51 protein-coding genes, 2 tRNA genes and 1 pseudogene (1 of these 54 only partly in view) are annotated in these 55,356 nt (G+C 73.3%); 22 read left to right on the plus strand and 32 right to left on the minus strand.

Annotated elements, in window-relative coordinates; all coding sequences use genetic code 11:
- Positions 1-1,130, minus strand: a 1,130-nt coding sequence (locus tag AC2TEW_RS32995; RefSeq protein WP_484626958.1) for an acyl-CoA dehydrogenase family protein, incomplete at its 3' end; no start/stop codon positions are given.
- A 123-nt stretch (positions 1,131-1,253) separates the two neighbouring features.
- The gene (locus AC2TEW_RS33000; protein WP_484626959.1) at positions 1,254-2,402 is read right to left on the minus strand and encodes an LCP family protein; all 1,149 of its coding nucleotides are present in this window, start codon (positions 2,400-2,402) and stop codon (positions 1,254-1,256) included.
- A gap of 214 nt (positions 2,403-2,616) precedes the next feature.
- On the opposite strand from AC2TEW_RS33000, the gene AC2TEW_RS33005 reads away from it, so the two are divergent.
- Positions 2,617-3,960, plus strand: coding sequence for a UDP-glucose dehydrogenase family protein (locus AC2TEW_RS33005; protein WP_484626960.1), 1,344 nt, complete (start codon positions 2,617-2,619; stop codon positions 3,958-3,960).
- A 62-nt stretch (positions 3,961-4,022) separates the two neighbouring features.
- Positions 4,023-4,433: a CoA-binding protein gene (locus AC2TEW_RS33010; RefSeq protein ID WP_484626961.1), complete on the plus strand. Its 411-nt coding sequence runs from the start codon at positions 4,023-4,025 to the stop codon at positions 4,431-4,433.
- On the opposite strand, the gene AC2TEW_RS33015 is transcribed toward AC2TEW_RS33010, so the two are convergent.
- The 4 genes from AC2TEW_RS33015 to AC2TEW_RS33030 are packed head-to-tail and all read right to left on the minus strand — an operon-like array spanning position 4,430 to position 8,172.
- The gene (locus AC2TEW_RS33015) at positions 4,430-5,254 is read right to left on the minus strand and encodes a MerR family transcriptional regulator (RefSeq protein WP_484627004.1); all 825 of its coding nucleotides are present in this window, start codon (positions 5,252-5,254) and stop codon (positions 4,430-4,432) included. The two genes, AC2TEW_RS33010 and AC2TEW_RS33015, sit on opposite strands and share 4 nt — an antisense overlap.
- A gap of 34 nt (positions 5,255-5,288) precedes the next feature.
- Positions 5,289-6,488 carry a dipeptidase gene (locus tag AC2TEW_RS33020; RefSeq protein ID WP_484626962.1) on the minus strand — a complete coding sequence of 400 codons (1,200 nt, stop codon included), beginning with the start codon at positions 6,486-6,488 and terminating at the stop codon, positions 5,289-5,291.
- A gap of 44 nt (positions 6,489-6,532) precedes the next feature.
- A complete protein-coding gene (gene purE, locus AC2TEW_RS33025) occupies positions 6,533-7,057 on the minus strand; it encodes a 5-(carboxyamino)imidazole ribonucleotide mutase (RefSeq protein ID WP_033818470.1) in 525 nt (174 codons plus the stop codon).
- Positions 7,054-8,172, minus strand: coding sequence for a 5-(carboxyamino)imidazole ribonucleotide synthase (locus AC2TEW_RS33030; protein WP_484627005.1), 1,119 nt, complete (start codon positions 8,170-8,172; stop codon positions 7,054-7,056). The genes purE and AC2TEW_RS33030 overlap by 4 nt, the downstream gene beginning before the upstream one ends.
- Before the next feature lie 260 nt (positions 8,173-8,432).
- Here AC2TEW_RS33030 and AC2TEW_RS33035 point away from each other — a divergent pair, with 260 nt between their 5' ends.
- Complete coding sequence (locus tag AC2TEW_RS33035; protein ID WP_033818469.1) at positions 8,433-8,975, plus strand: GtrA family protein; 543 nt, start codon at positions 8,433-8,435, stop codon at positions 8,973-8,975.
- Positions 8,976-9,198: 223 nt separating this feature from the next.
- Here the strand turns inward: AC2TEW_RS33035 and AC2TEW_RS33040 are convergent, their stop codons facing one another.
- A complete protein-coding gene (locus tag AC2TEW_RS33040) occupies positions 9,199-10,443 on the minus strand; it encodes a sensor histidine kinase (RefSeq protein WP_484626963.1) in 1,245 nt (414 codons plus the stop codon).
- A 57-nt stretch (positions 10,444-10,500) separates the two neighbouring features.
- Positions 10,501-11,175, minus strand: coding sequence for a response regulator transcription factor (locus tag AC2TEW_RS33045; RefSeq protein ID WP_033818466.1), 675 nt, complete (start codon positions 11,173-11,175; stop codon positions 10,501-10,503).
- Positions 11,176-11,570: 395 nt separating this feature from the next.
- Here AC2TEW_RS33045 and AC2TEW_RS33050 point away from each other — a divergent pair, with 395 nt between their 5' ends.
- The gene (locus AC2TEW_RS33050; protein WP_484626964.1) at positions 11,571-13,076 is read left to right on the plus strand and encodes a peptide MFS transporter; all 1,506 of its coding nucleotides are present in this window, start codon (positions 11,571-11,573) and stop codon (positions 13,074-13,076) included.
- 106 nt (positions 13,077-13,182) lie between these two features.
- Here AC2TEW_RS33050 and hutI read toward each other — a convergent pair whose 3' ends face one another.
- The 4 genes from hutI to hutU all read right to left on the minus strand — a co-directional run bounded on the left by hutI (position 13,183) and on the right by hutU (position 18,729).
- Positions 13,183-14,349 (minus strand): imidazolonepropionase, encoded by a 1,167-nt coding sequence (gene hutI / locus AC2TEW_RS33055; protein ID WP_484626965.1) that lies wholly within the window; start codon positions 14,347-14,349, stop codon positions 13,183-13,185.
- A 125-nt stretch (positions 14,350-14,474) separates the two neighbouring features.
- Complete coding sequence (locus tag AC2TEW_RS33060) at positions 14,475-15,830, minus strand: formimidoylglutamate deiminase (RefSeq protein WP_484626966.1); 1,356 nt, start codon at positions 15,828-15,830, stop codon at positions 14,475-14,477.
- Entirely contained in the window at positions 15,815-17,005 is a 1,191-nt protein-coding gene (locus AC2TEW_RS33065; RefSeq protein WP_484627006.1) for an allantoate amidohydrolase, read from the minus strand. The genes AC2TEW_RS33060 and AC2TEW_RS33065 overlap by 16 nt, the downstream gene beginning before the upstream one ends.
- A gap of 17 nt (positions 17,006-17,022) precedes the next feature.
- Positions 17,023-18,729, minus strand: a complete 1,707-nt coding sequence (hutU, locus tag AC2TEW_RS33070; RefSeq protein ID WP_484626967.1) for a urocanate hydratase — start codon at positions 18,727-18,729, stop codon at positions 17,023-17,025.
- A gap of 319 nt (positions 18,730-19,048) precedes the next feature.
- Between hutU and AC2TEW_RS33075 the strand changes: the two genes are divergently transcribed.
- Complete coding sequence (locus AC2TEW_RS33075; protein ID WP_484626968.1) at positions 19,049-19,225, plus strand: hypothetical protein; 177 nt, start codon at positions 19,049-19,051, stop codon at positions 19,223-19,225.
- 15 nt (positions 19,226-19,240) lie between these two features.
- Here the strand turns inward: AC2TEW_RS33075 and AC2TEW_RS33080 are convergent, their stop codons facing one another.
- A complete protein-coding gene (locus AC2TEW_RS33080; RefSeq protein ID WP_484626969.1) occupies positions 19,241-19,588 on the minus strand; it encodes a hypothetical protein in 348 nt (115 codons plus the stop codon).
- A 156-nt stretch (positions 19,589-19,744) separates the two neighbouring features.
- Entirely contained in the window at positions 19,745-20,614 is an 870-nt protein-coding gene (locus AC2TEW_RS33085; RefSeq protein ID WP_484626970.1) for a MurR/RpiR family transcriptional regulator, read from the minus strand.
- A gap of 207 nt (positions 20,615-20,821) precedes the next feature.
- Between AC2TEW_RS33085 and AC2TEW_RS33090 the strand changes: the two genes are divergently transcribed.
- The gene (locus tag AC2TEW_RS33090; protein ID WP_484626971.1) at positions 20,822-21,217 is read left to right on the plus strand and encodes a hypothetical protein; all 396 of its coding nucleotides are present in this window, start codon (positions 20,822-20,824) and stop codon (positions 21,215-21,217) included.
- Between the two features lie 30 nt (positions 21,218-21,247).
- Here the strand turns inward: AC2TEW_RS33090 and hutH are convergent, their stop codons facing one another.
- Positions 21,248-22,822, minus strand: a complete 1,575-nt coding sequence (gene hutH, locus AC2TEW_RS33095; protein ID WP_484626972.1) for a histidine ammonia-lyase — start codon at positions 22,820-22,822, stop codon at positions 21,248-21,250.
- 254 nt (positions 22,823-23,076) lie between these two features.
- Between hutH and fdhD the strand changes: the two genes are divergently transcribed.
- Entirely contained in the window at positions 23,077-23,895 is an 819-nt protein-coding gene (fdhD, locus tag AC2TEW_RS33100) for a formate dehydrogenase accessory sulfurtransferase FdhD (RefSeq protein WP_484626973.1), read from the plus strand.
- 37 nt (positions 23,896-23,932) lie between these two features.
- Here the strand turns inward: fdhD and AC2TEW_RS33105 are convergent, their stop codons facing one another.
- The 6 genes and pseudogenes from AC2TEW_RS33105 to AC2TEW_RS33130 form a co-directional block, all read right to left on the minus strand.
- On the minus strand, positions 23,933-24,286 hold the full coding sequence (locus tag AC2TEW_RS33105; RefSeq protein WP_484626974.1) for a hypothetical protein: 354 nt from the start codon (positions 24,284-24,286) through the stop codon (positions 23,933-23,935).
- 127 nt (positions 24,287-24,413) lie between these two features.
- A complete protein-coding gene (locus AC2TEW_RS33110) occupies positions 24,414-24,851 on the minus strand; it encodes a winged helix DNA-binding protein (RefSeq protein WP_484626975.1) in 438 nt (145 codons plus the stop codon).
- 2 nt (positions 24,852-24,853) lie between these two features.
- A complete protein-coding gene (locus AC2TEW_RS33115; protein ID WP_484626976.1) occupies positions 24,854-25,345 on the minus strand; it encodes a MarR family winged helix-turn-helix transcriptional regulator in 492 nt (163 codons plus the stop codon).
- Between the two features lie 751 nt (positions 25,346-26,096).
- A pseudogene (locus AC2TEW_RS33120) lies at positions 26,097-27,284 on the minus strand (GGDEF domain-containing protein); the annotation flags it as partial.
- Between the two features lie 201 nt (positions 27,285-27,485).
- Positions 27,486-28,592, minus strand: a complete 1,107-nt coding sequence (locus tag AC2TEW_RS33125) for an adenylate/guanylate cyclase domain-containing protein (protein ID WP_484626977.1) — start codon at positions 28,590-28,592, stop codon at positions 27,486-27,488.
- A gap of 166 nt (positions 28,593-28,758) precedes the next feature.
- The gene (locus AC2TEW_RS33130) at positions 28,759-29,619 is read right to left on the minus strand and encodes a biotin--[acetyl-CoA-carboxylase] ligase (RefSeq protein WP_484627007.1); all 861 of its coding nucleotides are present in this window, start codon (positions 29,617-29,619) and stop codon (positions 28,759-28,761) included.
- Between the two features lie 299 nt (positions 29,620-29,918).
- Here AC2TEW_RS33130 and AC2TEW_RS33135 point away from each other — a divergent pair, with 299 nt between their 5' ends.
- Positions 29,919-31,499 carry an acyl-CoA carboxylase subunit beta gene (locus tag AC2TEW_RS33135; RefSeq protein WP_484626978.1) on the plus strand — a complete coding sequence of 527 codons (1,581 nt, stop codon included), beginning with the start codon at positions 29,919-29,921 and terminating at the stop codon, positions 31,497-31,499.
- A gap of 24 nt (positions 31,500-31,523) precedes the next feature.
- Positions 31,524-31,742, plus strand: a complete 219-nt coding sequence (locus AC2TEW_RS33140; protein WP_359886155.1) for an acyl-CoA carboxylase subunit epsilon — start codon at positions 31,524-31,526, stop codon at positions 31,740-31,742.
- Between the two features lie 78 nt (positions 31,743-31,820).
- Here the strand turns inward: AC2TEW_RS33140 and AC2TEW_RS33145 are convergent, their stop codons facing one another.
- Entirely contained in the window at positions 31,821-32,276 is a 456-nt protein-coding gene (locus AC2TEW_RS33145; protein WP_484626979.1) for a DoxX family protein, read from the minus strand.
- Positions 32,277-32,498: 222 nt separating this feature from the next.
- Here AC2TEW_RS33145 and mmpB point away from each other — a divergent pair, with 222 nt between their 5' ends.
- Both mmpB and AC2TEW_RS33155 read left to right on the plus strand, forming a co-directional pair.
- A complete protein-coding gene (gene mmpB / locus AC2TEW_RS33150) occupies positions 32,499-32,636 on the plus strand; it encodes a morphogenic membrane protein MmpB (RefSeq protein ID WP_199520343.1) in 138 nt (45 codons plus the stop codon).
- A 40-nt stretch (positions 32,637-32,676) separates the two neighbouring features.
- Complete coding sequence (locus tag AC2TEW_RS33155) at positions 32,677-33,276, plus strand: nucleoside triphosphate pyrophosphatase (RefSeq protein ID WP_484626980.1); 600 nt, start codon at positions 32,677-32,679, stop codon at positions 33,274-33,276.
- A gap of 70 nt (positions 33,277-33,346) precedes the next feature.
- Here AC2TEW_RS33155 and AC2TEW_RS33160 read toward each other — a convergent pair whose 3' ends face one another.
- Positions 33,347-34,102 carry an alpha/beta hydrolase family protein gene (locus AC2TEW_RS33160; protein ID WP_484626981.1) on the minus strand — a complete coding sequence of 252 codons (756 nt, stop codon included), beginning with the start codon at positions 34,100-34,102 and terminating at the stop codon, positions 33,347-33,349.
- Between the two features lie 249 nt (positions 34,103-34,351).
- Here AC2TEW_RS33160 and AC2TEW_RS33165 point away from each other — a divergent pair, with 249 nt between their 5' ends.
- The 3 genes from AC2TEW_RS33165 to AC2TEW_RS33175 all read left to right on the plus strand — a co-directional run bounded on the left by AC2TEW_RS33165 (position 34,352) and on the right by AC2TEW_RS33175 (position 38,825).
- Entirely contained in the window at positions 34,352-35,104 is a 753-nt protein-coding gene (locus tag AC2TEW_RS33165; RefSeq protein ID WP_484626982.1) for a hypothetical protein, read from the plus strand.
- A gap of 228 nt (positions 35,105-35,332) precedes the next feature.
- Entirely contained in the window at positions 35,333-37,105 is a 1,773-nt protein-coding gene (locus AC2TEW_RS33170) for an acetyl/propionyl/methylcrotonyl-CoA carboxylase subunit alpha (RefSeq protein WP_484626983.1), read from the plus strand.
- A 280-nt stretch (positions 37,106-37,385) separates the two neighbouring features.
- Positions 37,386-38,825, plus strand: a complete 1,440-nt coding sequence (locus AC2TEW_RS33175) for an amino acid permease (RefSeq protein ID WP_484626984.1) — start codon at positions 37,386-37,388, stop codon at positions 38,823-38,825.
- Positions 38,826-39,070: 245 nt separating this feature from the next.
- On the opposite strand, the gene AC2TEW_RS33180 is transcribed toward AC2TEW_RS33175, so the two are convergent.
- Positions 39,071-40,015 (minus strand): DeoR/GlpR family DNA-binding transcription regulator, encoded by a 945-nt coding sequence (locus tag AC2TEW_RS33180; RefSeq protein WP_484627008.1) that lies wholly within the window; start codon positions 40,013-40,015, stop codon positions 39,071-39,073.
- Positions 40,016-40,248: 233 nt separating this feature from the next.
- The gene (locus AC2TEW_RS33185) at positions 40,249-41,703 is read right to left on the minus strand and encodes an NAD(P)H-quinone dehydrogenase (RefSeq protein ID WP_484626985.1); all 1,455 of its coding nucleotides are present in this window, start codon (positions 41,701-41,703) and stop codon (positions 40,249-40,251) included.
- A gap of 121 nt (positions 41,704-41,824) precedes the next feature.
- Between AC2TEW_RS33185 and AC2TEW_RS33190 the strand changes: the two genes are divergently transcribed.
- The 3 genes from AC2TEW_RS33190 (at position 41,825) to AC2TEW_RS33200 (ending at position 45,134) form a co-directional block, all read left to right on the plus strand.
- Positions 41,825-42,262: a gamma-glutamylcyclotransferase family protein gene (locus AC2TEW_RS33190; RefSeq protein ID WP_033822358.1), complete on the plus strand. Its 438-nt coding sequence runs from the start codon at positions 41,825-41,827 to the stop codon at positions 42,260-42,262.
- Positions 42,263-42,468: 206 nt separating this feature from the next.
- The gene (locus AC2TEW_RS33195) at positions 42,469-43,308 is read left to right on the plus strand and encodes a purine-nucleoside phosphorylase (RefSeq protein WP_359886161.1); all 840 of its coding nucleotides are present in this window, start codon (positions 42,469-42,471) and stop codon (positions 43,306-43,308) included.
- 131 nt (positions 43,309-43,439) lie between these two features.
- Positions 43,440-45,134, plus strand: a complete 1,695-nt coding sequence (locus AC2TEW_RS33200; protein WP_484626986.1) for a phospho-sugar mutase — start codon at positions 43,440-43,442, stop codon at positions 45,132-45,134.
- A 415-nt stretch (positions 45,135-45,549) separates the two neighbouring features.
- Here AC2TEW_RS33200 and AC2TEW_RS33205 read toward each other — a convergent pair whose 3' ends face one another.
- The 6 genes from AC2TEW_RS33205 to AC2TEW_RS33230 form a co-directional block, all read right to left on the minus strand.
- Positions 45,550-46,251 (minus strand): PH domain-containing protein, encoded by a 702-nt coding sequence (locus AC2TEW_RS33205; protein WP_484626987.1) that lies wholly within the window; start codon positions 46,249-46,251, stop codon positions 45,550-45,552.
- A gap of 240 nt (positions 46,252-46,491) precedes the next feature.
- A complete protein-coding gene (locus AC2TEW_RS33210; protein WP_484626988.1) occupies positions 46,492-47,229 on the minus strand; it encodes an ABC transporter permease in 738 nt (245 codons plus the stop codon).
- Positions 47,226-47,972 (minus strand): ABC transporter ATP-binding protein, encoded by a 747-nt coding sequence (locus AC2TEW_RS33215; protein ID WP_484626989.1) that lies wholly within the window; start codon positions 47,970-47,972, stop codon positions 47,226-47,228. Before AC2TEW_RS33215 ends, AC2TEW_RS33210 begins: the two co-directional genes overlap by 4 nt.
- 51 nt (positions 47,973-48,023) lie before the next feature.
- Positions 48,024-48,641, minus strand: a complete 618-nt coding sequence (locus AC2TEW_RS33220) for a TetR/AcrR family transcriptional regulator (RefSeq protein ID WP_484626990.1) — start codon at positions 48,639-48,641, stop codon at positions 48,024-48,026.
- A 96-nt stretch (positions 48,642-48,737) separates the two neighbouring features.
- A tRNA-OTHER gene (locus AC2TEW_RS33225) sits at positions 48,738-48,832 on the minus strand.
- A gap of 16 nt (positions 48,833-48,848) precedes the next feature.
- A tRNA-OTHER gene (locus AC2TEW_RS33230) sits at positions 48,849-48,943 on the minus strand.
- Between the two features lie 372 nt (positions 48,944-49,315).
- On the opposite strand from AC2TEW_RS33230, the gene deoC reads away from it, so the two are divergent.
- From deoC to AC2TEW_RS33250, 4 genes are all read left to right on the plus strand, one after another.
- On the plus strand, positions 49,316-50,302 hold the full coding sequence (deoC, locus tag AC2TEW_RS33235) for a deoxyribose-phosphate aldolase (RefSeq protein ID WP_484626991.1): 987 nt from the start codon (positions 49,316-49,318) through the stop codon (positions 50,300-50,302).
- Between the two features lie 5 nt (positions 50,303-50,307).
- Positions 50,308-51,801: an aldehyde dehydrogenase family protein gene (locus AC2TEW_RS33240; protein ID WP_484626992.1), complete on the plus strand. Its 1,494-nt coding sequence runs from the start codon at positions 50,308-50,310 to the stop codon at positions 51,799-51,801.
- On the plus strand, positions 51,794-52,696 hold the full coding sequence (locus AC2TEW_RS33245) for an aldehyde dehydrogenase family protein (protein ID WP_484626993.1): 903 nt from the start codon (positions 51,794-51,796) through the stop codon (positions 52,694-52,696). The genes AC2TEW_RS33240 and AC2TEW_RS33245 overlap by 8 nt, the downstream gene beginning before the upstream one ends.
- A 233-nt stretch (positions 52,697-52,929) precedes the next feature.
- The gene (locus AC2TEW_RS33250) at positions 52,930-53,568 is read left to right on the plus strand and encodes an ATP-binding protein (protein WP_484626994.1); all 639 of its coding nucleotides are present in this window, start codon (positions 52,930-52,932) and stop codon (positions 53,566-53,568) included.
- A 185-nt stretch (positions 53,569-53,753) separates the two neighbouring features.
- On the opposite strand, the gene AC2TEW_RS33255 is transcribed toward AC2TEW_RS33250, so the two are convergent.
- Positions 53,754-54,668 carry a SigE family RNA polymerase sigma factor gene (locus tag AC2TEW_RS33255; protein WP_484626995.1) on the minus strand — a complete coding sequence of 305 codons (915 nt, stop codon included), beginning with the start codon at positions 54,666-54,668 and terminating at the stop codon, positions 53,754-53,756.
- 273 nt (positions 54,669-54,941) lie between these two features.
- On the opposite strand from AC2TEW_RS33255, the gene afsQ1 reads away from it, so the two are divergent.
- On the plus strand, positions 54,942-55,356 hold the 5' portion of the coding sequence (gene afsQ1 / locus AC2TEW_RS33260; RefSeq protein WP_033817957.1) for a two-component system response regulator AfsQ1. Its footprint extends 263 nt past the window's final position; the window shows 415 of its 678 coding nt (coding positions 1-415); its start codon is at positions 54,942-54,944; the stop codon falls past the right edge of the window.

The raw sequence follows: 55,356 nt of genomic DNA on the forward strand, positions 1-55,356 counted from the left end.
CGCTGGACCTGGTTGGTGCCCTCGTAGATCTGGGTGATCTTCGCGTCCCGCATCATCCGCTCCACCGGATAATCCCGCGTGTACCCGTACCCACCCAGCAACTGCACCGCATCCGTGGTGATCTCCATCGCCACATCCGACGCGAAACACTTCGCCGCCGCCCCGAAGAACGTCAGATCACCATCCGTGCGCTGCGACTTCGCCGCCGCCGCATACGTCAACTGCCGCGCCGCCTCCAGCTTCATCGCCATGTCCGCCAGCATGAACTGCACACCCTGGAACTCCGCGATCGCCTTCCCGAACTGCTTGCGCTCCTTCACATACCCCGCCGCGAAGTCCAACGCCCCCTGCGCAATACCGATCGCCTGCGCCGCGATCGTCACCCGCGTGTGGTCCAACGTCCGCATCGCCGTCGCGAACCCCGTCCCCTCCGCACCGATCATCCGGTCCGCCGGAATCCGCACCCCGTCGAAATACACCTCACGCGTCGGCGACCCCTTGATCCCCAACTTCTTCTCCGGAGCCCCGAACGACACCCCCGCATCGCCCTTCTCCACCACGAACGCCGAAATCCCCTTCGACCGCAACGACGGATCCGTCACCGCCATCACCGTGTAGAACTCCGACACCCCCGCATTCGTGATCCACCGCTTCACCCCGTCCAGGACCCAGAAATCCCCGTCCCGCACCGCCCGCGTCCGCATCCCCGCCGCATCCGAACCCGCCTCCGGCTCCGACAGGCAGTACGAGAACATCCCCTCACCCCGCGCCAGCGCCCCCAGGTACTTCGCCTTCAACTCCGGCGAACCCGACAACTGCACCGGCAGCGAACCCAGCTTGTTGACCGCCGGGATCAGCGACGACGAGGCACACACCCGCGCCACCTCCTCGATCACGATCACCGTCGCCAGCGCATCCGCCCCCGCACCACCGAACTCCTCCGGCACGTGCACCGCATGCAGATCACTGCCCTGCAACGCGTCCAACGCCTCCTGCGGGAACCGCCCCTGCTCGTCCACCTCCGCCGCGAACGGAGCGATCTTCGCCTCCGACAGCGCACGCACCGTCTCCCGGAGCATCTCGTGCTCCTCACTGAGCCGGAAGAGGTCGAAGTCCGAGCTGCCCGCCATGTGCCACACCCTTCGCGCGAAAGCGTTAATTACCGTTCAGTAGATGCATCCTAGGCTCGCCCGCACCCCGCGCGCAGGTGACCTGCGCGACAGCGGGTGAGCGGCCCGGCGCCGGGCCGGGCCTCAGCGGACGCTCTCCCCCAGGGTGTCGCTGGTGGTCCGGTGCTGGGCGAAGTAGTCGGCCATCCGGTCGTTGCGGATCGACTCCCAGAGCGCGGTGGCGGCGGCCGTGTCGAGCTTGACCACGTCCTGGCCGTCGATGCTGTCGAAGCCGCCGAACGGGGCGTTCATGAAGCGGACGTCGTCCGGGCGCACCGCGCGCAGGCTCCAGCCGAGGTCGTAGAGGTCGGTGTTGCTGAGCCGGTCGTCGACGCTGACCACGTCGCCGACGGCCTGCAGCAGGCCGGTCAGCCGGGCGGGGTTGCCGAGGGTGCCGGCGTTCATGGTCTGGATCATCAGGGCCCGCAGGAAGTTCTGCTGCCGCTTGGTGCGGTCCAGGTCGCCGTTGGGCAGGCCGTGCCGCTCGCGGACGTACAGCAGGGCCTCCTCGCCGCTCATGTGGTGGGTGCCCTTGAGCCACTCCCGGGCGTCGCCCTTGGCCTCGATGGTCTGCGGGATGGTGATGTCGACGCCGCCGACGGCGTCGGTGAGCTTCTTGAAGCCGTTCCAGTCGATCACCGCGACGTGGTCGATCCGGATGCCGGTGAGCTTCTGCACGGTGTCGACCATCAGCGCCGGGCCGCCCCAGGAGTACGCCGCGTTGATCTTCGCCATGCCGTGGCCGGGCACCGGCACCCAGGTGTCCCGGGCGATCGAGACCAGCGAGACGCTCCGGCGGTCCTCGGACAGGTGCAGCAGCATCATGGTGTCGCTGCGGCTCGCCCCCTCCTTCCAGGCCGGGGCCTTGGCCTGGCCGCCGGTGGTGGGCACGTCCGAGCGGGCGTCCAGGCCGACCAGCAGGAACGTCGTCCCGGTTCCCGGCACCGGCTTGGGCTGCGCGGACTCCGGGACGCTCGGGAACGCGCCGGGTATCCGCTCGACCGAGGAGGCGTAGTGCTCGGCGGTCCACCAGACGCCGCCGACGCCCGCGCCGATCAGCACCAGCAGGGTGGCCAGGGTCCAGACCAGCACCCGCCTGGTCCGGCGCCGGCGCCGGGAACCGCGGTCGGCGGCCTCCTGCTCGGGCGGCTCCCCGCTGTCGTCCTGCCGGTCGAAAAAGCTCAGCGGCCCGGGCTGCCCGTCCGCCCCGTCCTCGTGCTCCCGCGCGTCCATGCGCGCATTCTGTCGGTCCGGCCGCGGCCGCGGGATTGAAACAGGAGTTCCGGTCGGGACCGATACCCGCAGGTGGCCGTGGAGTTACCCAGAGCTTCGGAATCCGCCTTGGGGGGAGCGCCCCACGGCCGCCCGTCCGGCGGATACCATCGGTGCCTGCGGCCTCGGGTACCGACCCGGCCGGCCATAGTCCCGGAACACCAAAGGGGAAGCAGTGGCCCTCCGCCTCACCGTGATCGGTACCGGATACCTGGGTGCGACGCACGCCGCCTGCATGGCGGAGCTCGGCTTCGAGGTGCTCGGCCTGGACATCGACCCGGAGAAGATCGCCGCACTCTCCGCGGGCCGGGTGCCGATGTACGAACCCGGGCTGGCCGAGCTGCTGGTCAAGCACGTCCCCGGCCACGAGGGCTCGACCGGCCGGCTGCGCTTCACCGACTCCCCGCAGGAGGTCGCCGAGTTCGGCGACGTCCACTTCATCTGCGTCAACACCCCGCAGAAGAAGGGCGAGTTCGCCGCCGACATGAGCTACGTCGACGCCGCGCTGGACGCCCTCGCCCCGCACCTGACCCGGCCGACCCTGGTGGTCGGCAAGTCCACCGTGCCGGTCGGCAGCGCCAACCGGCTGGCCGAGCGGCTGGCCGCGCTGGCCCCGGCCGGCGAGGCCGCCGAGCTGGCCTGGAACCCGGAGTTCCTGCGCGAGGGCTACGCGGTCGGCGACACCCTGCACCCGGACCGGCTGGTGGTCGGCGTCCGCAGCGAGCGGGCCGAGCAGCTGCTGCGCGAGGTGTACGCGACGCCGATCGCCGAGGGCGTGCCCTTCGTGGTGACCGACTTCCCGACCGCCGAGCTGGTCAAGGCCGCCGCCAACTCCTTCCTGGCCACCAAGATCTCGTTCATCAACGCGATGGCCGAGGTCTGCGAGAGCGCCGGCGCGGACGTGACGCAGCTGGCCAAGGCGCTCTCCTACGACGAGCGGATCGGCGGCAAGTTCCTCAACGCGGGCCTCGGCTTCGGCGGCGGCTGCCTGCCCAAGGACATCCGGGCCTTCATGGCGCGCGCCGGGGAGCTGGGCGCCGACCAGGCGCTGACCTTCCTGCGCGAGGTCGACTCGATCAACATGCGGCGCCGCTCCCGGATGGTGGAGCTGGCCCGCGAGCAGTGCGGCGGCGGCTTCCTGGGCCGCCGGGTCGCGGTGCTGGGCGCCGCGTTCAAGCCCAACTCGGACGACATCCGGGACTCCCCCGCGCTCAACGTGGCCGGCCAGATCCAGCTCCAGGGCGCGCAGGTGACGGTCTACGACCCGAAGGCGATGGACAACGCCCGCAAGATGTTCCCCAGCCTGTCGTACGCCGCCACCCCGCTGGAGGCCGTCGAGGGCGCGCACGTGGTGCTGCACCTGACCGAGTGGCAGGAGTTCCGCGAGCTGGACCCGGCGCAGCTGGGCGACGTGGTCGCCGAGCGCCGGATACTGGACGGCCGCAACATCCTGGACGTCGAGCGCTGGCGTTCGGCCGGCTGGACCTACCGGGCGATGGGCCGCCCCGGCGCGGAGTAGCGGCCGCCGGGCCGGGGCCCGCCCGGCGGAATGCGGCGGCCCGGGCCGTGGTTGGCCGTGGCATGAGCTACGGAGACCGGGAGACGGTGCGCAGGATCCTTCAGGACTCGGGCGACACCTGGGCGGTGGTCGGCCTGTCCAACAACACCCGCCGGGCGGCGTACGGCGTCGCGCAGGTGCTGCAGCGGGCGGGCAAGCGGGTGGTGCCGGTGCACCCGAAGGCCGAGACGGTGCTCGGCGAGCAGGGGTACGCCACCCTCGCCGAGATCCCGTTCCCGGTCGACGTGGTGGACGTGTTCGTCAACAGCGGCCTGGCCGGCGAGGTCGCCGACCAGGCCGTGGCCGTGGGTGCCAAGGCGGTCTGGTTCCAGCTGGACGTGGTCGACGAGGCCGCCCACGCGCGCACCACGGCGGCCGGGCTGGACATGGTGATGGACCGCTGCCCGGCGATCGAACTGCCCCGGCTCGGCTAACCGATCGGCACCGCGATGTCGCAGGCCGGGTCGCCGGGGGCGGCGTCGTCCCAGTTCACGAAGTAGACCTCGCGGGGGCCGGCGCTGACCGTCTCACCGTGCTCCTTGGCCCACTGGAAGACGGCGTCGTAGGCGGAGAGGATCTGCGGGTACACCACCTGGGCCTTGGTGATGGTGGTGTACGCCTCCCGGTGGGCCGGCTCGGTCCGGGTCGGCGCGCCGAACCCGCCCGTGCGGGCCGGGTCGACCGGGACGCACAGCTCCACCGGCCCGTCGCTGTCGTCGTTGACCTCGCCGTGGTAGACCACGAACGGCGCCCCGAAGACACCGCCGTGGGCCTGTGCGACGGCGAACAGCCGGTCGCAGGCCGCCGGGATCCACTCCGGCAGCTCCTCCGGCCGGACGTGCCGCTGCTCGGTCAGCACCAGCTGCTCCGGCACCTCGCGCTGCTGAATGTCGAACATGTCCAGGATCCCTTCGCCACCGTTGAGTTGGATGCGGAGGTAGGCGGCCAGCTCGCGCTGGGCGGCGGTCCGGCGTTCGACCTGCTCCCAGTACGCGTCGACCAGAGCGGCGGCCTGCGGACCGGGCGCGGCCAGCACCTCGGCCACCGCCGCGAGCGGCATGTCCAGGCCGCGCAGCAGCCTGATCCGCCGCGCGTCGGCCAGTCGGCTCTCGCGGTAGTAGCGGTAGCCGGTGGCCGGGTCCACCCGGTCCGGCCGCAGCACGCCCTGGCCGTCGTACAGCCGGAGCGCCTTCTGCGACAGCCGGGAGCGGCGCGCGAAGGCGCCGATGCCCAGGAGCGGGTCCTCCTCCTCCATGTCCACCACCGTCCCGTCTCCCCCAGGGGGAAGGTCAACCACGGCCGTCGAGCTGCCCGATGGTGGCCCAGGACGGGCCGCGGAAGGTGAGCTGCAGGTCGGTGGCGACGTCCTCGGCGTCCCGCAGCGCCCGCACCGCGTTGTGCCAGGTGAGCTTCCCGAGGTCGGCCGCGGACCAGCCCCGGCCGAGCAGTTCGGCGATCAGGTTGGGGTAGCCCGCGACGTCCTGGAGTCCGTCGGGGAGGAAGGCGGTGCCGTCGAAGTCGCCGCCGATGCCGATGTGGTCGATCCCGGCGACCTCGCGCATGTGGTCCAGGTGGTCGGCGACGGTGGCCACGGTGGCCGACGGCCTCGGGTGGGCCTGCTCGTACGCGCCCTGCACCGCCATCGCCTCCGGGGTGGTCTCCAGCGGGTGCAGGCCGTGGGCGCGCATGTTGGCGTCGGCGGCGGCGGTCCACTCGATGGCGGCGGGCAGGATGAACTTGGGCACGAAGGTGGCCATCGCCACGCCGCCGTTGCGGGGCAGCTGGGCGAGCACGTCGTCCGGGACGTTGCGCGGGTGGTCGCAGACGGCGCGCGCGGAGGAGTGCGAGAAGATCACCGGCGCCTCGGAGACCCGCAGGGCGGCCCGCATGGTGTCGGCGGAGACGTGCGAGAGGTCGACCAGCATGCCGATCCGGTTCATCTCCCGGACGACCGCCTCGCCGAACGCGGTCAGCCCGCCGGCGACCGGCTCGTCGGTGGCGGAGTCCGCCCACGGCACGTTGTCGTTGTGGGTCAGCGTCAGGTAGCGCACGCCCAGCTCGTACAGCATCCGCAGGGTGCCGAGCGAGCAGTCGATCGAGTGGCCGCCCTCGGCGCCCATCAGCGAGGCGATCCGGCCCTCGGCCCGGGCGGCCTCCATGTCGTCCGCCGTCAGGGCGAGCCGCAGCTCCGCGGGGTTGCGCTGCACCAGGGTGCGGACGAAGTCGATCTGCTCCAGGGTGGCGCTGACCGCGCGGTCGCCCGCCCAGTCCGAGCGGACGTAGACCGACCAGAACTGCGCGCCGACCCCGCCGGCGCGCAGCCGGACCAGGTCGGTGTGCAGCCGGCCGCTCTGGTCCGCGCCCAGGTCGAGGGCGTCCAGGTCGTAGCCGACCTGGGCCCGCATCGCCCAGGGCAGGTCGTTGTGGCCGTCGACCACCGGGGTCTCGCGGAGCAGCGCGAGGGCACGGTCGAGCAGTTCAGGCGTCATGCCCCTGTTCTACCGTGCCCGCACCACCGGCCGGGATACCCGGGCTACTTGCCGAAGCCGAACGAGGCCGAACCGGCCACCTTGGCCCGCAGCTTCCGGCCCTTGTCGGTCGCCTGGGTGTTCAGCTCGGCCTGGAACTCGACCATCTTCTCGGCCAGTTCGGGGTCGAACGCGGCGAGCATCCGGACCGCCAGCAGGCCGGCGTTGCGCGCCCCGGCCACCGAGACGGTGGCCACCGGCACACCGGCCGGCATCTGGACGATCGACAGCAGGCTGTCCATCCCGTCCAGGTAGCGCAGCGGCACCGGCACGCCGATCACCGGCAGCGGGGTCACCGAGGCCAGCATGCCCGGCAGGTGGGCCGCGCCGCCCGCACCGGCGATGATCGCCTTCAGGCCGCGGGTGTGCGCCCGCTCGCCGTACGCCACCATCTCGCGCGGCATCCGGTGCGCGGAGACCACGTCGACCTCGTACGGGATCTCGAACTCGTCCAGGGCCTGGGCGGCGGCCTCCATCACGGGCCAGTCGGAGTCCGAGCCCATGACGATGCCGATGATCGGGTCAGTCATTCTGTGATGGTCCCTCGCAGGTAGGCGGCCGCGTGGCGGGCGCGCTCGCGGACGTCGTCGAGGTCGTCCCCGAAGACGTTGACGTGGCCGACCTTGCGGCCGGGCTTCACGTCCTTCCCGTACATGTGGATCCGCAGACCGGGATCGCGGGCCATGCAGTGCAGGAAGGCGTGGTACATGTCGGGGTAGTCCCCGCCGAGGACGTTGACCATCACGGTCCACCTGGCGCGCGGGCGGGGGTCGCCCAGCGGGAGGTCGAGGACGGCCCGCAGGTGGTTCTCGAACTGCGAGGTGACGGCGCCGTCCTGGGTCCAGTGGCCGGAGTTGTGCGGGCGCATCGCCAGCTCGTTGACCAGGATCCGGCCGTCCCGGGTCTGGAACAGCTCGACCGCCAGGTGGCCGGTGATGTCCAGCTCGCCGGCGATCCGCAGGGCCAGCGCCTGGGCCTCGCCCGCGAGTTCCGGGTCCAGGTCCGGCGCGGGCGCGGTCACCTCGGCGCAGACGCCGTTCTCCTGGAGGCTCTCCACCACCGGGTAGGCCACCGCCTGGCCGCTGGGCGAGCGGACCACGTTGGCGGCCAGCTCGCGGACGAAGTCGACCTTCTCCTCGGCCAGCACCGGCACCCCGGCCAGGAACGGCGCGGCGGCCTCCTGCTCGTCGTCGACGACCCACACGCCCTTGCCGTCGTAGCCGCCGCGGACGGTCTTCAGGACCACCGGGTAGCCGGCGCCCTCGTGCGCGAAGGCGGTCACGTCGGCCGGGTCGGCGACCAGCCGGTGACGCGGGCAGGGCACCCCGATCGAGTCCAGCTTGGCCCGCATCACGCCCTTGTCCTGGGCGTTCACCAGCGCGTCGGGGCCCGGCCGGACGGCGACCCCGTCGGCCTGCAGGGCCCGCAGGTGCTCGGTCGGGACGTGCTCGTGGTCGAAGGTGACCACGTCGCAGCCGGCCGCGAACCGGCGCAGCGTCTCCAGGTCCCGGTAGTCACCGAGGACCACGTCCGAGACCACCTGGGCCGCCGAGTCCTGGGGGGTGTCGGCGAGGAGCTTGAAGCGGATCCCGAGCGGGACCCCCGCCTGGTGCGCCATGCGGGCCAGCTGCCCGCCGCCGATCATGCCGACCACTGGAAAATTTGCCTTGCCCGCAAGAGTCACGCCGCCCAGGATATCCGGGCCGGTCACCGCGGGTGTAACGGCGTCCTGGCGGGTAAAGAGCGCCCCCCGGGGTGGGGACGGCCCGTCGGGGAGCGAGTAGCCTGGATGGCCGGACCCCGGGAAAAGCACTATCCGATCATGCGTCGATAGGGGTTTCGGTATCGTGCCGCAGCGCCGCGCGCACGGCCCCCAAGGCAGGCGAGCACAGGAGACAGTCGGGTATGACGACCACCACCGCGCCCAAGCCGTCGCTCGCGAACCGCCTGCGCGGGGTCTCGGGCGAGGTCGTCAAGTTCGGCATCGTCGGACTGAGCGGCGTCGTCGTCAACTTCCTCGTCTTCTGGATCTGCATCAACGGCCTCGGCCTGGCCTCCCTGCGGTCCAACATCGCCGCCACCCTGGTCGCCATCGCGACCAACTACCTCGGCTACCGGTACTGGCTGTACCGCGACCGCGACGCGGCCTCGCGCAAGCGCGAGATCACCCTCTTCCTGCTCTTCAGCGGCGCCGGGATGCTGATCGAGACCGGTGTGCTCGGCTTCTCGGTCTACGTCCTCGGCCTCACCTCGCACCCCATGCAGCTCGCCGCGAAGTTCGTCGGTCTGGCCGCGGGCACGGTGTTCCGCTTCTTCTCCTACCGCACCTGGGTGTTCAAGGCCCTCCCGGAGCTCGCCGAACCGGCCGAGCCCGCCGTGGTCGCCGAGGCCGAGCTCCTCCTCGCCGCCGAGCAGCCGCCCGCGGCAGCGGTCGCCCAGCGTTCCTGAACCACCGGAACCGCCGGAACCGCCGTCCCCGAGCCGCACCGCCGCGCGGACTTCCTGGCCCCCTGACCGGCGCCGGTCCCACCTGTGCGCGGTCCGACGCCGGCCGGCTCCGCCCGACGCAGCGCTGGTCGGTCGTCCGGCTCCGCCCGACGCAGCGCCAGTCGGTCGTCCGGCTCCGCCCGACGCAGCGCCAGTCGGTCGTCCGGCTCCGCCCGACGCAGCGCTAGTCGGTCGTCCGGCTCCGCCCGACGAACAGGGCGAACACCGCCGGCCGGAGGGAGAGCAGTTCCAGTCGGCCGCCGTCCGCCTCGGCGAGGTCGCGGGCCACGGCGAGGCCGATGCCGGTGGAGTTGCGGCCGCTGACCGCGCGTTCGAAGACCCGGTTGCCGAGCTCCGGCGGGACGCCCGCGCCCTCGTCCTGGACCTCGGTGACGATCGAGCTGCCGGAGCGGCGGACCCGCAGGGTGATGGTGCCGGCGCCGTGCATCAGCGAGTTCTCGATGAGCGTGGCGAGCACCTGGGCGACCGTCCCGGGGGTGCCGGTCACCTCGGCGCCGTGCAGGCCCTCGATCACCAGCCGCCGGCCGCTGTCGCGCAGCGGCGGCCCCCACTCCTCCACCTGCTGCTTGATCACCTCGTCCAGCGGGAAGCCGACGGCCGTCGGGCTGCTGCGGTCGCGCTGGTTGGTGAGCAGCCGCTGCACCACGTCGGTGAGCCGCTCGACCTGCTGGAGGCCGATGGCGGCCTCCTCGCGGACGGTCCGGGGTTCCTCGGCGAGCGCGGTGATCTCCTCCAGCCGCATGGACAGCGCCGTGAGCGGGGTGCGCAGCTGGTGGGAGGCGTCGGCGGCGAGCCGGCGTTCGGCCGTGAGCATCCGGGCGATCCGCTCGGCGCTGGCGTCCAGGACCTCGGCGATCCGGTCGAGTTCGGGCACCCCGTACCGGCGGTCGCGGGGGCGCGGGTCGCCGGAGCCGAGGCGTTCGGCGGTCTCGGCGAGGTCGGTGAGCGGCCGGGCGAGCCGTTTGGCCTGCCAGACCGCGAGTGCGACGGCGGCCTGGACGGCGAGCAGGGCGACCACCCCGAGCAGCAGCAGCATGTTGCCGATCTCGTGGTCGACGTCCTCGCGGGACTGCATCACGGTGACGGTCTCGCCGCTGAGGCCCTGTTCGGTGGCGGTCAGGGCGGCGCCCTGGACCGGGCGGCCGGCCGCGATGAGCGGCTGGCCGGGGATGTCGACGGTGACGAAGGAGCCGTCGGTGACCTGGGCGGCGAACTTCTCGCCGGTGACCGGCTCGCCGGCCGCCAGCCGGCTCTCGACCAGGCCGAGGACCCGGACGGCGGCCGCGTCGACCCGGTCGTTGGCGGCGCCGACGATGCTCTGCTTCTCGATCAGTGCCAGCGGCACGCAGAACACCGCGACCACCACCAGGACCACGCCCAGCAGTGAATTGATCATCCTGCGCTTCACGCCGGGCGGTCCTTCGTCGTCGGTACTTCGTCGTCGGTACTTCGGCGGGGCCGTCCGTCAGTTCTTCTCGAAGCGGAAGCCCACGCCGCGGACGGTCGCGATGTAGCGCGGGTTGGCCGCGTCGTCGCCGAGCTTCTTGCGCAGCCAGGAGATGTGCATGTCGAGGGTCTTGGTCGAGGTCCACCAGGTGGTGTCCCAGACCTGCCGCATGATCTCCTCGCGGGTGACCACCCGGCCGGCGTCCCGGACCAGGACCCGCAGCAGCTCGAACTCCTTGGCGGAGAGGGTGAGCTCCTCCTCGCCGAGCCAGGCGCGGTGCGACTCGATGTCGATCTTGACGCCGTGCGCGCCGGTGGTGAGCTGGTCGACGTTGCCGCGGCGCAGCAGCGCCCGGACCCGGGCGAGCAGCTCGGCCAGCCGGAACGGCTTGGTGACGTAGTCGTCGGCGCCCGCGTCGAGGCCGACCACGGTGTCCACCTCGTCGGCGCGGGCGGTGAGCACCAGGACCGGGAAGCTCTTGCCGTCGGCGCGCAGCCGCCGGCAGACCTCCAGGCCGTCCATCTCGGGCAGACCCAGGTCGAGGACGATCAGGTCGACCTCCTCGGTGAGCCCCGCCCCCAGCGCGGCCGGTCCGTCCTCGCGGACCAGCACCTCATAGCCCTCCCGGCGCAGCGCGCGGGCCAGCGGTTCGGAGATTGCCGGGTCGTCCTCGGCCAGCAGCACACAGGTCATGGGCTGATGTTAGACCGCCGCGGGCCCCCTGATCAGGGTGCGTCCTGGCCCTTGACCTCCGCATGACCTGGCGAGGGGGCAACCATGGCGGCCCCGGCGCCCACTGTGAACTAGTTCACAGAGCGTGATCATCGGGCGAGTTCCGCCATCCGGCCATCCGGGGGGTCGGATGGGGGTCTTTGCCGAAGAATCGGACGTGCTACCTTCACTTCAAAGGACAATTTCCGCTCGCGCCATCGATTAGGCGCCACGGGGTCGCCGGGACTTTGCCTGCGCGTTACCTGATTTGCGATGTTTGCCCGGCCATGTCATGGAAAACCGCCACGTACAGTGGTTTGGTCCCCGTCCGCCTCCACCCCCCTTGGCGGACGAAGTCAGGCAAGGAACCCCTACACATGGCGTCTACCACCCTGGATGCCGGCATTCAGTCGGCCCCTCCCAGCGGCAAGACCTTCCTCGGGCACCCCCGGGGCCTCGCCACTCTCTTCATGAGCGAGATGTGGGAGCGCTTCAGCTACTACGGCATGCGCGCCCTGCTCGTCCTCTACATGACGGCCGCCACCACCGACGGCGGACTCGGCATGAAGGTGGCCGTCGCCGCCGCGGTCTACAGCGTGTACACCGCCATGGTCTACCTGCTGGCCCTGCCCGGTGGCTGGATCGCCGACCGCTTCCTCGGCGCCCGCAAGACCGTCGCCGTCGGCGGCACGATCATCATGGCCGGACACTTCATGCTGGCCGTTCCGGCCACCGTGTCCTTCTTCGCGGGCCTCGGCCTGATCGCCATCGGTTCCGGTCTGCTGAAGGCCAACATCTCGACGATGGTCGGCCACCTCTACGACGGGCCGAACGACCCGCGCCGCGACGGTGGCTTCACGATCTTCTACATGGGCATCAACCTCGGTGCCTTCGCCGCGCCGCTGGTCATCGGCACCGTGGGCCAGAGCGTCAACTGGCACCTCGGCTTCGCCCTCGCCGGTGTCGGCATGGCCCTGGGCCTCGGCCAGTTCCTGCTCGGCACCCGCCACCTGAGCGCCCGCAGCGACGTGGTGTCCTCGCCGATCTCGGCCGCCGAGAAGCGCGACGTGTTCCGCAAGGCCGGCCTGTGGCTGGCGCTGGCCGTGGTGTTCTACGCCGTCGTCGCGCTGACCGGCAGCTTCACCATCGACTGGGTGATCTGGCCGCTGTCCATCGCGGGCATCGCGCTGCCGGTCTTCGTCTTCGGCAAGGTGAAGCGGGACAAGGACCTCAGCTCGGACGAGCAGTCCAAGATGAGCGGCTACATCTGGTTCTTCGTCGCGGCCGCCGTGTTCTGGATGATCTACGACCAGTCCGGCTCGACGCTGAGCGTGTTCGCGGACGACAACACCGCCTCCACGCTGTTCGGCTTCGACTTCCCGTCCAGCTGGTTCCAGTCGCTCAACCCGCTCTACATCATGGCGCTGGCCCCGGTCTTCGCCTGGCTGTGGGTGGCCCTCGCCCGCCGCGGCAAGAACCCCAGCACCACCATGAAGTTCGCGATCGGCCTGCTGATGATCGGCGCGTCCTTCCTGGTGATGATGCTGGCGATGGCGGCGGCGTCCGGCGGCACCAAGGTCACGCCGCTCTGGCTGGCCATGGTCTACCTGGTCCAGACCGTCGGTGAGCTCACGCTCTCCCCGGTCGGCCTGTCCGTCACGACCAAGCTGGCCCCGGCCAAGTACGCCAGCCAGATGATGGGTGTCTGGTTCCTCGCCGTCACGGCGGGCGACTGCGTGGCCGCGATCTTCCAGCTGGTGCTGGGCGACGCCACCGGCTCCACCTGGTACTTCGCGGTCCAGGGCGTGCTGGCGATCATCGCCGGCATCGGGCTGGCGATGTACCGCAAGAAGGTCGTCAAGCTGATGGGCGACGTCCACTGACGCCACCCCCGGCACCACGAAGGGCCGGTACCCGCCGAGGCGGGTACCGGCCCTTCGTGGTCGGCGGTGCAGGACGCCGCCGACCTTCGGCGGCGTCCTGGGCCGCTCAGAACTCGCATGCGCCCGCCCGCCAGACCGCGGCGGTCAGCGGCACGCCCGGCCGGTAGGCCAGGTGGACGTGCGAGGGGGCCTCCAGCAGCAGCAGGTCGGCCCGGGCGCCCGGGGTGATGACGCCGACGTCGGTGCGGCGCAGCGCGCGGGCGCCGCCCGCGGTGGCGGCGTGCACCGCCTCCTCCGGGGTCATGCCCATCTCGCGGACGGCGACCGCGATGCAGAACGCCATCGAGCTGGTGAAGCTGGAGCCGGGGTTGCAGTCGGTGGACAGCGCGACGGTGGCGCCCGCGTCCAGCAGCCGGCGGGCGTTCGGGTACTCGGCGCGGGTGGAGAACTCGGCGCCCGGCAGCAGGGTGGCGACCGTCTCGGAGCCGGCCAGCGCGGCCACGTCCTCGTCGGTCAGGTGGGTGCAGTGGTCGGCGGAGGCGGCGCCCAGCTCGACCGCCAGCTGCACGCCGGGACCGTACGAGAGCTGGTTGGCGTGCACCCTCGGGGTCAGACCGCGCTCGATCCCCGCGGTGAGGACGGCGCGGGCCTGGTCGCCGTCGAAGGCGCCGCGCTCGCAGAAGACGTCCACCCAGCGGGCGTGCGGGGCGCAGGCGTCCAGCATCTCGCCGGTGACCAGGTCGACGTAGCCGGCCGGGTCGTCGGCGAACTCGGGGGCGACCACGTGCGCGCCCAGGTAGGTGGTCTCGGGGGTGTGCGAGGCGGCGATCCGCAGCGCCCGGGCCTCGTCGGCGACGGTCAGCCCGTAGCCGGACTTGCACTCGACGGTGGTGGTGCCCTGGTGCAGGGCCTCGCGCAGGAAGCGGACCAGGTTGGCGTCCAGCTCGGCGTCGGTGGCGGCCCGGGTGGCGGCGACCGTGGTGCGGATGCCGCCGGCGGTGTAGGCCTGGCCGGACATCCGGGCGTTGAACTCGGCGGTCCGGTCGCCCGCGAAGACCAGGTGGGCGTGCGAGTCGACGAAGCCGGGCAGCATCGCGCGGTGCTTGGCGTCGAACCGTTCGTCCGCGGCGGGCGCGGCGGCGGCCGGGCCCACCCAGGCGATCCGGCTGCCCTCCACGACCACGGCCGCGTCCGGGACCACACCCAGCGGGCCGCTGCCGAGCGCGGGGTCGTTGGTCACCAGCGTGCCGATGTCGGCGATGAGGAGGCTCAAGGGGCCCTTCCCTTTCGAGGGGGTCGGGGTGCGGGCCCCATCAGATCAGCCCTGGTGGGGCCCGCACCCCGGATTCTATGGCCGGCCGCAGCCGGGTCGGACGAGACCTTCGGGTCCGGCGGGGCCTAGGACTGCAGCGCCGCGATCGACGCGCGCAGCGCGGCCGGGACGTCGGTGACCAGCTGGTGCACGCCGTCCTTGACGATGTGCCGGCCACCGACCACGACGTGCCGGACGTCGGCGGCGGAGGCCGCGAAGACCGCGGTCTCGGCGCCCAGCGCGGGCGCCGGGCCGGCGGTCCGGACGGAGTCCAGCGCGACGGCGGTGAGGTCGGCGAGCGAGCCGGCCTCGATCCGGCCGGCCTCCGGCCAGCCGAGCGAGGCGTGGCCGTCCTCGGCGCCCGCGCGCAGCAGCGCGTTGGCGGTCCAGTGGCCGCGGGTGCGGGTGCGCAGCCGCTCGTCCAGCTCCAGCGCGCGGGCCTCCTCGAACGGGTCGATCACCGCGTGGCTGTCGCTGCCGAGGCTGATCGGACAGCCCGCGCTGGCCAGCCGGCGGGCCGGGCCGATGCCGTCCGCCAGGTCCCGTTCGGTGGTGGGGCACATGCAGATGGTGGTGGAGGAGTCGGCGAGCAGCCGGATGTCCTCGTCCCCGAGGTGGGTCGCGTGCACGGCCGAGGTCCGCGGGCCGAGCACGCCGTGGTCGGCGAGCAGCCGGGTCGGGGTGACGCCGTGCGCGGTCAGGCAGGCGTCGTTCTCGGCGGTCTGTTCGGAGAGGTGGACGTGCAGCGGGGCCTTGCGCATCGCCGCCCAGTGGGCGACGGTGCTCAGCTGCTCGGCCGGGACGGCGCGCACCGAGTGGACGGCCGCGCCGATCCGGGCGTGCTCGCTGCCCTTGAGCTCCGAGGCGCGCTCCGCCCAGGCGTCCGCGTCGCCGTCGCTGAACCGCAGCTGCGGCTTGGTCGGCTCGGCGCCGAACCCGGCCGAGACGTAGCAGGTGTCCAGCAGGGTGATCCGGATGCCGGCCCGCAGGGCCGCCTCGATCAGCGCCTCGCCCATCGCGTTGGGGTCGTCGTAGCGGCCGCCGCCGGGGCCGTGGTGGAGGTAGTGGAACTCGCCCACCGCGGTGATCCCGGCGAGTGCCATCTCCGCGTACACGGCGGTGGCCAGCTCCAGGTAGCTGTCCGGGTCGAGCGCACCGGCGAACCGGTACATGGTGTCCCGCCAGGTCCAGAAGGTGCCGGAGCCGACCTGCACGGTGCCGCGCAGCGCGCGGTGGAAGGCGTGCGAGTGGGCGTTGGCCTGGCCGGGCAGCACCAGTCCGCCGAGCCGGACCGCCCCGGGCGGGCAGGGCCCGCTGTCCGGGGTGACCTTGGCGATCCGGCCGCCCGGCCCGACCGCGATCAGCACCTGCTGCTCGACCACCGGTCCGTTGGCGTGCGGCAGCCAGGCGTACTCGGCCCAGTACGTCACCGCTGCAGACATGCGAGGTCCTCCAGTACGTCGGCGAGGGCGGTCACCCCGGCGAGGCAGTCGCGCTCCTCGGCGTGCTCGGCCGGCGAGTGCGAGACCCCGGTCGGGTTCCGCACGAACAGCATGGCGGTCGGGATCGCCGATGCGAGGATTCCGGCGTCGTGTCCCGCGCCGGTCGGCAGCACCGGCACCCCGCCGAGGCGCCCGGCCAGCCGGTCGCGCAGCGGGCCGTCGAAGTCCACCACCGGGGTGTAGGACTCGCGGGTCAGCTCGACCTTGATGCCGGCCCGCTCGCCGCTCTCGTACGCGGCCTGCCGGATCTCCTCGACCAGGGCGGTCAGGGTCGGCTCGTCCGCGGCCCGGGAGTCCAGCCAGCCACGGATCAGCGAGGCGATGGCGTTGGTGCCGTTCGGCTCGACCGCGACCTTGCCGAAGGTGGCCAGCGCACCGGCCAGCTGGGCACGGGTGCGGGCGGCCAGGACCGTCTCGGCGAAGGTGAGCATCGGGTCGCGGCGGTCCTCGATCCGGGTGGTGCCGGCGTGGTTGGCCTCGCCGTGGAAGTCGAACCGCCAGCGGCCGTGCGGCCAGATCGCGCTGGCCACCCCGACCGGGTGCTCCTCGGTCAGGTAGCGGCCCTGCTCGACGTGGAGCTCGACGTAGGCGCCGACCCTGGCCAGCCGCTCCTGGTCGGCGCCGATCGCGGCCGGGTCGTACCCGGCCCGCTCCATGGCGTCGGGCAGCCGGACGCCGTCGGCGTCGCGCAGCGCGTACGCCTGCTCCTTGGAGAGCACGCCGGCGGTGAGGCGGGAGCCGATGCAGGCCACGCCGAACCGGGCGCCCTCCTCGTCGCCGAAGTTGACGATCGCCAGCGGACGGTCGAACTCGGCGCCGCGCTCGCGCAGTTCGTCGAGCGCGGCGAAGGCGGACACCACCCCGAGCGGGCCGTCGTAGGCGCCGCCGTCCGGGACGGAGTCCAGGTGCGAGCCGGTGACGACCGCACCGCCGGCCTGCGGGTCGCCGAGCCAGGCCCACTGGTTGCCGTTGCGGTCCAGCTCGTAGGCCAGGCCGCGGGCGCGGGCCTGCTCCTCGAACCAGGACCGGCACTCGGTGTCGGCGGAATTCCAGGCGAAGCGGCGGTAGCCGCCGGAGGAGGCGGAGCGGCCCACGGGGAGCAGCTCCGCCCACATCCGGCCGAAGGTGTCGGTCACAGCTCGTTCATGGGGACGCGGACCCCGCGCTCGGCCGCGACCTCGCTCGCCAGGTCGTAGCCGGCGTCGACGTGCCGGATGACGCCCATGCCCGGGTCGTTGGTGAGCACCCGGCGGATCTTCTCGCCCGCCAGCGCGGTGCCGTCGGCGACGGTGACCTGGCCGGCGTGGATCGAGCGGCCGATGCCGACGCCGCCGCCGTGGTGGATGGAGACCCAGGACGCGCCGGAGGCGACGTTGACCATGGCGTTCAGCAGCGGCCAGTCGGCGATCGCGTCCGAGCCGTCCAGCATGGCCTCGGTCTCGCGGTACGGGGAGGCGACCGAGCCGCAGTCCAGGTGGTCGCGGCCGATCACGATCGGGGCGGACAGCTCGCCGGAGGCGACCATGTCGTTGAAGCGCTCGCCGGCCTTGTCCCGCTCGCCGTAGCCGAGCCAGCAGATCCGCGCCGGCAGGCCCTGGAAGTGCACCTTCTCCTGGGCCATCTTGATCCAGCGGTGCAGCGACTCGTTCTCCGGGAAGAGGTCGAGCACGGCCTTGTCGGTCTTGTAGATGTCCTGCGCGTCGCCGGACAGCGCGGCCCAGCGGAACGGGCCCTTGCCCTCGCAGAACAGCGGCCGGATGTACGCCGGGACGAAGCCGGGGAACTCGAACGCCCGGGTGTAGCCCGCGAGCTGGGCCTCGCCGCGGATGGAGTTGCCGTAGTCGAAGACCTCGGCGCCGCGGTCCTGGAAGCCGACCATCGCCTCGACGTGCTTGGCCATCGACTCGCGCGAGCGCTGGGTGAACTCGGCCGGCTTGGCGGCCGCGTAGTCGGCCATGTCGTCGAAGGCGACGCCGATCGGCAGGTAGCTCAGCGGGTCGTGGGCGCTGGTCTGGTCGGTGACGATGTCGATCGGCGCGTCCATCGCCAGCAGCTGCGGGAACAGCTCGGCGGCGTTGCCCAGCAGGCCGATCGAGAGCGGCTGCTTCTTGTCGCGGGCCTCCACGGCGAGCTGCAGCGCGTGGTCCAGGTTCTTGGCCTCGACGTCCAGGTAGCGGTGCTCGATCCGGCGGGAGATCCGGGACGGGTCGCAGTCGATGCAGATCGCCACACCGCCGTTCATGGTGACGGCGAGCGGCTGGGCGCCGCCCATGCCGCCGAGACCGGCGGTGAGGGTGATGGTGCCCTCGAGGGTGTTGTTGAACTTCTTGGCCGCGACGGCGCCGAAGGTCTCGTAGGTGCCCTGGAGGATGCCCTGGGTGCCGATGTAGATCCACGAACCGGCGGTCATCTGGCCGTACATGGTGAGCCCGAGGCTCTCCAGCCGGCGGAACTCCTCCCAGTTGGCCCAGTCGCCGACCAGGTTGGAGTTGGCGATCAGGACGCGCGGCGCCCACTCGTGGGTCTGCATCACACCGACCGGACGGCCGGACTGGACCAGCATGGTCTCGTCCTGCTTGAGGGTCTGCAGGGTGCGGACCATGGCGTCGTACGAGCGCCAGTCGCGGGCCGCCTTGCCGGTGCCTCCGTAGACCACCAGCTTGGACGGGTGCTCTGCGACCTCGGGGTCGAGGTTGTTCATGAGCATCCGCAGGGCGGCCTCCTGCTGCCACCCCTGCGTGGTCAGGTTCGTCCCGCGCGCCGCGCGGACCTCACGCGGACCACTGCCCGTCTGCTGCTGCACCATGCTGCCGGCCTCCCTGCGGATGGATTCATTCATGATTTGGTTCTCTGAATATATCCAATCAATCCGCCGTCGGCCAGAGCCCGGGCCCACCAATCCGCCCGGCCCGGGCGAGAGCCGGCGGTACGGTGCCCCGGACGGACGGACAAGGAGGGCGCCGTGACCGCCGGCATCACCGCCCGGCCCGGCAGACTCCGCGAGGCGGCCGAGCGGATCGAGCAGCGCACCGGGCTCAGGGTCCAGATCATCGGAGGCTCCCTGGTGATGTCCCCCACTCTCCGCGGCAAGCACGCGGGCGTCATCCGGCGCCTGCGCGGACATCAGCAACAAGACCGAGTGGTACGCGACGGCCGGGGTGGCGGTCCTGCTGGCCGTCGACCCCCGGCACGGGACCTGGACGCTGTACTCCCACCCGCGGGACGGGGTCCACAAGGGTGTGCTCGACGGGCGCTACGGCATGGCGGTGCCGCTGCCCGCGCCCCTTCCCGCGCTGGGGACGGACGGGCTTGCGCGGTACGCCGGCCGCGGCTGAGGGCCCGCCCCGGGGTCAGGCGGCCGCGTCGCCGTCCCAGTCGATGCCGATCTCGGCCAGCCAGCGGCGGTCCTCGGCGCCCACCGCGTCGGGTCGGGCCGGGGCCGCCGCCGGGTCGGCCGGGCGCTGGGTGCGCGGGATCTCGCGGATCGGGCCGATGCCGTACTTCTCCGCCGCGCCGGCCGCCGCGTCCGGGTCGATCACCCCGACGTGGACGGCGCTCTCGTCGCCCGGCTCCAGGACCACCAGGTCGGGTTCGGGCGGCTGCCGCAGCGAGATCCGCCGGCCGCAGGTCGGGCAGGACCATTCGTCGGCCCCCGAGGCGAGCCGGCCGGTCAGTCTCATCTGGTGGATCGGGCCCATGGCTGACTCCCCCGTCCGGCCCTGGCGCCAGGGCCTGTGGAGGGTCTGCCCGCTGACGGCCGCCGGGCAACCGGCCGAGGCCAAGCTGTGCCCTCGGGACCGCCCCCGGCCACTGCGGGCCCCGGCGCGCGAGGCCCCGGCCACTGCGGTCCCCGGCTACTCCAGGAAGAGCCCGCGGGCCGCGGCGGACTGCTCGATCGCCTCCAGCCGGGCCTCCGCGCCGGGCATCTCGTCGCACATGGTCTGCAGCAGCACCCGGCCGAGCATCATCGGCGCACAGGCGGTGTCGAAGACCAGGCCGGTGCCGACCGCGGCCGGGAGCATCAGGTCGGAGAGCTTGGCGACCGGGGCGAAGGCGCTGTCGGCGACGGTCAGCACGGTCAGCCCGCAGTCCCGGGCCACCGCCAGGGCGTCCATCAGCTCCCGCGGGTAGCGCGGCAGCGCGAAGCAGAGCAGCGCCGAGGCCCCGGCGAAGGCGGCCTGTTCGATCCGGTCGGCGAGCATCGAGCCGCCCTCGTCCAGCAGCCGCACGTCGGGGTGGACCTTGGCGGCGAAGTACGCGAAGCCGCGGGCCTGGGCGGAGGCCGCCCGCAGGCCGAGCACCGGCAGCGGCCGGGAGGCGGCGAGCAGCCGGGCGGCCCGGACGATCGGCTCCGGGTCGGCGAGCAGCGCGGCCAGGTGCCGCAGGTGCTCGATCTCGGCCAGCACGGCCTGCTGGTGCTCGTTGCGCACCGCGTCGGCGGGGGTCTCGGGGGCGGCCGGCTCGCCGCCGCCGAGTTCGCGCAGCTGCTTGCGCAGCGCCGGGTAGCCGTCGTAGCCGAGGGCGACCGCGAACCGGGTGACGGAGGGCTGGCTGACCCCGGCCAGCTCGGCGACCTCGACGCTGGACAGGAACGGCGCCTCGGTGGCGTGCCGGACCAGCGAGTGCGCGATCCGGCGCTGCGTCGGCGTCAGCCGGTGGCCCTCGAAGAGCTGCAGCAGGCGGGCGGACGGGCCCACGGCGCCGTTCTCCTCCGGGGCGGTCATCTGCGGTACCTCCGAGCTCGGGTTCGGCTGACGCCGCTGGCTGCGGCGGCTGGGACGACTGTGGCGCAGTCCCGCCAGGTGGGCAATGGTGTTTCGGGATCCGGGACGGACCGATTCTCGGGGGCGACCCTGATTTCTCCCTGAAGATCCCCGGAATCCCCGCCCCCCGCTGGCTGACGACCCGTCCGGACCGTCACCATGGCCCCCATGGACTCTCGCCAGGACGACCTGCGCCGCGATCTCGACGCCGCCGTGCAGACCCGCAAGGAGCTGGGCAAGGAGTACGAGTCGGAGATCGTCGACTCCTTCCTCGCCCGGCTCGACGCCCGCCTCGACGCCCGGGTCGAGCAGCGGGCCGCCGAGCAGCTGGACCGCCAGGGTCCGGCCCGGGGCCGGGAGCGCGGGCGCGGCGGCCGGTTCACGCTGGGCGGCGCCTCGCTGGTGCTGGGCATCCCGCTGACCGCCATCGCCACCGAGAACGCCGGGGTCACCGGTCTGATCGTCTGCTGGGCCGGGATCGTCGGGGTCAACCTGTCCGCCGCCCTCGGGGACCGCCGCCGGGAGCGTGAGCTGTCCCGCGGCACCCGGAGCGAGTGGGCCTGACGGCCGCCCGCCCCGGGCACCGGCGACGGGTCAGGCCAGCGGACCGGTGACCCGCTCGACCGCCTCGACCAGGCCGCCGGAGGCGACCAGGGCGTGCGCGGCCTCCAGGTCCGGCGACAGGAAGCGGTCCCGGCCGGGACCCTGGACGCCGGCCTCGCGGGCCGCGGCGATGGCCGCGGCGGTGGCGGGGGCGATCGGGCCGCTGCCGCCGTCCGCGCGGATCTCCAGGGCGCGGGCCGAGGCGAGCAGCTCGACGGCGAGCACCCGGGCGAGGTTCTCCACCGCCAGGCGCAGCTTGCGCGCGGCCGACCAGCCCATCGAGACGTGGTCCTCCTGCATGGCGGAGGACGGGATCGAGTCCACCGAGGCCGGGACGGCGAGCCGCTTGTTCTCGCTGACCAGGGCGGCCTGGGTGTACTGGGCGATCATCAGACCGGAGTCCACGCCCGGGTCGTCGGCGAGGAACGCGGGCAGGCCGTGCGAGCGCGCCTTGTCGAGCAGCCGGTCGGTGCGGCGCTCGGAGATCGAGGCCAGGTCGGCGGCGGCGATGGCGAGGAAGTCCAGCACGTACGCGACCGGGGCGCCGTGGAAGTTGCCGTTGGACTCGACCCGGCCGTCGGGCAGCACCACCGGGTTGTCGACCGAGGCGGCCAGCTCGCGGGAGGCGACCAGGGCGGCGTGCGCGAGGGTGTCCCGGCCGGCGCCGGCCACCTGCGGGGCGCAGCGGATCGAGTAGGCGTCCTGGACCCGCGGGGCGTCGTCCTGGTGGTGGCCGGTCAGGCCGGAACCGCTGAGTACGGCGAGCATGTTGGCGGCGCTGAGCGCCTGGCCCGGGTGCGGGCGGACGGCGGAGTGCAGCTCGGGGGCGAGCACCTTGTCGGTGCCGAGCAGCGCCTCCAGGCTCATCGCGGCGGTGATGTCGGCGGTGGTGAACAGCCGGGAGAGGTCGGCGATGGCCATCACCAGCATGCCGAGCATGCCGTCGGTGCCGTTGATGAGGGCCAGGCCCTCCTTCTCCAGCAGCTCGACCGGCTCGATGCCGGCCTCGGCGAGCAGCTCGCCGGCCGGGCGCTCGACGCCGTCGGGGCCGTACGCGACGCCCTCGCCCATCAGCACCAGGGCGCAGTGCGAGAGCGGCGCGAGGTCGCCGGAGCAGCCCAGCGAGCCGAACTCGCGGACCACGGGGGTGATGCCGGCGTTCAGGATGGCGGCCATCGTCTCCGCGACCAGCGGGCGCACCCCGGTACGGCCGGAGGCCAGGGTCTTCATCCGCAGGAACATCAGCGCGCGGACCACCTCGCGCTCGACGGCCGGGCCCATGCCGGCGGCGTGCGAGCGGACCAGCGAGCGCTGCAGCTGGGCGCGCAGCTCGGGGCTGATGTGGCGGACGGCGAGCGCGCCGAAACCGGTCGAGACGCCGTAGACCGGGCGCGGTTCGGCGGCGAGGGCCTCGATCGTGGCGCGGGCGGCGGCCATCTCGGCCTGCGCGTCCGGGCCGATCTCGACCCGGGCGTTGCCGCGCGCGACGGCGAGCACGTCCTCGGCGCTGACGTCGGCCTTGCCGACCTGGATCACGGGGGCATCGACGGCCACAGCACTGTGCATATCCATATGCACAATGACATCAGGTGAATGAGGATATGACAACCGCTGACGCGCAGCCGGTTCGCCGACCGGTGTGACCCGCGTCACCGCCGGACTCCCGGGGCGGCGAACAACCGCCCGTCGACGGGTCCGGCCCCGGCCCCGGAGCGGCCCCGGAGCGGCCCCGGAGCGGCCACGCGGCGGCCTGCGGCGGATTTCCGTGCGGGCCCGGTGTGCCGCAAGCTGGGGCGAGGCAGCGAGCGGAGGCGGGATCGATGGCGCGGGCGACGGTACGGCGGCGGGTGGTTCGGCTGCGGGGCGCGGAGAGATCCGCCCGGCCGGACGCGCTGGCGGCGGAGGAGCCGCTGGAGATCCGGCTGGGCGGCGAGCCGCTCACAGTCACCATGCGCACCCCCGGCCACGACTTCGACCTGGTCGCGGGCTTCCTGGTCGGCGAGGGCCTGGTGCACGGCGGCGAGCAGCTGGCGGCACTGCGCTACTGCGCCGGGACGGACGCGGACGGCGCCAACACCTACAACGTGGTCGACGCGACGCTGCGCGGCGCGGGCGCGCTGCCGCTGTCCGCGCACCGCAACCTGCTCACCACCAGCGCCTGCGGACTGTGCGGCCGGGACACCGTGGAGGCGGTCCGCACCCACAGCCACTGGCCGGTGGAGAAGGACCCGCTGACGGTGCCCGCGGAGTTGCTGTACGAGTTGCCGGACCGGCTGCGCGCGGCCCAGCGGACCTTCGAGTCGACCGGCGGCCTGCACGCCGCCGGACTGTTCGACGGCGGGGGCGCACTGCTGTGCGCGCGGGAGGACGTCGGCCGGCACAACGCCGTCGACAAGGTGATCGGCTGGGCGCTGCGCGAGGGGAGGCTGCCGCTGACCGGGCATCTGCTGCTGGTCAGCGGCCGGGCCTCGTTCGAACTGACCCAGAAGGCGGCGCTGGCGGGGATCCCGCTGCTGGCCGCCGTCTCGGCACCGTCCTCACTGGCGGTGGACCTGGCCGAGGAGCTCGGCCTGACCCTGGTCGGCTTCCTGCGCGGACAGGGCGGCAACGTCTACACCCGCGCGGACCGGATCGCCTAGGGCCGGACCGCACGGGACCGGACCGCGTGGGACCGGTTCAGGAGCGGCGGATCCGGCGGCGGATCAGCCAGACCACGACGCAGACCACCAGGATCACGAAGGCCACCGCGACCAGCAGGCCGATCAGGCCGCCCTTGCTCTTCTTCTTCTTGCTCTTGCTCTTTGACTTCGAGCCGGCCAGCTCGGTCCGGGTCTGCGCCTGCGCGCCGGCCCGGCCGGCGGCCCGGTCCTGCGACGACGACGGCGACTGCGGGCCGGCCGCCGACGGTGCCTGCTGGACGGCCGAGACCGCCGCGGTACGGGGCACGGCCTGCGCCGCACCGGCGGTCAGCGCGCTGCCGCCGACGGCGAGGGCCAGGGCGAGCAGCGCCCCTGCCAGACGTGTCCTCATCAGCCCGAACCTCATTTCCCGCCCGCCCCGGTGGCCTGCGACGGCCCACTGTGGCACGCCCGGCCCGGACCGCGACAGGGGTCCGGGCCCGGCCGTACCCCAGCTGTGACGCTGTAACAGCGCGCTGTCACCCGGCCAGTTCGGCGTCGGCGCGGGCGGTCACGGCGGTCAGGACCCGGGCCGCGGCGGCCAGGTCCTCGGGCGGCAGGCCGCCGTACAGCCGGGCGGTGAGCTCGGCGACGTCGGCGCGGATGCCGCTCTGGCGTCCGCGGCCCGCCTCGGTGAGAGCGATGCCGTCGGCCGCGCCGGGGGACGGCGCCAGCAGGCCGGCGTCGGTGAGCTCGGCGAGGACGGCCAGCGCGGCCGCCCGGTCGATCTTCAGGCCTGCGGTCAGCCGCGCCAGCACCTGCTCGCGGTCGGCGGTACCGCCCTGGTCGGCCACGGCGTTCAGGGCCAGCGACTGCTGGAAGGTGGTGCCGCCGGGAGCCAGCACGCGCTCCAGCAGGGCGCGGGTGGCGTAGTGCGCACGGCCGATGACCTGGCCGTTCAGGGTGGGGACGGACATGGCTACTCCTCGATCGGTGAATCGGTCGGCGTGTCGGGCGGCACGTCGAGTGGGGCGTCGAGCAGCGCGGTCAGCTCGCCGACCAGCGCCGCGGTGCGGGCGCTGTCGCGGCCGCCGAGCGGTGCCAGCAGCCGGTCCAGCAGCCGGTGGACCTCGGTGATCGCCCGACCGGTGGCCTCCCGGCCGGGCCCGGTCAGCGACAGCCGCACGGCGCGACTGTCGTCCGGGTCCGGGGCGCGCTCGATCAGCCCGGAGGACTCCAGGGCGCGGGCCAGCTTGGAGACGTACAGCGCCTCGAGCCCGGTGTGGTCGGCCAGCCGGCGCTGGCTGGGGCGCTCGCCGGAGCGCTCCATGCCGTACAGCGAGGACAGCAGCGAGTACTGCGCGTGCGTCAGCCCCAGCGGGGCGACGGTCCGGTCGACCGCCACCCGCCACTTCGTCGACAGCCGCCAGACCAGGAAGCCGGGGGTCGGACCCTCGGGTGTCTCACTCATGAGAGATACAGTACATGGCTATTAAGTACATGGCTACTATCTCGGCGGGACTCCGGACAGGGCGGCGGAGCCGGCCGGGACGCCGAGGGCGGGTGCAGGCCGGGACAGCGGGACGGCGGGACGGCCGGACGCCGGACGGTCAGGCCGGGGGCGGGGAGGCGGGGCCGGAGAGGGCGACCGCGACCAGGGCGCGCAGGGCCGAGGCGATCTGGCCGAGCGGCAGGGTGGAGTCGTCGGCGAACAGCTCGACCAGCCAGCCCCCCGCCGGGTTGGCGCCGCCGGCCGCGACCATCCCCCGGTAGCCGCTGACCACCAGCACCGCCTCCTCGGCCGGGTCGTTGCCCGCCGCGCCGACCCGCAGGGCGAACGAGCCGCCGCGCACCGCCTGCCGGGTGGTCGGGTAGTGCCCGAGGTCGAAGACCGCGTCCGGGGCCTCGATCTGGGCCCGCTGGGTCTGCGCCTTGTTGCCGCTCGGACCGCTGGTCATCCGGTACACGGCGTGCTGCGCGGTGCGCATCAGCTGGGAGCCGGGCGGCACGTACGAGATCCACCAGCCGACCGCGTTCAGCAGCCGGGCGGCGGTCTCGGCGACGGTGGTCAGCCGGGCCAGGGTGTCGGCGGGGTGGCTGGTACGGCGGTTGCCGCCCTGGTCGAGGGCGGCGAGCACGGCCGCGAGCAGCTGGCCGGGGTCGGCGCTGTGCGCGGCGCCCCGGAAGCGGCGGCGGTCGTGGTTGCCGAACCGGGCGGACGGGCCGGTGCGCCGGCCGTCGGCGCGGTGGTGCGGGTCGGCGGCGTCGGCCAGCAGCACGGTGGGGTCGGGGGCGAGCCCGGGACCGTGGCTGCGGCCCGCCACCACCGGGTGGGCGGCGCGGGCGGCCTTGGCGCGGTACTGGGCGGCGTCGGCGAGCCGGAACAGCCGGTCGGGGGTGGTCACCGGGCCGATCGAGTCGCCGGTGGAGGCCACCCCGCAGGCCACCCCCTCGCCCTCGGTCAGCTCCAGCGCCCTGGTGCACAGGTCCTCGGCGACGGCCACCACGTCGTCGGCCTTCTGCCCCTCGGCGAGCAGGCAGAACTCGTCGCCGCCGAGCCGGGCCGCCAGGCTGCCCGGCAGCCGGGCGGCGGACATCGACAGCTGCTGGGCGAACCGTTCCAGCAGCCGGTCGCCCATCTCGTGGCCGAGCTCGTCGTTGACCCGCTTGAGCCCGTTGACGTCGCAGACCACCAGGCTGACCACGGTGTTGTCCCGGTTGTGCGCCTTCAGCGCGCTCTCCAGCCGGGCGTCCACCGCACGGCGGTTGGCGAGGCCGGTGAGGGCGTCGGTGAAGGCGAGCCGGCGCAGGTCCGCGACCCGCTCGGTCTGCGCCAGTCCGGCCGAGATCTGGGCGGCCAGCAGGGTGGCGTAGTCGGTGTCGGCCTCGGTGAACACCGGCAGTCCGACCGTCCGGGCCAGGTACAGCTCCCCCCAGGCCCGGCCGTGCAGCACGATCGGCGCGACCAGGCAGCAGGCCCGGCCCCGGCGGCGCAGTCCGGCGGCGCGCTGCTGGCAGAACGCGCCGACCCCGGCGCTCGCGTACGCGGTGTGCGGGGCCTCGTCCTCGGAGGTCTGCACCCAGGCGCGCGGCAGCCGCCCGGTGGTCCAGTGCTCCTCCAGGTAGCTGACGATCTCCGGGAAGTCGGCGACCGGGTACGACTCGTCCGCGGGCAGCTCCTCCTCGCCGGCCGCCAGCTCGCCGTGGTTGACCAGCACCCGCAGCCGGCCCGACTCGCGGTCCCAGACGGAGACGGCGGCCATCGTGGCGGACAGGGCGTCGGTGGCCCGGACGGCGGCGGCCCGGACGGCCTCCAGCGGGGTCAGCGCGCCGGCCATGTCCTGCGCCAGTGCCACCACCGCCTGCAACCGGAGGTCGGTGGGGGCGGCGGCGCCGCAGCCCTCGGTCATCGTCGCCTCACCACTCACGGATCGCCTCATCCCTCGCCGCGGGCCCGTCCGGACACGCCCGGGCCGGGATCCTGGACCAAGACTATGGCGGCCGCGGGGCGCTATGCCCGATTTGTCAAGGTCGACGCGGGTACGGCGGGTACGGCGGGTACGGCGGCGTACCCGGCGGGGTACGGGGCATCCCGGCGGGTGCGGCGCCGGTCAGCCCAGGCGGCCGGGCCGGGACAGCACCCACGGCTCGACCAGGCCGAGCCCGCGGACCGGGCGCCGCCACATCGGCTGCAGGTGGAAGCGGTGCTCACCGGCCGGCGTCTGCTCGGGCCCGTCCTCGGCGGACGGCGGGGCGGACGCCGCGCCGGTCAGCTCCAGCGCGGCCGCCAGCTCGCCGTCGACCAGCACCGCGTCGCGCGGGGCGATCGAGGTGAGCCGGCTGGCCAGGTTGACCGTGGTGCCGAAGACGTCGCCCATCCGGGAGGTGACGGTGCCGAAGGCCATCCCGACCCGCAGCGCGGGCATGGTGTCCTCCTTGGCCAGCGTCTCGACCAGGCCGAGCGCGATCTCGGCGGCGGTGGCCGGGTCCTCGGAGACGTACAGGATCTCGTCGCCGAGGGTCTTGATGACGCGTCCGCCCTGACCGGCGATCAGGTCGGAGCAGGTGTTCTCGAAGGTCTCGACCAGCTCGCCGAGCTCCTCCTCCTCCAGCCGCCGCGACAGCCGGGTGAAGCCGACCAGGTCGGCGAAGCCGACGGCCAGCCGGCCGCTGGTGATCTCGGTGTCCTCGGCGGCCTGCACCACCCGGCCGGTGACGGCGGCCAGCTGCCGGCGCCACACGTACACCAGGAACTGTTCCAGCTCCGGGAGCAGCAGTTCGACCAGCGGGTAGGCGACGTCGGCGCGGGTCATCCCGGGTTCGACGGCCTGGGTGAGGTTCTCCAGGAAGGTGTCCATCTGCCAGCCGGCCAGCCGGGACGTGGTCTGGCCGGTGGAGCGGGCCACCTGGATCGCCATCGGCTCGCTCAGCAGCCCGGACTCGACCAGGCCGGCCAGCCGGCGCAGCGCGATCACGTCGTTGTCGGTGAGCGCCCGGGACTGCCCGATGTCGGGGAAGCCCATCGCCCGCCAGAACCGGGTGGCCAGCTCCATCGGCACGTCGGCGGCGCGGGCCGCCTGGTACGGCGTGTACCGGCGGGGCGCGTCCAGGATCAGCCGCTCCAGGTCGAGTGCGACCGTCTGGTCGTCGTCGTCCCGCCCGCCGCCGCTCTCGTCTGCCACCGATCCGTCCCCGTGCGGTCGCCGCACTTGCCTCATGTCCTGCCTGTCCCGTGGCGCACGACCCCCGCGCGGGTAGTGGCGCGCCTCACACCGCTGCCAGGTGGAATGTTCGCACGGAAATGCAGGGCATGTCTCCTGAGCTGTGCGGGGGCGCCCCGGCGCGGGCCCGGACCGGGGCCGCGCCGGACGGCGGGAGCGCCGGTCAGGACGGTTCCGGGCGGACGTGGACCACGTCCCCGGCGGCCACCGGGTGGCGCTCGCCGTCGGCGGTGCGGACCACCAGGCGGCCGTCGGCGTCCACCGCGACCGCCTCGCCGTGCAGTTCGCGCTCGCCCGGCAGCTGGACCCGGACCGGGCGGCCCAGGCTGGTGCAGCGGGCGGTGTAGGCGGGCAGCAGGCCGCTGGCGTGCGGGTCGCCGGCCGCCCGGGTCCACTGCCCGTACAGGTCGGCGAACTCGCGCAGCAGGGCGCGCAGCAGGGTCTGCCGGTCGGTGACGGCGGCGCCGGCCAGCGCCAGGGAGGTCGCGGCGGGCACCGGCAGCTCGTCGGCGCGCAGCGAGACGTTGATCCCGAGGCCGACCACCACGGCGCCGTCGGCGAGCTCGGTGAGGATGCCGCCGACCTTGCGCTCGGCGCCGTCCACGGTCACCAGCAGGTCGTTGGGCCACTTCAGGCCGGTTTCGACCTCGGCGACCCGCTCCAGCACCGAGGCGGCGGCCACCCCGGTCAGGATCGGCAGCCAGCCGTAGCGCTCGACCGGCACCCCGCTCGGGCGCAGCAGCAGCGACAGGAAGAGGCCGGAGCGGGCCGGGGCGCTCCACCGGCGGTCGAGGCGGCCGCGGCCGGCGGTCTGCTCCTCGGCGAGCAGGACGGCCCCTTCGGGTGCGCCCTCCTTGGCCCGGGCGGCCAGGTCGGTGTTGGTGGAGCCGGTGTCGGCGACGACGTCCAGGGCGGTCCACAGCGCGCCCGGCAGGACCAGGTCCCGGCGCAGCACGGCGGCGTCCAGCGGGGGCCGGTCGAGGTCGGTCCAGGGGGAGGGGCCGTCGTGGCCGAAGCCACGCAGACCGCTGCGGCGGGGAGGGGTGGGCTCGGTGGGCTCGGTCACCGGGCCAGCGTACCGACGGAGCGTCAGCCGGCCGGCCGCGACGCGAGCGGCTTCACCGTGACGGCCCCGGGTCTCCCGGCACCGGCCGTAAGCCGCCCCATCATCGCGCAGAACGCGCCCGGACACACTGTGTCGCCTGCCATAACCGGAACGGCCCGGCGCTGGCTACGCTACTAGGCGGTAGTTCGCAGCGCCGCCCTGCCCGGAATCCCACCCCTGCGTCAGGCCGCGGCCCATGGACCAGGGAGAGCCACCGGATGACCGAGGCCCCGTACGACCCGCACACCACCGCCGGAAAGCTGGCCGACCTGCGGCGCCGGCTCGACGAGGCGGTGCACTCAGGTTCCGCCGCCGCCGTCGAGAAGCAGCACGCCAAGGGCAAGCTGACGGCCCGTGAGCGGGTGACCGAGCTGCTCGACGAGGACTCCTTCGTGGAGTTCGACGAGTTCGCCCGGCACCGCTCGACCAACTTCGGGCAGGAGAAGAACCGGCCGTACGGCGACGGCGTGGTGACCGGTTACGGCACCGTCGACGGCCGCCAGGTGGCCGTGTTCGCCCAGGACTTCACGGTCTTCGGCGGCTCGCTCGGCGAGGTGTTCGGCGAGAAGATCGTCAAGGTGATGGACTTCGCGCTGAAGACCGGCTGCCCGATGATCGGCATCAACGACTCCGGCGGCGCCCGGATCCAGGAGGGCGTGGTCTCGCTCGGCCTGTACGGCGAGATCTTCCGCCGCAACGTGCACGCCTCCGGGGTGATCCCGCAGATCTCGCTGATCATGGGCCCCTGCGCGGGCGGCGCGGTCTACTCCCCCGCCGTCACCGACTTCGTGGTGATGGCCGACCAGACCTCGCACATGTTCATCACCGGCCCCGACGTGATCAAGACGGTCACCGGCGAGGACGTCGGCATGGAGGAGCTGGGCGGCGCCCGCACCCACAACACCAAGTCCGGCAACGCCCACTACCTGGCCGCGGACGAGAAGGAGGCGATCGAGTACGTCAAGAACCTGCTGTCGTACCTGCCCTCCAACAACCTCTCCGACCCGCCGGTCGTCCCCGAGCAGGCCGACCTGTCGCTCACCGACGAGGACCTGGCGCTCGACACCCTGGTGCCGGACTCGGCCAACCAGCCGTACGACATGCACACCGTGATCGAGCACATCCTCGACGACGGCGAGTTCCTGGAGGTCCAGGGGCTGTACGCGGGCAACATCCTGACCGGCTTCGGCCGGGTCGAGGGCCACCCGGTCGGCATCGTCGGCAACCAGCCGATGAACCTGGCCGGCTGCCTGGACATCGCGGCCAGCGAGAAGGCCGCCCGCTTCGTGCGGACCTGCGACGCCTTCAACATCCCGGTGCTGACCTTCGTCGACGTGCCCGGCTTCCTGCCCGGCACCGGCCAGGAGTGGGACGGCATCATCCGCCGCGGCGCCAAGCTGATCTACGCCTACGCCGAGGCCACCGTGCCGCTGATCACCGTCATCACCCGCAAGGCCTTCGGCGGCGCCTACGACGTGATGGGCTCCAAGCACCTGGGCGCCGACCTCAACCTGGCCTGGCCGACCGCGCAGATCGCGGTGATGGGCGCCCAGGGCGCGGTCAACATCCTGCACCGGCGCGAGATCGCCGCCGCCGAGGACGTCGAGGCCAAGCGGGCCGAGCTGCTGGCCTCGTACGAGGACACCCTGCTCAACCCGTACCTGGCGGCCGAGCGCGGCTACGTGGACGCGGTGATCGCGCCCAGCGAGACCCGCCGGCACATCGTCCGCGGCCTGCGGGCGCTGCGCGGCAAGCGCGAGACGCTGCCGCCCAAGAAGCACGGCAACATTCCGCTGTAGGCCCCGAAGGGAGAGGATGGATCCATGCCCCCGATCCAAGTGCTGCACGGGCAGCCGACCCCCGAGGAGCTGGCCACCGTCCTGGCGGTGGTCTCAGCCCGGGCCGCCGCCGCGCAGGCCGCCGCCGAGGCGGCCCGCCGGGCGGGCGGCCCGGCCACCCCGTGGAACGACCACGCCCGCAAGCTGCGGCCGGTGCTGCGGCCCGGCGCCGCCGCCTGGCGGACGTCCGGCTGGGCGCACTGACGTCCCGTGCCCGACGCGAAGGGTCCCCGGCCGCTGCGGCCGGGGACCCTTCCGTCTGCGCCGTCTGCGCCCGCGGGGTCAGGCGGTGGCGGTGGCCGGCTCCTCGGCGGCCGGACGGCCGATCCGGCCCAGCACGGTGCCCAGCGCCAGGCTGCCGGGGCCGGTGAACACCAGCAGCAGGAAGATCCAGGCGTAGAGCGCGGCGGCCTCGCCGTGGTTCTGGATCGGCCACAGGCCGTGCTCCTGGTGGACGCTGAAGTAGGCGTAGGCCATCGAGCCGGAGCAGACCAGGGCGGCCACCCGGGTGCCGACGCCGAGCAGCACCAGGACGCCCCCGACCAGCTGGATCACGGCCGCGTAGAAGCCGGGCCAGGCCCAGCTCGCGACGGTGGAGCCGTCCCCGCCCGCCCCGCCGAGCACGCCGAACAGCGAGGCGGCGCCGTGGCAGGCGAAGAGCAGGCCGGTGACGATTCTGAACAGGCCGAGCGCGTGCGGCCGTACGGTCTCGACGGCCTCGCGGGGGGCGAAGGACATGGGGGACTCCTCGTGAGGGGGGATCGGGCCGGGGAACTCACTTAGGCTTGCCTAAGCTAAGTAGCGACCGCAATCCCACCCCGCCCGATTTCACGCGCCCGTAACAGATCGTCACAGCTCGGGCACATCTGATGAACCGTCCGGCCCACGGGACCCACGGGCGGACGAAAGTGAGTACGCGTACTCAGGCGGGCCCCGGCGGCGGCGCCGCAAGCTGGCGGTGTGCTCTGGTCAGACCCTCGCGACGAGCCCTCGCCCGAAGCCCGCCGGGTACAGCGCAAGCTGCACCGCGCGGGCCTGCTGCTCGGCGCCGTCACCGTCCTGGCGGCCCTGCTGCTGATGCTCAGAGCAGCCCCCTGACCGGGCCCCGGCGCCACCCCCGAGCCCCTAGTCTTGGCGCATGACCGACCGCCGCACCCTGGTACTCGCCTCCGCCTCCCCCGCCCGCCTCGGGCTCCTGCGCCAAGCCGGGCTCGACCCCCGGGTCCAGGTCAGCGGCTTCGACGAGGACTCGCTCAGCGCCCCCACCCCCGCCGAACTCGCCCTGGTGCTCGCCGTGGCCAAGGCGGAGGCGGTCGCCGCGGGCCTCACCGGCGGCGAACTGGTGATCGGCTGCGACTCGGTGCTGGAACTCGACGGCGAGGCGCTCGGCAAGCCCGCCGACGAGGACGAGGCCCTGCGCCGCTGGCAGTCCATGCGCGGCCGCTCCGGCGTCCTGCGCACCGGCCACTGCGTGATCGACACCGCCGACGGCCGCCAGGTCTCGGCGACCGCGTCCACCACCGTCCGCTTCGGCACCCCCGACGACGCCGAGGTGGCCGCCTACATCGCCAGCGGCGAACCGCTGCACGTGGCCGGGGCGTTCACCCTGGACGGGCGCTCGGCGCCGTTCGTCGAGGGCATCGACGGCGACCCCGGCAACGTGATCGGGCTCTCGCTCCCGCTGCTGCGCCGGCTGCTCGCCGAGCTGGACCTGCGGATCACCGACCTCTGGGCCTGAGTCCGCGCCGGATGCATCGGACGCGCCGGACGCCCCGGACGCGCCGCGGCCGCCGGCGCGCCCGGCCGGATCAGCCTGTCGGCGGCGCGTACTCGGCGAGGAAGGCCTGCACGTCGGGCATCGCACCGTCGGCGAGCAGGGCGGCGCCGTGGCCGGCGCCCGGGTAGATCTTCAGCTTCTTGTCGGCCGAGACCGCCGCCGCGTGCAGGCTCCTCGCGTTGCCGGGGAACGGGCCGTCGTGCTCCTCGGCGGCGAAGAACACCGGCGCCGCCAGCCGCTTCACCGCGGTCGCGGCGTTGTCGGCGCCGAAGGACTCGGGGCCGCTCAGCGAGACCACGGCGGCCACCGGCAGCGGGCTGTCCGGCAGCGCCGCGGCCACCAGCGAACCGGTGCCGCCCTTGGACGCGCCGATCAGGACCACCCGGGCCACCCCCTTGTCCCTGAGGTAGCCGGTGGCCGACCGGATGCCGGTGGCGACGTCCCCGTTGGCGGTGAAGGGCAGCACCGCGTACCCCGCACCGGTGAAGGCGTCGAGGTAGGGGATCCAGTCGCAGAGGCTGCCGCCGTTCTGGTGCGAGAGGACGACCGCGACCCTGGCGCCGCCCGCGTCCGAGTCGCGGAAGTAGGCGTCCACGGTGCTGAGGTCGCTCGGGATGCTGACCGCGCCCTTCGCGCCCTGGTCCTCCGTCAGGCAGCCGTAGGTGACGGCCTTGGCACTCGGCGGGGGCGGGGCGGCCGGGTCCGTACCCGCGCCGGCGCCGCCGCACCCGGCGAGCAGCAGGGCGGACGCCGCCGCCCCGGCCGCGGACCTGCTGAACCGCTTCATGACTCCCCCGTGTTCTCGGCCGTCCGGCCCGGTCGGGCCGTGCGCTGCACGGTAGGGAGCGGGGCCGACGAGCGTCAATGGTCTGGACCATTACGGTTGCGGCACGACCGATCCGGAGCACATCGGTCCGTTTTCCCGTTGCGGATACGGACAGAACCGGCCCCGCACATCTGTCGCAGTGACCCACCGACCCGGGCCCGGCTCCGCCGCTAGGCTGGCGCAGCCGTCGGACCGGAAGGAGGCGCCAGGATGACCGACAGCGTGCTGAACGTGGTGCTCGGCCTGGTCGCCAGCGCCCTCAGTGCCGGCCTCGGCTGGCTCGCGCAGAGCGTGCGACGCCGGCGGCGGCTCGGCCGGGTCCGGGAGTTCTTCGGGATGCCCGCCGGCACCGAGTGCCTGCTGGTGGTCAACCACCACGCCGCCTCGCCGAGCTCCAAGAGCGTGTCGCGCAACGACGTGTACGCGCTGATGGAGCTGTCCGCACTGGTCAAGGAGTGCGGGGCGCAGGCCGAGGTGGTGGCGCACGACCAGGTCCGCCAAGGGCTCGGCGGCAAGGCCGAGTTCTGCCTCGGCGGCCCGGCCAGCAACGCCCGCACCGCGGCCCACCTGGCCTCCTGGCTGCCCGGGGTCGACTTCGCGGTGCAGAACCCGGACGGCCCGTACGGGGACACCACCATCAAGGTGGGCGACCGCGAGTTCGCCTTCGTGCACCCGGACGCCGCGCCCGGCGGGGAGACCTACGTCCTGCTGGCCCGGCTGCACCCGCGGCCGGACAGCCGCCCGGTGTTCCTGATAGCCGGCCAGACCGCGACCTCCAACCACGCGGCGGTGCGCCACCTGGTGGCCAACCACCGCGCCCTGGCCCGGCGGCACGGCAAGGACGGCACCTTCGCGCTGGTCCTTCGGGTGGTCAACGCCCGGGCGTACGGACCGGACGTGATCGAGCCGGTCGCCGACGTCACCGCGGCCGCGACCGCCCGTACGGCACCGGTGGCCGCCTGAGGGACCTTCATGTGGCCAAGACCACACGCCCGACCGCGCGGCTCGAGCCGCCCGCGGGCCCGGCTCTACGGGCCCGCGTAACCTCGCCACCAGCGAGGTGTCCCACTGCGTGACCGGATGATCACATCAGCGGGTCACGCTCCGCGTGGGCTAGCTCACCACCTGGGGCTACTCGCCGGTACCACCCCGCAATCCCTAGACTCAACGAGGTTCAAGAAGGGAGCCACAGTGCGCAAGGTGCTCATCGCCAACCGCGGAGAAATCGCCGTCCGGGTCGCCCGGGCCTGCCGGGACTCCGGTATCGCCAGCGTCGCCGTGTACGCCGAGCCGGACCGGGACGCGCTGCACGTCCGCGCGGCCGACGAGGCCTACGCGCTCGGCGGCGACACCCCGGCCACCAGCTACCTGGACATCGCCAAGGTCCTGAAGGCCGCCGCCGACTCCGGCGCGGACGCCGTCCACCCCGGTTACGGCTTCCTGTCCGAGAACGCGGAGTTCGCCCAGGCCGTCCTGGACGCCGGCCTGACCTGGATCGGCCCGCCGCCGCAGGCCATCCGCGACCTCGGTGACAAGGTCACCGCCCGGCACGTCGCCCAGCGGGCCGGCGCGCCCCTGGTCGCCGGCACCGCGGACCCGGTCGGCGGCGCCGACGAGGTCGTCGCCTTCGCCCGGGAGCACGGTCTGCCGGTCGCCATCAAGGCGGCCTTCGGCGGTGGCGGCCGCGGCCTCAAGGTCGCCCGCACGCTGGAGGAGATCCCGGAGCTGTTCGACTCCGCGGTCCGCGAGGCGGTCGCCGCCTTCGGTCGCGGCGAGTGCTTCGTCGAGCAGTACCTGGACAACCCGCGGCACGTCGAGACCCAGTGTCTGGCCGACCAGCACGGCAACGTGGTGATCGTCTCGACCCGTGACTGCTCGCTCCAGCGGCGCCACCAGAAGCTGGTCGAGGAGGCCCCCGCGCCGTTCCTGACCGCCGAGCAGAACGCCGAGCTGTACCGGGCGTCCAAGGCGATCCTGCGCGAGGCCGGCTACGTCGGCGCCGGCACCTGCGAGTTCCTGGTCTCCCAGGACGGACTGATCTCCTTCCTGGAGGTCAACACCCGCCTGCAGGTCGAGCACCCGGTCTCCGAGGAGGTCACCGGCATCGACCTGGTCCGCGAGATGTTCCGGATCGCGGACGGCGAGGAGCTCGGCTACGACGACCCGGAGATCCGCGGTCACTCGATCGAGTTCCGGATCAACGGCGAGGACCCGGGCCGCAACTTCCTGCCGGCCCCCGGCACGGTGACGCTGTTCGCGCCGCCGTCCGGCCCGGGCGTGCGGCTGGACGCGGGCGTCGAGAGCGGCTCGGTGATCGGCCCGGCCTGGGACTCGCTGCTGGCCAAGCTGATCGTCACCGGCGCCACCCGCAAGCAGGCGCTGCAGCGCGCGGCCCGCGCGCTGGCGGAGTTCAAGGTGGAGGGCATGGCCACGGCCATCCCGTTCCACCAGGCGGTCGTCACCGACCCGGCGTTCGCGCCGGAGGTGCACGGCAGCGACGAGCCGTTCACGGTCTACACCCGCTGGATCGAGACCGAGTTCGACAACACCATCCCCGCCTTCACCGGCGCGGGCGGGGACGCCGAGGAGGCGGACCAGCGGGAGACCGTGGTGGTCGAGGTCGGCGGCAAGCGGATCGAGGTCTCGCTGCCCTCCTCGCTGGGCGTCTCCAGCGCCCCGGCGGCCGGTGGCGCCGCGGCCAAGACCAAGCGCCGCGCGGGTGCCAAGAAGGCCGGCTCGGCGGTCGGCGGTGACACGCTGGCCTCGCCGATGCAGGGCACCATCGTGAAGGTGGCGGTGACGGAGGGCCAGACCGTCGCCGAGGGCGAGCTGATCGTCGTCCTGGAGGCGATGAAGATGGAGCAGCCGCTCAACGCGCACAAGGCCGGCACCATCGTCGGCCTCAAGGCCGAGGTCGGCGCCAGCGTCAGCAGCGGCGCGGCGCTCTGCGAGATCAAGGACTGACCCCGCGTCGGTGCCACGGACCGGTCCGGATCCCCGCCTCGGGGGTCCGGACCGGTCCGTTTCCGGCCCGCCACCAGGCGTCTTCTGACAGCGGGTGACAAGGTCACGACAGCGGCTCATCGGTGTGACGAGTGCGCGGTACTCGTCGGTATTCGGTGATGGGGATTCCGATACCCGGACGTAGCCGCTAGTTTGCCCGAATCGCGTGATTCCGTCCCCACATCCCTCCGGCAGCAGTGGCCGAGGGTCCGGGTTCGCGCGGGAAAGGCAGTACCTCCTCATGAGCGCGGACACCACCCAGCGCACCAGGACCGGCCCCGAGGCCGCCGCCGGCAACCCCGGCGGCGACCTGCACGCCGGGCTCAAGAACCGCCACCTGTCGATGATCGCCATCGGCGGTGTGATCGGCGCCGGACTCTTCGTCGGCTCCGGCGCCGGCATCGCCTCCACCGGCCCCGGCATCCTGCTCTCGTACACCCTGGCCGGCGTGCTGGTCGTGATGGTGATGCGGATGCTCGGCGAGATGGCCGCGGCCGACCCCCAGAGCGGATCCTTCTCCGCGTACGCGGACCGGGCGCTGGGACGCTGGGCCGGCTTCTCGATCGGGTGGCTCTACTGGTTCTTCTGGGTGGTCGTGCTGGCCGTGGAGGCCACCGCCGGCGCCAAGATCCTGAACGGCTGGATGCCCGCCGTCCCGCAGTGGGCCTTCGCCCTGCTGGTGATGGCCGTGCTGACCGCGACCAACCTGGGCTCGGTGGCCTCGTACGGCGAGTTCGAGTTCTGGTTCGCCGGGATCAAGGTGGTAGCCATCGCGGCCTTCATCGTGATCGGCGTCCTGGCCGTGTTCGGCCTGCTGCCCGGCACCCACGCGGTCGGCACCAGCAACCTGACCGGCCACGGCGGCTTCCTGCCGCACGGCGTCGGCGCCGTCTTCACCGGCATGCTCACCGTGGTCTTCGCCTTCATGGGCAGCGAGATCGTCACCCTCGCCGCCGGCGAGTCCGCCGACCCGGAGAAGGCCGTCAGCAAGGCCACCAACAGCGTGATCTGGCGGATCGGCATCTTCTACCTGGGCTCGATCCTGATCGTGGTCACCCTGCTGCCCTGGGACTCCGCGGACGTCAGGAAGAGCCCGTACGTGGCCGTGCTGGAGCACGTCGGCATCCCCGGCGCGGGCCGGGTGATGGACGTCATCGTGCTGACCGCCGTGCTGTCCTGCCTCAACTCGGGCCTGTACACGGCCTCCCGGATGGCCTTCTCGCTCGGCCGCCGGGGCGACGCGCCCGCCGCCTTCGCCAAGGTCAGCAGCCGCGGCGTGCCGACCGTCGCGATCCTGTCCTCGGTGGTCTTCGGCTTCGTCGCGGTGTTCTTCAACTACACCTCGCCGAAGACCGTGTTCCAGTTCCTGCTGAACTCCTCGGGTGCCATCGCCCTGTTCGTCTGGATGGTGATCTGCTTCTCGCAGCTGCGGATGCGGAAGATCATCGAGCGTGAGTCGCCCGAGCGGCTGACCGTCCGGATGTGGCTGTACCCGTACCTGACCTGGGCCACCATCGGCCTGATCGGCTTCGTGATGGTCTACATGTTCACCGACGCCGACGGCCGCCAGCAGATGTACCTGTCGCTGGTCGCGGCCGCGCTGGTGCTGGCCGCCGCGCCGCTGGTGCAGCGCCGCCGGGCCGCCAGGGAGCTGGCGGCGGAGGCGACGAGCGGCGCCTGACGGCCCGCCGCACCCACCCACTGGGCGGTTCCTCGGTCCGCAGGGAGAGCCCTTGGCCGTGTCTGACAATTCCCGCCGGGCGCCCGACGCCGTGCATCCTCCCCCAGCCTCCGGCCGGGAGGGGCCCCCACCTGGACGCACCAGCGAAGCGCCCAAGTACGACCCAGTACGAGGGCGCTCCGCCGGCACGCCCAGCCGGGCGCCCAGCGCCGGGCGCTGATCCGACGCGAATTGTCAGACACGGCCTAGCGGACCCGGGGCCCGCCCAGTTCGGCGAGCCGGCCCGACAGCTGGCCCGGCGGGCCGCTGTGCGCGCCGGGGCGGCGCTGGCCCGGGAGCGGGGCGCCACCCGGTGGCGGGGCGACCCGGCGCGGGGCCCCGGGGCCGGACAGCGCCGACTGGTGGCGCTCCCCGCCGCCGTGCACCACCGGCTCCGGGGGCAGCCCGGTCGGGGCCACCGAGATCCGCACCCCGCAGTCGGCCAGCGCGCTCAGCTCGCAGGCGGTGCCGTCCTCGGCGGTGGACTGCTCGTCCGTCACCAGGTGGGTGATCGCCTCGGTCGGCACGGTCTGGAACATGGTGTCGGCGCCGAGCTTGGTGTGGTCCGCGAGCACGATCACCTCGGCGGCCGCCTGGACCAGGGCGCGGTCGACGCTGGCGGAGAGCATGTTGGTGGTGGACAGGCCGCGCTCGGCGGTCAGGCCGCTGCCGGAGATGAAGGCCTTGGAGACCCGCAGGCCGTGCAGGGACTGCTCGGCCCCACTGCCCACCAGGGCGTAGTTGGAGCCCCGCAGGGTGCCGCCGGTCATCACCACCTCCACCCGGTTGGCGTGGGCCAGCGCCTGGGCGACCAGCAGCGAGTTGGTGACCACCGTCAGGCCCGGGACCCGGGCCAGCCGGCGGGCCAGCTCCTGCGTGGTGGTGCCCGCGCCGACCACCACCGCGTCGCCCTCCTCGACCAGGCCGGCGGCCAGGTCGGCGATGGCGCTCTTCTCGGCGGCGGCGAGATGGGTCTTCTGCGGATAGCCGGGCTCCCGGCTGAAGCCGCCGGGGAGCACCGCGCCGCCGTGCCGGCGGTCGAGCAGCCCTTCGGCCTCCAGCGCCCGGACGTCCCGACGGACGGTGACTTCGGAGGTCTGGACGACACGGGCCAACTCCCGGAGCGAGACCGCTCCGTTGGCGCGCACCATCTCGAGGATCAACTGGCGACGTTCTGCTGCAAACACAGAACCGACGGTAACTGAATGACCGTCTGCTTTCAGGCGTTTGCAGCTGGTAGCGGGAATTGCTCACGTCGGCCCAGCGCGCGACCGTACAATGCGCGCCGCTGCCCGCCGGTGACGCGCTCCACCGTCCGGGTGGGATCAGCCGGGAACGGCGGAGGCGGCCGCCATCGGCGACCGCCTCAACTGGACTGCCCGGGTCAGGAGTCGGAGTCCTCGCGCTTGCGGATGTGCAGCTGCCGGGCGGCCTCGGCGGTGGAGCCGGAGAGCGAGGGGTAGACCGTGAACGCGCTGGCCACCTGTTCGACCGTCAAGTTGTTGTCCACCGCGAGCGAGATCGAGTGGATGAGTTCGCTGGCGCGCGGCGAGACCACCACGCCGCCGACCACGATGCCGGTGCCCGGGCGGCAGAACAGCTTGACGAAGCCGTCCCGGATGCCCTGCATCTTGGCCCGCGGGTTGCCCCGCAGCGGCAGCTTGACCTCGACGGCGTCCATCTTGCCGCAGGAGACGTCGGCGGCGGTGTAGCCGACCGTGGCGATCTCCGGATCGGTGAAGACGTTGGAGGAGACCGTCTTCAGGTTGAGCGGCTGCACCGCGTCGCCGAGCGCGTGGTACATCGCGATCCGGCCCTGCATCGCGGCGACCGAGGCGAGCATGAAGACACCGGTGCAGTCACCGGCCGCGTACACGCCCGGGGCCGAGGTCCGGGAGACCCGGTCGACCTTGATCTGGCCCCAGTCGTTGAGCTTGACGCCCGCCTCCTCCAGACCCATCTCGGCGGTGTTGGGGATCGAGCCGACCGCCATCAGGCAGTGCGTGCCCTTGATCACCCGGCCGTCGGCCAGGGTGACCTCGACCTGGTCGCCGACCCGCTTGGCGGTCTCCGCCCGGGAGCGGCTCATCACGTTCATGCCGCGGCGGCGGAAGACCTCCTCCAGCACCTCGGCGGCGTCCGGGTCCTCGCCGGGCAGCACCCGGTCGCGGGAGGAGACCAGGGTGACCTTGGAGCCGAGCGCCTGGTACGCGCCGGCGAACTCGGCGCCGGTGACGCCGGAGCCGACCACGATCAGCTCCTGCGGCAGCTCCTCCAGGTCGTAGACCTGGGTCCAGGCGAGGATCCGCTCGCCGTCCGGCTGGGCGTCCGGCAGCTCGCGCGGGCGCACCCCGGTGGCGATCAGCACCGCGTCCGCGCGCAGCGAGTCGGTGCCGCCGTCCTCGCGGTCCACCAGCACCTCGCGGGAGCCGTCCACCGCCTGCCCGCCGGCGCCGAGCCGGCCGCGGCCGCGCAGCACCGTCACGCCGGCCCGGGTGACCGCCTGGGTGATGTCGTGGGACTGGGCGATGGCCAGCCGCTTCACCCGTCGGTTCACCTTGCCGAGGTCCACGCCGACCACCCGGGCCGCGCGCTCCAGCGGCGGGGTGTCGTCCGCCACGATGATGCCCAGCTCCTCGTAGGAGCTGTCGAAGGTGGTCATCACCTCGGCCGTGGCGATCAGGGTCTTGGACGGGACGCAGTCCGTCAGCACCGCCGATCCGCCCAGACCGTCGCGGTCGACGACGGTCACCTCCGCGCCGAGCTGGGCTGCCACCAGGGCCGCCTCGTATCCGCCGGGTCCGCCACCGATGATCACGATCCGAGTCACGTGCTCCATTGTCCCGCATGCCGCATCCGCCGCCACGCCGGGGGCGTTGATTCCACGCGGCCCGCCGCGGATGTGACGGTGAACACCTCCCGGCCTCGGCCGGCGGGTGATCTCCCGTAGGCTGACGACCATGTCGCTCTACGCCGCGTACGCCACGAACCTCGACGCCCGGCAGATGAGCCGGCGCGCACCGCACTCCCCGCTGCGCGGCACCGGCTGGCTGACCGGATGGCGGCTGACCTTCGGCGGCGAACACCTCGGCTGGGAGGGCTCGCTGGCCACCGTGGTGGAGGACGAGAAGGACCAGGTCTTCGTCTCGCTCTACGACGTCGCGCCGATGGACAGCGACGGGCTGGACCGCTGGGAGGGCGTCCAGCTGGGCATCTACCGCAAGATCCGGCTGCGGGCGCAGACCCTGGACGGCGAGGTGCCGGTGTGGACCTACGTGCTGAACGACTACGAGGGCGGGCTGCCCGCGGCCCGCTACCTCGGGCTGATCGCGGACGCCGCGGAGAGCGCCGGCGCACCGGACGACTACGTCTCGGACCTGCGGCGCCGGCCCTGCTGACACCGGCCTGACAGCGGGCGGACGGCGGACGGAGGGGGCGGCGGCGCTCGGCGGGGGCGTCCGGGCGGGGCCGCTCGGAGGTTGCTCCAGGCCGGTGGCCGGGATTCCGGTCCCCACCTGTTGTTTTAGGTCATCCGGGTAACGATCCGGCATGCCTTGGCGCGTTGGTCTACGCGCGTAGGCGAATCGCGTCTATTCTCGGTTGTGTGAACGTATCTCCTCAGTCGGTCGTCTCCGCCGACCCCTACGCCGCCGCCCAGGACGCCGCCGTGCGCCTGCGCGAGCTGACCGGTGCCGAGCGCCACGACGTCGCCCTGGTGATGGGCTCCGGCTGGGTGCCGGCCGCCGACGCGCTGGGCGAGACCGTGGCCGAGTTCGCGGTCACCGAGCTCCCCGGTTTCCCCGCCCCCGCGGTGGCCGGCCACGCCGGCAAGATCCGCTCGGTCCGGATCCCGGGCTCGGACGGCTCCGGCGACAAGCGGGCCCTGATCTTCCTCGGCCGCAACCACTACTACGAGGGCCACGGCGTGGCCACCGTGGTGCACGGTGTGCGCACCGCCGCCGCCGCCGGCTGCAAGACCATCGTGCTGACCAACGGCTGCGGCGGCCTGCGCCAGGGCTGGGTCCCCGGCCAGCCGGTGCTGATCAGCGACCACATCAACCTCACCGCGGACTCTCCGATCGTCGGCGCCAACTTCGTGGACCTCACGGACCTCTACTCCAAGCGGCTGCGCGAGCTGTGCCGCGAGGTGGACCCGAGCCTGGACGAGGCCGTGTATGTGCAGTTCCGCGGCCCGCACTACGAGACCCCGGCCGAGGTGAACATGGCCCGGGTGATCGGCGGCGAGCTGGTCGGCATGTCGACCACCCTGGAGGCCATCGCCGCCCGCGAGGCCGGCGCCGAGGTGCTGGGCATCTCGCTGGTGACCAACCTGGCCGCCGGCATGACGGGCGAGCCGCTCAACCACGAAGAGGTGCTGGAGGCCGGCAAGGCCTCGGCCGAGCGGATGGGCGCGCTGCTGGGGAAGGTCCTTGAGCGGATCTGAGCGTCCGCTGACGCAGAATCAGTAGGCAGGGGCCGTCGGGCAGATGTCGGATGACAGATTTTGATATCTGTCATCCGACATCGCTCCGACGGCCCCCCATTCACATCAACCCCAGAGGAGCTGGCAGCCCCATGCCTCAGGCCCACACCACCGATCTCCTCGCCCGAGCCCGGGCCTGGCTCGCCGAGGACCCGGACCCGCAGACCCGCGCCGAACTGTCCGCGCTGCTCGCCGCCGCCGAGGGCCCCGACGCCGAGTCCGGCGAGCGCCTCGCCTGGTCCCAGCTGAGCGAGCGCTTCGCGGACCGCCTGCAGTTCGGCACGGCCGGCCTGCGCGGCGAACTCGGCGCCGGCCCGATGCGGATGAACCGCGCCGTCGTGATCCGGGCCGCCGCCGGCCTGGCCGCGTACGTCCGCAAGGAGAACCTCGGCGACCTGGTGGTGATCGGCTACGACGCGCGCCACAAGTCGTACGACTTCGCCGTCGACACCGCCGCCGTGGTGGTGGGCGCCGGTCTGCGCGCCGCCCTGCTGCCCCGCGCGCTGCCCACGCCCGTCCTCGCCTTCGCCATCAAGCACCTGGGCGCCGCCGCCGGTGTCACCGTCACCGCCAGCCACAACCCGCCGCAGGACAACGGCTACAAGGTCTACCTGGGCGACGGCTCGCAGATCGTCCCGCCCGCCGACCACGGCATCGCCGCCGAGATCGACGCGATCGGCTCGCTCGGCGAGGTCCCGCGCGCCGAGTCCGGCTGGGAGGTGCTCGGCGAGGACGTCATCGACGCCTACCTGGCCCGCGCCGTCTCCACCGTCGACCCGAGCAGCCCGCGCGACCTGGACGTGGTGTACACCCCGATGCACGGCGTCGGCCGGGACGTCCTGCTGGCCGCGTTCGAGCGGGCCGGCTTCCCGGCCCCGACCGTGGTCGCCGAACAGGCCGAGCCGGACCCGGACTTCCCGACCGTGGCCTTCCCCAACCCGGAGGAGCCGGGCGCGATGGACCTCGCGTTCCGCACCGCCGCCACGGCCCGCCCCGACATCGTGATCGCCAACGACCCCGACGCCGACCGCTGCGCGGTGGCCGTCCCCGAGACCGGCAACGGCGGCTGGCGGATGCTGCGCGGCGACGACGTCGGCGCCCTGCTCGGCTCCGCCCTGGTCGCCAAGCGCGCGGCCGGCACCTTCGCCACCACGATCGTCTCCTCCACCCTGCTCGGCCGGATCGCCGAGGCCGCCGGACTCGGCTACGCCGAGACCCTGACCGGCTTCAAGTGGATCTCCCGCGCCGAGGGCCTGCGCTACGGCTACGAGGAGGCGCTCGGCTACTGCGTCGACCCCGAGGGCGTCGCCGACAAGGACGGCATCACCGCCGCCCTGCTGGTCGCCGAACTCGCCGCCACCCTCAAGCGCAGCGGCCGCACCCTGACCGACCTGCTGGACGACCTGGCGCTGGAGCACGGCCTGCACGCCACCGACCAGCTCTCGGTCCGGGTCGAGGACCTGTCGCTGATCGCCGACGCCATGCAGCGCCTGCGCGACAAGCCGCCGACGGTGCTGGCCGGCCTGCTGGTCACCCGGGCCGACGACCTGACCGCCGGATCCGCCGACCTGCCCCCCACCGACGGCCTGCGCTACTACCTGACGGGCGACGAGGTCCGTTCCGCCCGGATCGTGGTCCGGCCCTCCGGCACCGAGCCCAAGCTGAAGTGCTACCTGGAGGTCGTCCTCCCGGTCGCCGACGCCGCCGCGCTCGCCGGAACCCGCGAGCGCGCCGCCGCGCTGCTCGACGCGGTCAAGCGCGACCTCGCCGCCGCCGCGGGCATCTGAGCGAGCGCCGCGGGCATCTGAGCGTCGCGGCCAGCGGCACGCGGTCCGGCCGACGGGTCGGCTGAGACGACGAGACGGCCGAGATGGCCGAGATGGCCGAGACGGCCCAGGACGGGCGTCTCCCGGCACCTGCCGGGGGCGCCCGTTCAGCGTGTCCGCCCGGTCTTCGCTCCGGCCCGCGCCGCCGCGCCGCCCACCGCCTGCCACCGGCCGCCCGCTCACCGGGGCACTCGTGGTCCGGCAGGGTCGGGAGGCGTGTGGCGTGAGGCGGCAAAGCTGTGAGGCGGTGAGGCGGTGAGCCGCCTGGTCTCGCCGCCGCACCGAGCACCCGGAGAGCAGTCGGCCCCCTCCGGGTGCTCGGCCCGGGACGGGCGCGGCGGCCCGGAGGGGGCCCGACGGCAGTGAGGGTGAGGGGTCAGCCGGCGACGATCAGCACGATCATCGCCGCCAGGCCCGCCAGGGTCGGCGCGATGATCCACCAGCACCAGCGGACGGAGACCGAACCGGCCGCGTCCGGGCGGGAGGCGTTGCGCTCGGCCAGCTCCTGCAGGGAGTCGACCACCTGGTCGGACCAGGCGCGGGTCGGGTCCGCGTCGCCCGCCCTGGCCGCGCGGCCGGCCAGCGGGTTGGACGGCCGTCCGCTCTCGGGGCGCGGCCGGCCACCGGAGATGACCGGGTCGCCCGCGGCGGCGGCCCGGGCCGCCTGCCGGTTGGCCCGCTTGCGCTGGCGCAGCGACACCGGAACCGCCCAGACCTGGTACTTCTTTCCGCCCGCGAAGAGCTCGACCGAGTACCCGGCCCGCAGCCCCTCGACGGCGGCCCAGGGCGCCTCGACCGTGCGCAGCGGGTTGCGGACGAGCAGCCGCCGCTCGTTCGCGTAGACCACCGGCCGCAGGGTGTACGCGAAGACCGGGAGGGCGAACACCGGAGCGGCGGCCAGCGCGATCCACGGTGTCTTCCCGGTGCCGCTGATCACCGCGTCGACGATCAGCCAGCCGGCCACGGCGAGCAGCATGACGCCGGAGATGATGCCGGGCACGGAGCGGTAGCTCCGATCGGCGAACTGCGGCTCGGGGGCGGCGGAGCCCTGGTGGGGCTTGCCGGCGGATTCGGTCATGGTGACGATTCTGCCGCATGGGTGCCACCGTTCCCTAGGGTCACAGCGGCCCGGATCTGCAACGTTCCGGCACCGGGACCCCGGCCGCCCGGCCTCCCCGTTCCCGGTTCCGGTTCCGGTTCCGGCTCCGGCTCCGGCTCCGGCTCCGGCTCCGGCTCCGGCCGCGCCGTACGGGCTCGCCGTACGGACGGGCCCCGCCTCGCCCGACGGGCCCCGCCGTGCGTCCGGGCTGCGGCGGCCTCACGCCGTCCGGCGCCGCAGCGTGGCCGCGCCGAGGCCGAGGGCCAGCAGGGTCGCGCCGACGAGCACGGCCAGGTCGGCCAGTACGGCGCCGCCGACTCCGGGGGTGGCGGTGAGGCGGTTCATCGCGTCGACGGCATAGGACAGCGGTAGGACGTCGGAGGCCCAGCGCAGCACGGTGGCCATCGTGTCGCGCGGCACGAACAGCCCGCAGAGCAGCAGCTGCGGCAGCAGGACGGCGGGCAGGAACTGGACCGCCTGGAACTCGGTGGCGGCGAAGGCCGAGACCAGCAGCCCGAGCGCCATCCCGAGCAGGCCGTCGCCGACTGCGACCGCGAAGATCAGCCAGGTCGGTCCGGCCACGTGCACGCCGAACGGGCCGATGGCCAGCGCGGACGCCAGCGCGGCCTGGACCAGTGCGACGGCGCCGAACGCCAGGCCGTAGCCGAGCAGCAGATCGAGCCTGCCGAGCGGCATGGTGAGCAGGCGTTCCAGCGTGCCGGAGGTGCGTTCGCGGAGCATGGCGACCGAGGTGATCAGGAACATCACCAGCAGCGGGAAGATCCCGAGCAGGGCCGGTCCGATCCGGTCGAAGGCGCCGGGCTGCCCGTCGAACATGTACTTCAGCAGCGTCAGCAGCACGCAGGGGACGACCAGCAGCATCGCGATGGTGCGGGGGTCGTGGCGCAGCTGGCCGAGGACCCGGCCGGCGGTGGCGAGGGTGCGCCGGAGGTTCATCGGGGGCTCCCCACGGGTTCGGCCTGGACGAGGTGCAGGAAGGCGGCGTCGATGTCGGCGGCGCCGGTGGCCCGGAGCAGTTCGGCCGGGGTGTCGTGGGCGAGCAGGCGGCCGTCGCGCATCAGCAGCAGGCGGTCGCACCGGGTGGCCTCGTCCATGACGTGGCTGGAGACCAGCAGCGTGGCGCCCTGGTCCGCGAGGGACCGGAACAGCTGCCAGAGGTCCTGGCGCAGCACCGGGTCCAGGCCGACCGTGGGTTCGTCGAGGATCAGCAGCTCGGGTGCGCCGAGCAGGGCCGCGGCGAGCGAGACCCGGGCCCGCTGGCCGCCGGAGAGCCGGGCGGTGAGGTCCTGCTCGTGGCCGGTGAGGCCGACCTGGGCGATCACCCTGGCCGGGTCGCCCGCGGGGGCGCCGAGGACCGCGGCGAAGTAGCGGAGGTTCTCGGCGACGGTGAGGTCGCCGTAGACCGAGGGCGCCTGGGTGACGTACCCGACCCGGTGGCGCAAACCCGCGCTCCCGGCCGGGGCACCGAGCACCCGTACCTCGCCGCCGCTGGTGCGCTGCACCCCGACGACGGAGCGCAGCAGGGTGCTCTTGCCGCAGCCGCTCGGGCCGAGCAGGCCTGTGATCGAGCCGTGCGGGACGTCGAGGTCGAGGCCGTGCAGCACGGTACGGCCGCCGCGCCGGACGGTGAGCCCGGTGACCCGGATCGCGGGCTCGTCGCCCGCCCTGGAATTCATCATGTGATGAGTTTTGCGCGGCAGCGGGCGGCCCGTCAAGGGGAACGCGCACCCTCAGCTCTCGGCGAGGTACCCCTGCACCGTGCGGGCCAGCAGCGGGGCCAGGACGGCGGGGTCGGCGGAGGCCAGCGGCTCCACCCCGATCACGTACCGGGCCATGGCCAGCCCGACGATCTGCGACATCATCAGCTCGAACCGCAACTCGGCCTGGGGGATGTCCAGTTCCACCGCGGCCGGGGCGATCACCTCGGTGGTCATGAAGCCGCGCATCAGCTGGGCGACCTGCTCGTTGGTGGCGGCGGTACGCAGCAGCGCGAGCATGCGGTCACGGGTCTCCGGCTGCTCCCACAACTGCAGCACGAACGCGGCCACCCGCTCGCCGACGGTGGCCCGGTCGCCGGCCAGCACCTGCCCGACCACCACCCGGGGGTCGATCGGCACCTCCAACGCGGCCAGGAACAACCGGTCCTTGGTGCCGAAGTAGTGGTGCAGCAGCGCCGCGTCCACCCCGGCGGACCGGGCGATGGCGCGCATGCTCGCCTTCTCGTACCCCCGCGCGGCGAACTCGGCGCGGGCCGCTTCCAGCACGGTGCGCCGGGTGTCGGCGCCACCGGGGCGGCGGCCGGTCCGCTTACGAGGGGTCTCGGGCTGCTGCTGGTCTGCGGAGGTCACCCGATCATTGTCGCCGGGGCCCGCGGCGCGGCCCAGCGGGCCCGGCCGATGCCTGGCGGCGCGGCTGCCGGACGGAACTGCGGCCCGGCCCAACTGCGGAGAGGGCAGGATTCGAACCTGCGAAGGCGGGCAGAACCACCCGACCAGTACCGAAGCACCGGCCCCCGATCAACCACTCCGGGCACCTCTCCCGAACACACCACTGCGCGGAGAGGGCAGGATTCGAACCTGCGAAGGCGGGCAAAACCACCCGACCGGCACCGAAGCACCGGCCCCCGATCAACCACTCCGGGCACCTCTCCTCGTTCCCGGCCCGGTCCCCCGCGCCGTTCACAAGTACTACGGTGCCAGCCGCCCCTGACCCCGGGCTGACCAGCCGCTGATCCCACGCTGATCCCATCCCGGTCGGCCCGGTCGGCCCGACCCGCCCGACCGGCCCGCCCCCGGTGTCCGGCGGGACCCGGCTACGGCGCCCGCCGCCTCGGCGGCTGGCCACGCAGCCGAGCCGCCTAGCGGCCACGCGCCCGACCGGCGAAGCCCGCCCCACCCCCACCACCCCACCCGCCGCACCCGCCCCGCCCGGCGCCCCACCGCCCCGGCAGATCTCGGTCCCGCATCGAAAGGGGCCTCCCCTAGCGCATGACTACGCGCGTAGATATGCTGGTCTGGTGACTATGTCCACTCTTGCAGCCAACGCCCCCGATGCTGCGGGCAGCGGTCTCGCAGACGTCGCCGCGTCCGAGGCATCGCTCCGCCGCTTCCTGCACGGCCTGCCCGGTGTCGACCAGGTCGGCCTGGAAGCCCGCGCCGCCTCCCTCGGCACCCGGTCGATCAAGACCACGGCCAAGGCCCGCGCCATCGATCTGGCCATCTCGATGATCGACCTGACCACGCTCGAGGGCGCGGACACGGTCGGCAAGGTGCGCTCGCTCTGCATCAAGGGCCGCAACCCCGACCCCACCGACCCGGGCACCCCGCAGGTGGCCGCGATCTGCGTCTATCCGGACATGGTCGCGACCGCGAAGGCCACCCTGGCCGGGACCCCGATCCAGGTCGCCTCCGTCGCCACCGCCTTCCCGGCCGGCCGTGCCGCCCTGCCGGTGAAGCTGGCCGACACCGCCGACGCGGTGGCCGCCGGCGCCGACGAGATCGACATGGTGATCGACCGGGGAGCCTTCCTCTCCGGCCGCTACCTCGACGTCTTCAACGAGATCGTCGCCGTCAAGGAGGCGTGCAAGCGCGCCGACGGCAGCTACGCCCACCTCAAGGTGATCTTCGAGACCGGCGAGCTGCAGACGTACGACAACGTGCGCCGCGTCTCCTGGCTGGCGATGCTGGCCGGCGCCGACTTCATCAAGACCTCCACCGGCAAGGTCGCGGTCAACGCGACCCCCCCGGTGACCCTGCTGATGCTGGAGGCGGTCCGCGACTTCCGCGCGGCGACCGGCGTCCAGATCGGCGTGAAGCCGGCCGGCGGCATCAAGACCACCAAGGACGCCATGAAGTACCTCGTCATGGTCAACGAGACCCTCGGCGACGACTGGCTGTCCCCGCACTGGTTCCGCTTCGGCGCCTCCAGCCTGCTCAACGACCTGCTGATGCAGCGTCAGAAGCTCACCACCGGCCGGTACTCCGGTCCCGACTACGTGACGGTGGACTGACCATCATGGCCAAGAACAAGAAGACCGAAGAGCCCCAGGCCCAGGCTGCCGCCGCCCCGAAGGCCGGCCTGTTCGAGTACGCCCCGGCGCCGGAGTCCCCGGCCGCCGCGGGCGACATCGCGACCTCGTACGGCCACTTCATCGGCGGCGAGTTCGTCGACTCCAGCGGCAGCGAGGCGCTGAAGACCGTCAACCCGGCCACCGAGCAGGTGCTCGCCGAGTTCGCGCACGGCACCGACGAGGACGTGGACCGCGCCGTCGCCGCCGCCCGCCGGGCCTTCGCCGACTGGTCGGCACTGCCGGGCAGCGAGCGCGCCAAGTACCTGTTCCGGATCGCCCGGATCATCCAGGAGCGCTCCCGCGAGCTGGCCGTGCTGGAGTCGATCGACAACGGCAAGCCGATCCGCGAGACCCGTGACGTCGACCTCCCGCTGGTCGCCGCGCACTTCTTCTACTACGCGGGCTGGGCCGACAAGCTGGACTTCGCCGGCTACGGTCCCAACCCGAAGCCGCTGGGCGTGGCCGGCCAGGTCATCCCGTGGAACTTCCCGCTGCTGATGCTGGCGTGGAAGATCGCCCCGGCGCTGGCCACCGGCAACACGGTCGTGCTCAAGCCGGCCGAGACCACCCCGCTGACCGCGCTGCGGTTCGCCGAGATCTGCCGCCAGGCCGGTCTGCCGAACGGCGTCGTCAACATCGTCACCGGTGACGGCCGCACCGGCGCCGCGCTGACCGCCCACCCGGACGTCAACAAGGTGGCCTTCACCGGCTCCACCCCGGTCGGCCGGGCCATCGCCAAGCAGCTGGCGGGCAGCCGCAAGAAGCTGTCGCTGGAGCTCGGCGGCAAGGCCGCCAACATCGTCTTCGACGACGCACCGATCGACCAGGCGGTCGAGGGCATCGTCAACGGCATCTTCTTCAACCAGGGCCACGTCTGCTGCGCGGGCTCGCGCCTGCTGGTCCAGGAGTCGATCCAGGACGAGCTGCTGGACGCACTCAAGCGCCGGATGGACACCCTGCGGGTCGGCGACCCGCTGGACAAGAACACCGACATCGGTGCCATCAACTCGGCCGCCCAGCTGGCCCGGATCACCGAGCTGACCGCCGCCGGCGAGGCCGAGGGCGCCGAGCGCTGGGCCCCGGAGTGCGAGCTGCCCGGCACCGGCTTCTGGTTCCGCCCGACCCTGTTCACCGGCGTCTCCCAGGCCCACCGGATCGCCCGCGAGGAGATCTTCGGCCCGGTCCTGTCGGTGCTGACCTTCCGCACCCCCGCCGAGGCGGTCGAGAAGGCCAACAACACCCCGTACGGCCTGTCGGCCGGCATCTGGACCGAGAAGGGCTCGCGGATCCTGTGGACCGCGTCGCGCCTGCGGGCCGGTGTGGTGTGGGCCAACACCTTCAACAAGTTCGACCCGACCTCGCCGTTCGGCGGCTACAAGGAGTCGGGCTACGGCCGCGAGGGTGGCCGGCACGGTCTGGAGGCCTACCTCGATGTCTGAGATCACCCTGCGTCTTGACGTCCTCAAGACCTACAAGCTGTACGTCGGCGGGAAGTTCCCGCGCTCCGAGAGCGGGCGGGTGTACGAGGTGACCGACAGCAAGGGCCAGTGGCTCGGCAACGCCCCGCTGGGCACCCGCAAGGACACCCGTGACGCCGTGCTGGCGGCCCGGGCCGCCGTCAAGGGCTGGTCCGGCACCACCGCGTACAACCGCGGCCAGGTGCTGTACCGGGTCGCCGAGATGCTCCAGGGCCGGCGCGAGCAGTTCGCCGCCGAGGTGGCCGCCGCCGAGGGCATCGCGGCCAAGAAGGCCGCTGCGCTGGTCGACGCCGCGATCGACCGCTGGGTCTGGTACGCGGGCTGGACCGACAAGATCGCGCAGATCGCGGGCGGGTCCAACCCGGTCGCCGGGCCGTTCTTCAACCTCTCCACCCCGGAGCCCAGCGGCGTGATCGGCGTGGTCGCCCCGCAGACCGGGTACGGGCACTCGCTGCTCGGCCTGGTCGAGGTGATCGCCCCGGCGATCGCCGCCGGCAACACCGTGGTGGTCGCGGCCGCCGCCGACGCCCCGATGCCCGCGCTCTCGCTCGGCGAGGTGCTGGCCACCTCGGACGTGCCCGGCGGCGTGGTCAACATCATCTCCGGGAAGACCGCGGACATCGCCCCGACCCTCGCCACCCACCAGGACGTCAACGGCCTCGACCTGGCCGGCGCGATCGCCGCCGACGGTCCCGGCGCGGCGGCGGCCCTGGAGGCGGGTGCCGCGGATACTCTGAAGCGAGTGATCCGACCGGCCCTGGACCCGTCCGCGCAGGACTGGACCACCGCGCCCGGCACCGAGCGGCTGCTCTCCTTCCTGGAGACCAAGACGGTCTGGCACCCGATGGGTATCTGACCCTCCGCAGCCCGAGGAACAACTCCACAGACCGGCCGTCCCCAGTGCCCCTACCCCCCCAGGGGGCCCGGACGTGCCGATGACGGACCCGCATCTCTCCCCCCTGGTGCGGGTCCGTCCACGTTCCCGGCCGCCCGCGGCGGCGGGCCGGGGAGGCACCGGGCGCGCGGTGTGACGCAGGCCGCTGCCGACGGGTTACGGTCACCGCCCCGGATGCGTCAGACTGGTGTCTCGTGAGTGACTCCCCGCTGAATGGCCTGCCGACGCCCGGCATCCGCGTGATCCTGCTGTCCGGCCCCTCCGGCTCGGGGAAGTCCTCGCTGGCCGAGCGCACCGGTCTGCCGGTCCTCCAGCTCGACGACTTCTACAAGGACGGCGACGACCCCACCCTGCCGCAGTTCCCCGACGGCGGCGGCACCGACTGGGACTCCCCGCTCTCCTGGCACCGCGACCAGGCCCTGGCGGCGATCCGGCAGTTGATCGCCGACGGCCGCGCCGAGGTCCCGGTCTACTCCATCCCCGCCAACGGCCGGGCCGGCAGCCGCACCCTGGAACTGGGCGGCGCCCCGGCCTTCATCGCGGAGGGCATCTTCGCCGCCGAACTTGCCGGGCAGTGCGCCGCCGAGGGTCTGCTCGGCGACGCGCTGTGCCTGCGCAACCGGCCGCTGACCACCGCCTGGCGGCGCTTCCGCCGGGACGTCCGGGAAGGCCGCAAGTCCGTCCCGTACCTGCTGCGCCGCGGCTGGCGGCTGATGCGCGCCGAACGCGGCATCGTGGCGCGCCAGGTGGAGCTCGGGGCCGCCGCCTGCGCAGGCCCGGAGGCCGCCCGCCGGGTCCGCTCCGTCACCGAACGGCAGCCGGTCGCCGCCTGACCGCACCGGCAGCGGGCCCGGGGCGGGCCGGCGCCGCGGACGACGGAGGGGCCCGGTGCCTCTCCCCGGCACCGGGCCCCTCCGCGTCGGACCTGCGGCTCCCCCAGCGGTGGCCGCTCCCCCGAGTCGGCCACCGCTGATCCGCGGTCCTGTCCCGTCCCCCGACGGGTGTCTGTGGGTGTCGCTCAGGCCACCAGCTCGCCGAAGGCGAGGCAGGTGTCACCGGAGCGGTTGAGCTGGTCGTCGTCGCGCAGCCGGCGCAGGGCGCGCCAGATGCTGCTCTTCACCGTGCCGACGCTGATACCGAGGATGTCGGCGATCTCCGGGTCGGTGCGGCCCTCGTAGTAGCGCAGCACCAGCATGGTCCGCTGGTTCTCCGGCAGCTTGGCCAGCGCCTGCCACAGCACGGTGCGCAGCTCGGTGCCGCCCATCGCGTCGGTGTCGCCGACGGTCTCCGGCAGCTCCTCGGTCGGGTACTCGTTGACCTTGCGGCGGCGCCAGGCCGAGATGTGCAGGTTGGTCATGGTGCGGCGGAGGTAGCCGCCGAGCGCGGCCTTGTCGGTGATCCGGTCCCAGGCGCGGTAGGTGCTGAAGAGCGCGCTCTGCAGCAGGTCCTCGGCCTCGAAGCGGTCGCCGGTCAGGTGGTACGCGGTGGCGTACAGCGAGGCGCGGCGCTCCTTGACGTACGCGGTGAACTCCGCGGTGCGGTCCGCGGCCTGCTGCTGGTCCGGCGCGGCGGTCTCCGCAGCCGCCGGCGCCAGACGCAGCAGCGTGGTGCCCGGGGTCCTGCGGTCGTCCGGCTCCCCCGAGCCGGCCCCCTCGACCGCGGACCCGTCACCGCCCGGACGGACCGGGAGGATGCCCCGGAGCGTCAAGGTGGTTCCGGAGTCGGCCGCACTCCCCATGCGGCCGATCCCGTGCAGTTCCCCCCTGCCCGTGCCCATCGGGCGTCGGGCTCCGGCACTGTGTGCGCACCCCCGTACGATCACGGCGCCGGATGCCTCGTCGGTCCGCACCTCGTACCGGGTCCTGGTGGGCGCGGTGGATGAGTGCGCGGTGCGAACGGCCCCGGTGGTGCGGGTCTTCAGCGTTGCGGTCATCGTGCGCCCCCATGGTCGGTACGTGCGGGTCCTTGCCGCCGCCGTCCGCCCCGGTCGGTGACCTGGTGCGTTCCTCGGCGACAAGGAAAATCCTGCCAACCGCTCGTCATCGCGGTGTCCGCCGACTGTCACAGGGCTGTCACAGGGACCGGGACTTTCGTCCGTACCGCTGCCGCACCGGCGGGGACGCTCGAATGCCGGGTTCCGGTTCCGGCGGATACCGACCGGGACCTGGTGGGTGATTCCCCCGGCCGCGTGGGCCAGAATGAGGCCGTGCCTTTCCTGCTTCTGATCGAGGACGACGACGCCATCCGGACCGGCCTCGAACTCGCCCTCACCCGCCAGGGTCACCGTGTGGCCGCCGCTGCCTCGGGCGAGGACGGCCTCAAGCTCTTCAAGGAGCAGCGTCCGGACCTGATCGTGCTGGACGTGATGCTGCCGGGCATCGACGGCTTCGAGGTCTGCCGGCGGATCCGGCGCACCGACCAGCTGCCGATCATCCTGCTGACCGCGCGCTCCGACGACATCGACGTGGTGGTCGGCCTGGAGTCCGGGGCCGACGACTACGTGGTCAAGCCGGTGCAGGCCCGGGTGCTGGACGCCCGGATCCGCGCGGTGCTCCGCCGCGGCGAGCGCGAGAACACCGACTCCGCCAGCTACGGCGGCCTGGTGATCGACCGCTCGGCGA

It is taken from the genome of Kitasatospora sp. NEAU-CNBT7, from assembly GCF_057220535.1.

Bases quoted from the DNA above. Each gene is read 5' to 3' on its own strand.
- AC2TEW_RS33210 (WP_484626988.1), bottom strand. From the start codon at position 47,229: ATGAACCTCCGGCGCACCCTCGCCACCGCCGGCCGGGTCCTCGGCCAG.
- AC2TEW_RS33245 (WP_484626993.1), top strand. From the start codon at position 51,794: ATGTCTGAGATCACCCTGCGTCTTGACGTCCTCAAGACCTACAAGCTG.
- AC2TEW_RS33240 (WP_484626992.1), top strand. From the start codon at position 50,308: ATGGCCAAGAACAAGAAGACCGAAGAGCCCCAGGCCCAGGCTGCCGCC.
- AC2TEW_RS33165 (WP_484626982.1), top strand. From the start codon at position 34,352: ATGACCGACAGCGTGCTGAACGTGGTGCTCGGCCTGGTCGCCAGCGCC.
- AC2TEW_RS33205 (WP_484626987.1), bottom strand. From the start codon at position 46,251: ATGACCGAATCCGCCGGCAAGCCCCACCAGGGCTCCGCCGCCCCCGAG.
- AC2TEW_RS33160 (WP_484626981.1), bottom strand. From the start codon at position 34,102: ATGAAGCGGTTCAGCAGGTCCGCGGCCGGGGCGGCGGCGTCCGCCCTG.
- hutU (WP_484626967.1), bottom strand. From the start codon at position 18,729: ATGAATGAATCCATCCGCAGGGAGGCCGGCAGCATGGTGCAGCAGCAG.
- AC2TEW_RS33185 (WP_484626985.1), bottom strand. From the start codon at position 41,703: ATGGAGCACGTGACTCGGATCGTGATCATCGGTGGCGGACCCGGCGGA.
- AC2TEW_RS33215 (WP_484626989.1), bottom strand. From the start codon at position 47,972: ATGATGAATTCCAGGGCGGGCGACGAGCCCGCGATCCGGGTCACCGGG.
- AC2TEW_RS33180 (WP_484627008.1), bottom strand. From the start codon at position 40,015: ATGGTGCGCGCCAACGGAGCGGTCTCGCTCCGGGAGTTGGCCCGTGTC.
- AC2TEW_RS33045 (WP_033818466.1), bottom strand. From the start codon at position 11,175: ATGACCTGTGTGCTGCTGGCCGAGGACGACCCGGCAATCTCCGAACCG.
- AC2TEW_RS33035 (WP_033818469.1), top strand. From the start codon at position 8,433: ATGACGACCACCACCGCGCCCAAGCCGTCGCTCGCGAACCGCCTGCGC.
- AC2TEW_RS33145 (WP_484626979.1), bottom strand. From the start codon at position 32,276: ATGTCCTTCGCCCCCCGCGAGGCCGTCGAGACCGTACGGCCGCACGCG.
- AC2TEW_RS33080 (WP_484626969.1), bottom strand. From the start codon at position 19,588: ATGGGCCCGATCCACCAGATGAGACTGACCGGCCGGCTCGCCTCGGGG.
- AC2TEW_RS33015 (WP_484627004.1), bottom strand. From the start codon at position 5,254: ATGGAGGAGGAGGACCCGCTCCTGGGCATCGGCGCCTTCGCGCGCCGC.
- AC2TEW_RS33050 (WP_484626964.1), top strand. From the start codon at position 11,571: ATGGCGTCTACCACCCTGGATGCCGGCATTCAGTCGGCCCCTCCCAGC.
- AC2TEW_RS33060 (WP_484626966.1), bottom strand. From the start codon at position 15,830: ATGTCTGCAGCGGTGACGTACTGGGCCGAGTACGCCTGGCTGCCGCAC.
- purE (WP_033818470.1), bottom strand. From the start codon at position 7,057: ATGACTGACCCGATCATCGGCATCGTCATGGGCTCGGACTCCGACTGG.
- fdhD (WP_484626973.1), top strand. From the start codon at position 23,077: ATGGCGCGGGCGACGGTACGGCGGCGGGTGGTTCGGCTGCGGGGCGCG.
- AC2TEW_RS33020 (WP_484626962.1), bottom strand. From the start codon at position 6,488: ATGACGCCTGAACTGCTCGACCGTGCCCTCGCGCTGCTCCGCGAGACC.
- AC2TEW_RS33110 (WP_484626975.1), bottom strand. From the start codon at position 24,851: ATGTCCGTCCCCACCCTGAACGGCCAGGTCATCGGCCGTGCGCACTAC.
- AC2TEW_RS33030 (WP_484627005.1), bottom strand. From the start codon at position 8,172: ATGATCGGCGGCGGGCAGCTGGCCCGCATGGCGCACCAGGCGGGGGTC.
- AC2TEW_RS33000 (WP_484626959.1), bottom strand. From the start codon at position 2,402: ATGGACGCGCGGGAGCACGAGGACGGGGCGGACGGGCAGCCCGGGCCG.
- AC2TEW_RS33190 (WP_033822358.1), top strand. From the start codon at position 41,825: ATGTCGCTCTACGCCGCGTACGCCACGAACCTCGACGCCCGGCAGATG.
- AC2TEW_RS33085 (WP_484626970.1), bottom strand. From the start codon at position 20,614: ATGACCGCCCCGGAGGAGAACGGCGCCGTGGGCCCGTCCGCCCGCCTG.
- AC2TEW_RS33255 (WP_484626995.1), bottom strand. From the start codon at position 54,668: ATGACCGCAACGCTGAAGACCCGCACCACCGGGGCCGTTCGCACCGCG.
- hutH (WP_484626972.1), bottom strand. From the start codon at position 22,822: ATGCACAGTGCTGTGGCCGTCGATGCCCCCGTGATCCAGGTCGGCAAG.
- deoC (WP_484626991.1), top strand. From the start codon at position 49,316: ATGTCCACTCTTGCAGCCAACGCCCCCGATGCTGCGGGCAGCGGTCTC.
- AC2TEW_RS33135 (WP_484626978.1), top strand. From the start codon at position 29,919: ATGACCGAGGCCCCGTACGACCCGCACACCACCGCCGGAAAGCTGGCC.
- AC2TEW_RS33155 (WP_484626980.1), top strand. From the start codon at position 32,677: ATGACCGACCGCCGCACCCTGGTACTCGCCTCCGCCTCCCCCGCCCGC.
- AC2TEW_RS33115 (WP_484626976.1), bottom strand. From the start codon at position 25,345: ATGAGTGAGACACCCGAGGGTCCGACCCCCGGCTTCCTGGTCTGGCGG.
- AC2TEW_RS33200 (WP_484626986.1), top strand. From the start codon at position 43,440: ATGCCTCAGGCCCACACCACCGATCTCCTCGCCCGAGCCCGGGCCTGG.
- AC2TEW_RS33175 (WP_484626984.1), top strand. From the start codon at position 37,386: ATGAGCGCGGACACCACCCAGCGCACCAGGACCGGCCCCGAGGCCGCC.
- AC2TEW_RS33065 (WP_484627006.1), bottom strand. From the start codon at position 17,005: ATGTGGGCGGAGCTGCTCCCCGTGGGCCGCTCCGCCTCCTCCGGCGGC.
- AC2TEW_RS33125 (WP_484626977.1), bottom strand. From the start codon at position 28,592: ATGAGGCAAGTGCGGCGACCGCACGGGGACGGATCGGTGGCAGACGAG.
- AC2TEW_RS33090 (WP_484626971.1), top strand. From the start codon at position 20,822: ATGGACTCTCGCCAGGACGACCTGCGCCGCGATCTCGACGCCGCCGTG.
- AC2TEW_RS33140 (WP_359886155.1), top strand. From the start codon at position 31,524: ATGCCCCCGATCCAAGTGCTGCACGGGCAGCCGACCCCCGAGGAGCTG.
- AC2TEW_RS33105 (WP_484626974.1), bottom strand. From the start codon at position 24,286: ATGAGGACACGTCTGGCAGGGGCGCTGCTCGCCCTGGCCCTCGCCGTC.
- AC2TEW_RS33010 (WP_484626961.1), top strand. From the start codon at position 4,023: ATGAGCTACGGAGACCGGGAGACGGTGCGCAGGATCCTTCAGGACTCG.